Origin of the sequence: Streptomyces sp. LMG1-1-1.1, from assembly GCF_040815545.1 — a bacterium.
Classification (GTDB): Bacteria; Actinomycetota; Actinomycetes; order Streptomycetales; family Streptomycetaceae; genus Streptomyces.
Map to the genome: position 1 here is coordinate 54,170 of NZ_JBFPNH010000027.1, position 54,249 is coordinate 108,418.

The following is a 54,249-nucleotide window of genomic DNA, read 5'->3' on the forward strand; positions in this document are numbered from 1 at the left end:
GGTGACCCGCTGCCTGGTCTGGAGGAAGAGCAGGGCGGCGACGAGTCGGTCGGCTCTCATGCCGCCATTGTCATCCGCGGCCTCCGCCCGGCGGCACGGGCCGGGCGCAGGACGGTGGCGGCGACGCCCAGGGCGACGAGGAGGAGGCCCGTACCGGCGGCGAAGGCGAGGTGGTAGCCGCCGGTCAGCGCCTCGGCGGCGGGTCGGCCCGCGGCGGTGAGGGAATCGGTGCGGGTCGCGGCCAGGGTGGAGAGGACAGCGACGCCGAGGGCCATGCCGATCTGCTGGGTGGTGTTGAACAGTCCGGACGCGAGGCCCGCGTCCGCCTCGTCGGCGCCCGACATGGCGAGCGAGGTGAGGGCGGGCAGGGCGAGTCCGAACCCGGCGGCGAGGAGCATCACCGGCAGCAGGTCGGTGGCGTACGAGGCGTGGACGGGGACGCGGGTCAGCAGGCCGAGGACGCCGACGAGCATGACGATGCCGGTGAGCAGGACGTTCCGCTCGCCGAAGCGGGCGATGAGGCGGGTCGAGACGCCGAGGGACACCGCTCCGATGACGGCGGCGGCGGGCAGCATCGCGAGACCCGTCTCGGCGGCGCCGTAGCCGAGGACCTTCTGCAGGTAGAGGGCGACGAGGATCTGGAAGGAGAAGAGCGCGGCGACCATCAGCATCTGGACGACGTTCGCGCCGGCGACGGCGCGGGAGCGGAGGATCCGCAGCGGCATGAGCGGGTTCGCGGTCCGCGCCTGGCGGACGAGGAAGCCGGCCAGGAGGGCGAGGGCGAGGCTCGCGAGGCCCAGGGTGTGCGCCGAACCGGCCCCGTACTCCTCGATCTTGACGACCGCGTAGATGCCGGTCATCAGCCCCGAGGTGACGAGGAGCGCGCCGATGACGTCGGCGCCCGCCCGGAATCCCGGACCCCGGTCGGCGGGGAGGGCGCGCAGGGCGACGAGGAGTGCGGCGGCGCCGATGGGCAGGTTGATGAAGAAGATCCAGTTCCAGGTGAGGGCGTCGGTGAGGACGCCGCCGAGGACCTGGCCGAGGGAGGCGCCCGCGGCGCCGGTGAAGCTGAACACCGCGATGGCCCTGGCGCGTTCGCGCGGCGCGGTGAACAGCGTGACGAGGATGCCGAGGCTGACCGCCGAGGACATCGCGCTGCCGACGCCCTGCAGGAAGCGGGCGGCGATCAGGACGCCGGGGGAGGCGGCGACCCCCGCGAGGAGCGACGCCGCAGTGAAGATCCCCGTCCCCGCGAGGAACATCCGCTTGCGTCCGATCAGGTCCCCGATGCGGCCGGCGAGGAGCAGCAGCGAGCCGAACGCGATCAGGTAGGCGTTCACGACCCAGCTCAGGCCGACGGGCGTGAATCCGAGGTCGCCCTGGATGGCGGGCATCGCGACGGTCACGATGCTGCCGTCGAGGACGGTCATCAGCATGCCGGTGGCGAGGACGCCGAGGGCGATCTTCCGGGAGGTGGTGGCAGGTGCGGGCATGGCGGGTCTCTCCTGTTCGAGGGAGGCAACAAGAGAGACGCTAGCAGATGGTTTTGTTGCAGACTATTTTTTACGGGACCACTTCGGCCCTCCTCATGCCGATGGGCCCGGTGATCGCGCCCCCTCCGCGCCACCGAGCCCACCACGTCACCCCGCACCCGCCGCGGCCCTCACCCCCGCTGCCGCGCCCTCCGCGCCGGCCTCGGGCCCTCCACCGGCGTCTCCAGATGCCCGGTCGCCAGCCGGTTCAACGCCCGGACCAGCACCTCGCGCTCCTCCTCGGGCAGCGACCCCAGCGCACTCTCGTGCACCCCGTCCACGATCCGCTGGCTCTCCCGCGCCACCTTCGCCCCCTCCTCCGTCACCGCGATGATCCGCGCCCTCCGGTCCGCACTCGACGGCCGCCGCTCCGCCAGCCCCGCCTTCTCCAACGCGTCGACCGTCACCACCATCGTCGTCTTGTCCATGTCCCCGATCTCCGCAAGCTGCGCCTGCGTCCGCTCCTCCTCCAACGCGTGCACCAGCACACAGTGCATCCGCGCCGTCAGCCCGATCCCCCCCAACTCCGCCGCCATCCGTGTCCGCAGGACATGGCTGGTGTGGTCGAGCAGATACGAGAGATCGGGTTCGGTCCGTCTGGGCGCCATCGCGGTCATGTCCACCAGCGTAACGAGACTCGATCCGTCACGGATTATCGAGAAGCGGACGAGTGGGGCCGGGGCAGGATGGAGGCATGACGCCGCACACCTACGAAGGGGAGCGGCCCGCCGCCGCCCACGACGGCCTCCGGCCCCTGCTCTTCCTCGACGTCGAGATCGGCGCGGCGGACCGCGCGTGGGTCGCCGCTCGACACGCCGGGTCGGCGCTGCTGCACCGGGTGGACCACCGGCGCGGGCTCACCGGTACGGGTTAGCGACGCTCGCCGCGTGGGCCGGGTGAGCGTCGCGTAGGGGTGGGGTGGGGTGGGTCAGGGCTTGCGGGGCTGGTTGAAGCGGACCATGTTGCCGGCGGGGTCGCGGAAGGCGCAGTCGCGGACGCCGTAGGGCTGGTCGACGGGCTCCTGGAGGACTTCGCCGCCGGCGGCACGGATGGCCTCGAAGGTCTTGTCGACGTCGTCGGTCGAGAAGATGACGCCGCGGAGCATGCCCTTGGCGAGGAGTTCGGCGACGGCCTGGCGGTCGGCGGGGGAGGCGTTGGGGTCGGCGAGCGGCGGTTCGAGGACGATCTCCACGTCCGGCTGGTCGGGGGAGCCGACCGTCACCCAGCGCATCCCCTCGAACCCGACGTCGTTGCGGACCTCGAGGCCGAGGGCGTCGCGGTAGAAGGCGAGGGCCTTGTCGTGGTCGTCGACGGCGATGAAGCACTGCGAGAGTTTGACGTTCATGGGGTCGACGCTAAAACGCGGCGGCCGATTCCGCTTCTCGGATCCTGACCGGTTCGCCGGTCTTGCGCGATGCGCCCTTGCCGGCCGGTGTGCCGTGGCGCACCGGCCGGGTGAGGATCTTGGCGACGCAGGCCGGTATCACCGCGCCGGTCTCGTGGCGGCGGGCGCGGTAGGCGCTGGGTGTCTCGCCGACGAGTTCCGTGAAGCGCGAGCTGAAGGACCCGAGGGAGGTGCAGCCGACCGCGAAGCAGACCTCGGTCACGCTGAGGTCGCCGCGGCGCAGCAGCGCCTTCGCCCGTTCCACCCGCCGCGTCATGAGGTAGCTGTACGGCGTCTCGCCGTACGCGGCCCGGAAGCTGCGGGTGAAGTGCCCGGTCGACATCAGCGCCACCTTGGCCAGCGCGGGCACGTCCAGGGGCGACGCGTAGTCCCGATCCATCGTGTCCCGCGCGCGCCGCAGCCGTACCAGGTCCTCAAGGGTCACCCCCTCAGCATCGCACGGGGCCGCGGGCCGACCGCGGGCCGCCGTCCGGTGACACTCTTGCAAGCGGCTGCTTGCAATAGTTAGCAGGAGCTGGCATGGTCGGAGCATGGCATCGCTCAACGTCGGCAATCTCGGTGAGTACCTCCGCGAGCAGCGGAGGACCGCGCAGCTGTCCCTGCGGCAGCTCGCCGAGGCGGCCGGGGTGTCGAACCCGTACCTGAGCCAGATCGAGCGGGGGCTGCGCAAGCCGAGCGCGGAGGTCCTGCAGCAGGTCGCGAAGGCGCTGCGGATCTCCGCCGAGACGCTCTACGTGCGGGCGGGGATCCTCGACGAGAAGGAGCGGGAGGAGCTGGAGACGCGGGCCGTCATCCTGGCCGATCCCTCGATCAACGAGCGGCAGAAGCAGGTGCTGCTCCAGATCTACGACTCGTTCCGCAAGGAGAACGCCGCCGAGGCCGCCGCGGCGGCAGCGGCCGCGACCGCCGCAACGGCAGCCGCGGCATCCGCCGCAGCCGCCGAGGGCGCCGCGACGCCCGCCGACCGGGCCCCCGCCGTGCCCGATGCCGAACCGACCCCGAGCTAGTACACGTCACACCGGGAGGACCACCAGCATGGCCATCATCGACGAACTGCGTACCCCTCTCTTCTTCGCCGCCGGCACCGCCGACCTGGTCGCGCAGCAGGCCAAGAAGGTTCCCGGCCTGATCGAGCAGCTCGCCGCCGAGGCGCCGGCCCGGATCGAGGCCGTACGGAACACCGACCCGAAGGCCGTGCAGGAGAAGGTGACCGCGCAGGCCAAGGAGGCCCAGGTCACCGTCCAGACGAAGTTCGCCGAGGTCGTCGGCGTCCTGGACACGGACCTGAAGAAGCTCGGCGAGACCGCCCAGGACCTCGCCCTGCGCGGGGTCGGCGTCGCCGCCGAGTACGCCGTGAAGGCGCGCGAGAAGTACGAGGAGGTCGCCGCGCACGGCGAGGAGGCCGTGAAGTCCTGGCGGGGCGAGGTCGCCGAGGAGATCGTCGAGATCGCCGTCGTCGTCGAGCCCGAGTCGGACGCGGAGCCGGAGGCCTCGGTGACGGAGCCGGAGACCTCGGAGGCGGCCGCCGCGAAGGCTCCCGCGAAGAAGACCACCACCCGCAAGGCTCCCGCCAAGAAGGCCGCGGCCGAGAAGGTCGCCGCCGAGAAGGAGTAGGCCGGGGCACCAATACGGGTACCTGGTGCGTTGTACCGGGTACCTTGGCCGCGAGGCGCTCACTCCCCTCTTCACTAGGCGGTGCTCAGCATGTTGCGCGCGGGATTCGACTCCCTTCTCTTCCTGGTGATCTTCCTGGTCTTCACCGGCTTCGCCGTCGCCGCGCTCGTCTTCGCCGCGATGGCGCGCGAGGACGCGTACCGCGCCGCCGAGAAGCAGACGAAGAAGTTCTGGCTGATCATCCTGGCCGTCAACCTCGCCCTGAACCTGCTCCTGCCGATGCTGTTCCTGCAGATCGCCGGGCTCATCGCCGCCATCGTGTTCATGGTGGACGTGCGCCCCGCGCTCGCGCAGGTGTCCGGCGGCGGCCGGGGCCGCCGGGGCGGCGGCTCCAGCAGCGACGGGCCGTACGGCCCCTACAACGGCGGCCGTTAGCGGCCCGCCGGCGCGGAACCGTTCCACGGACCCGCGCGACGACCGTACGAGCAGGGCCCGGGGCTGTCCCCGGGCCCTGTTCCTGTCCGGGGGCGGACGGCTGCCGGGGCCTGTCCCTGGGCGGGGCCGGGCCGGATGTCCCTGGATCCTGTCCCCTCGCGGGGGCAGGACGGCGGTCATCCCCGTGCCCTGTCCCTCTCCAGCGCCAGGACGGCGGTCATCCCCGTGCCCTGTCCCTCTCCAGGGCCAGGACCGCGACGTCGTCGGTGAGCTCGCCGCCGTTGAGCGACCTGACCTCCGTGACGGCCGCCTCCAGGAGCTCCTCGCCGCGCAGGCCCGAGGCCAGCTGCCGGTTGATCATCGTGACCATGCCGTCCTGGCCGAGCCGGGGCGAACCGGGACCGGCCGAGCGGCCCTCGATGAGGCCGTCCGTGTACATGAGGAGGCTCCACGCCCCGCCCAGCTCCACCTGGCGGCGGGGCCAGCGGGCGCGCGGCAGCAGTCCGAGGGCCGGGCCGCCGTCCTCGTACGGGAGGAGCCGGGCCGCCCGGTCCTGCCGGGCGATCAGGGGGGAGGGGTGGCCGGCCAGGCAGAGGCCCGCCCGGCGTCCGTCGGGCGCGATGTCCACGGTGCAGAGCGTCGCGAAGATCTCCTCGCTCTCCCGCTCGTGTTCGAGGACCTGCTGCATGGTCGAGAGCAGTTCGTCGCCGCACAGGCCCGCGAAGGTCAGGGCCCGCCAAGCGATCCGCAGCTCGACGCCGAGCGCGGCCTCGTCGGGGCCGTGCCCGCACACGTCGCCGATCATGGCGTGGACGGTGCCGTCGGGCGTGCGCACGACGTCGTAGAAGTCGCCGCCGAGCAGCGCGCGGGAGCGGCCGGGGCGGTAGTGGGCCGCGAACCGCAGGTCGGAGCCCTCCAGGAGCGGGGTGGGGAGCAGCCCGCGTTCCAGCCGGGCGTTCTCCTGGGCGCGGAGTCGGGACTCGGCCAGCTTCACCTGGACGGCGTCGGCGCGCTTGCGTTCGACCGCGTACCGGATGGCCCGGCTGAGGAGTCGCCCGTCGAGCTCCTCGCGGAAGAGGTGGTCCTGGGCCCCGACCCGTACGGCCTCGGCCGCGAGCTCGGCGTCCGCCGAGGCGGCGAGGGCGAGGACGGCGTGGCGCGGGGCGAGGCGCAGGATGTGGCGCAGGGGGGCGAGCGGGTCGTCGCCGGCGGCGGCCCTGGGGCCGGGCAGGGAGAGGTCGACGAGGACGCAGTGGACGTCGTCGGTGAGGAGCCGCTCGGCCTCGGTGAGGTTGCGGGCGGTGCGGATGCGGACCCGGGTGCCGGCGGCGTCGGCCGCGTCGAGCAGTTCGGGTACGGCGAGGGCACCCGCCGGGTCGTCCTCGACGACCAGGAGGGTGAGATCGGTGCGATCCGTGCGATCGGTGCCTGCGGCGGTGACTGTGCCTGTCATAGCGGTGGCGTCCATAGGGGTGGCCTCACCGGGTCCCGCAGCTGCAGAGACGATTCTCTGACGCGGTAGCGATACGGGCATCGGTCCGGGTTTCCTTCCCTCCCCCCGAGGGTGCGCAGGGCGCCGGGTGGCGTCCCGCCCGTCCCGGACCCTAGCGGTAGGGCGGTGCGCAGCGGAATGGTGATCGACGAGCGGGCGCCCGTGGCGTCCTTGGCATATGCCGCGGAAGGGGAGGTACTTGCCCCCGCGAGCCGCACCGGCGGCCCCGACGGCAATGAGAAACGTCACGCCTCGCCCGCGCCGCCGACGACGACCTCCGCCGTGGGCCCGGTCACATCCCGCCCCGCGGGGCAGCCGGCGTCCGTCACACCGGGGCGGACGACGCCCAGGATCTCCTTCACACAAGGGCGGACGACGCCCAGGATCTCCCTCACACCGGGCGGACGACGCCCAGGATCTCCATCGAGCCCGCGCCCGCGAGGGTGATGTTCCTGCCGGGGCGCGGCGCGTGCACGATCGCGCCGTTTCCGACGTACATGCCGATGTGGCTGGCGTCCTTGAAGTAGACGATCAGGTCGCCCGGCCGCATGTCCTTGACGTCCACGCGGGGGAGGAGCCGCCACTGCTCCTGCGAGGTGCGGGGGATGCCGAGGCCGGCCGCGCCCCAGGCGCTCTGGGTCAGCCCGGAGCAGTCGAACGTGCCCGGTCCCTCGGCGCCCCACTCGTACGGCTTGCCGATCTGGGCCGTCGCGAACGCGATGGCCTTCTTGGCCTCGGGCGTCGTGTCGCCCTTCAGGCCGGCGAGGACGCCGGTGCCGAGCCAGGTCGTCTGGGCGCGGTACTGGGCCTGTTCCTCCAGGCGCCGCAGCCGCTCCCGCTCCTCGGCGGCGAGCTCGGACTCCAGCTTCTTCGCCGCGGCGATCTTGTCGGTGATCTCCTTCTTCGCCTTGGCCTGCCGGACGCGGTTGGCCTCCAGCTTGGTCCAGTTCGCGCCGGCGTCCTTGGCGTAGACGTCCAACTGGGCCTGGGCGCGGTTCATCTCGCCGAGGAGGTCCGTGGTGGCCTTCGCCCCGGCCTTGAGCCGGCCCGCCGTGTCGAGGAAGAGCTGCGGGTCGTCGGTGAGGACGAGCTGCGCGCCCTCGGGGAGCCCGCCGTTGCGGTACTGGGCGCGGGCGGCGGCGCCGGCCCTGGCCTTGAGGGCCTCGATGCGTGCGCGGCCGGCCAGGATCAGCCGGGCGACCTGGACGATCTCGGCGGACTGCTCCTTGGTCTTCTCCTCGGCGAGGTTGTACGCGTCGGTGGCGGCGGCGGCCTGCCGGTACAGGCCGTCTATCTCCTTGCGCACCTCCTCCAGGCTCTTCTTCGGCGGCGGAGGCGGGAGCGGCGAGGCGGACGCCTGAAGGGTGAGCGCGGGCGAGGCCAGCACGGTCAGGGCGCAGATCACGGTGATCGCGGCAGTGGCGTGGCGGCGTCGGTCCACGAGCTCCCCCTCGAGTGAACGAATCTGATTTACCGTCAGTAACTTGTCGGTGACCTTGGCGATAGTGCCATGCGAAACCGGAAAGCAACAGGGGAAACCGGGGCCTGTCGGGCCTGTTCCCCCCAGGGGTGACGGGCGATGCGCGCGGGGCGTTCCCTACGTACCGGAAATTCTGCGGGAGTTGGGGAAAACGACGGCAACCACCCGGTATCACCCCCTGCCACCGGCCCCGTTCTCACCTCACCCGCGTGGCGCCAGCGCCTCCCACCGCACCGTCACCTCGCCCTGCCGCCACCGCCGCGGCCCGTCCGCCAGCGGCCAGTCGGCGGCGAGGTCGCGGACGGAACGGATCCACCGCTGGCGTGCGCCCAGGGAGGCGTACGGGGCGGCCGCGGCCCACGCGCGGTCGAAGTCCCGCAGGAAGGCGTGCACCGGCTCGCCCGGCACATTGCGGTGGATCAGCGCCTTCGGCAGCCGCTCCGCCAGGTCCGAGGGGCGGTCGAGCGAGCCGAGTCGGGTCGCGAAGGTCACCGTGCGGGGCCCGTCGGCGTCGAGCGCCACCCACACGTGGCGGCGCCCGATCTCGTCGCAGGTGCCCTCCACCAGGAGTCCGCCGGGCGCGAGCCGCCCGCGCAGCCGCGTCCACACGGCCGCGACCTGCTCCTCGTCGTACTGGCGCAGCACGTTCGCCGCCCGGATCAGGGCGACCCGGCCGGGCACGGGCACCTCGAAGCCGCCGTGCACGAAGGAGAGGCCCTCGTGTTCGTACGGCTTCGCGGCCTCGACCCGGGCGGGCTCGATCTCGATCCCGTACAGCCGGGTGCGGGGCTCGGCGGTCCGCAGTCGGGCCAGGAGCTCGACGGCGGTCCAGGGGGCGGCCCCGTAACCGAGGTCCACGGCGAGCGGCGGTTCGGCGGAGCGGCGCAGCGCCGGGCCGTGGACGGCGGCGATCCAGCGGTCCATGCGGCGCAGCCGGTTGGGGTTGGTGGTCCCGCGGGTCGGTGTGCCGACGGGGCGGGTGGTGCGCGGGGCCATGCCATGAGCGTAAGGGGTGGGGAGGGGGGTGCCCGGAGGGGCTCGGCGCCGCCCGGCACGGCAACGAATTGGCAAAGCGCGCTCGCCATCGGAAATGAAAGGGGCCATTCCGGCGTTGTGGCGGCTGGAGGACGTAGCACGCCCTCCTGGAGTCGTGCCCGAGACGGGCTCGACGCCCCGTTCGACCCAGCTCCACCCCAGCTCAGCCCGCCAGCCAAGCCCCCGAGCGGAAGGACCGCCGACGTGAGCCAGTACGTGTCCCGGTTCGCCGGCACCCGGCACCGGCACCCGGCACCGCCCAGGCTCCGGCTCCCCGGCCGGAACCGCGTCCCGCGGCGAGTGGCCATGCTCAGCGTGCACACCTCACCGCTGCACCAGCCGGGCACCGGCGACGCGGGCGGCATGAACGTCTACATCGTCGAACTGGCCAAGCGCCTCGCCGCCATCGACATCGAGGTGGAGATCTTCACCCGGGCCACCACCGGCGGGCTGCCGCCGGTCGTCGAGCTGACCCCCGGCGTGCTCGTACGGCACGTGGACGCCGGCCCGTACGAGGGTCTGGCCAAGGAGGAGCTGCCGGCCCAGCTCTGCGCCTTCACGCACGGCGTGATGCAGGCGTGGGCGGGCCACCGCCCCGGCCACTACGACCTCGTCCACTCCCACTACTGGCTCTCCGGCCACGTCGGCTGGCTCGCCGCCGAACGCTGGGGCGTCCCGCTCGTCCACGCCATGCACACCATGGCGAAGGTCAAGAACGCGGCGCTCGCCGAGGGCGACACGCCCGAGCCCGCCGCCCGGGTCATCGGCGAGACCCAGATCGTCTCCGCCGCCGACCGGCTGATCGCCAACACGGCCGAGGAGGCCGACGAGCTCGCCCGTTTCTACGACGCCGATCCCGGAAAGATCGGGGTCGTCCACCCGGGCGTGAACCTCGACCGCTTCCGTCCCGCCGACGGCCGCGCCGCCGCCCGCGCCCGGCTCGGGCTGCCGCGCGACGCGTTCATCCCCGTCTTCGCCGGACGGATACAGCCCCTGAAGGCCCCGGACATCCTGCTGCGCGCCGCCGCGCTGCTCTTGGACCGGGACCCCTCGCTGCGCTCCCGCATGATCGTCCCGGTGGTCGGCGGCCCCAGCGGCAGCGGCCTCGCCAAGCCGGAGCAGCTGCAGAAGCTGGCCGCCCGGCTCGGCATCGCGGACGTCGTGCGCTTCCACCCGCCGGTGGGGCAGGACCGGCTCGCGGACTGGTTCCGCGCGGCCAGCGTCCTCGTCATGCCCTCGTACAGCGAGTCCTTCGGTCTCGTCGCGATCGAGGCGCAGGCGGCCGGCACCCCCGTCGTCGCGGCGGCGGTCGGCGGCCTGCCCGTCGCCGTGCGGGACGACGTGACCGGTTTCCTCGTCCAGGGCCACGACCCGGCGGACTACGCCCGGGCGCTCGGCCGGTTCGCGGCCGACCCGGACCTGTCGGCCCGGATGGGCGCGGCGGCGGCCCTGCACGCCGGGTCCTTCGGCTGGGACACGGCCGCGTCGGGCACGGCGGACGTCTACACGGCCGCCATGCACGACCATCGGCTCCGCGAGAACCGCCGTCGCGTACGCTCCCACCATGGCTGAGGACGAGGTCGGGGACCGGGTCGAGGACCGGGTCGGGGACGTGCGGCGGATCATCGAGTCCGCCTTCGACGACGCGGAGCTGGAGTGGGAGTCTCCCGAGCCCGGCTCGTACGTCGTCAAACTCCCGGGCACGCGCAAGCTGTTCACCACCCTGTCCTTGCGCGCCGGACGCCACTCCCTCTCCCTGAACGCGTTCGTCATCCGCCACCCCGACGAGAACGAGGCCGGCGTCCACCGCTGGCTCCTTGAGCGCAACCTCAAGCTGTACGGGGTGAGTTACGCGATCGACGGCCTCGGTGACGTGTACCTCGCCGGCAAGCTCCCGCTCGCCGCCGTCACGCCCGACGAGCTTGACCGGCTGCTCGGCTCCGTCCTCGAGGCCGCGGACGGCGACTTCAACACCCTCCTGGAACTGGGCTTCGCCTCGGCGATCCGGCGCGAGTACGCCTGGCGCGTCTCCCGCGGCGAGTCGACCCGCAACCTCGACGCGTTCAAGAACCTGGTCGCGAAGACCGGCAACTGACCGGCGGCGCGGTCCGCGAGTTCGACCAGACCGACGTCCCCGACGTCCCCGACGTCCCCGACGTCCCCGACGTCCCCGACTTCGCCGGCGACCTCCGCGCGCGCGTGGAGGCGTACGGCCCGCGGGGGACGCTCCGCCCCCGCGGCTTCCCCGAGGCGCAGCGGTCCCTCAGGCGCTGACGGAGGAGGACCGCCCGGCGTCCCGATCCGTGACGTCCCCGACGACCACCGTGGTCTCGCCGATCGCACCGATCGCGCCGATCTCGCCGGTCTTCCCTGCCTCAACGGTCTCGCCGACCTCAACGATCTCGCCGATCTCAACGATGTCGATGACCGCGACGCTTTCGGAGACGGGGGCCGGCTCCTCGGCGAGGGCCTTCCGCAGCCGGGTGAAGTAGCCGGCGGCGGCGACGACGCCGATCGCGGCGGTCGCGGCCCACAGCACGTCGGGGCCGGGGCCGTCGACGATGGCACCGGCGCCGATGGGGGCGACGAAACCGGCGACGGCCCAGGACATGCCCATCACGCCCTGGTAGCGGCCCCGGGCGTGCTCCGGGGCGAGGCGGGCGGTGGCGGCGGCGTTCGTAGGGACGTGGATCATCTCGCCGACCGTCCAGACGATCACCGTCGCGGCGAAGGCGACGGAGGAGCCGGCGAGCGCCGTGGCGCCCGTGCCCAGGGCGAAGAGGAGCGCCGACAGGGTCAGCAGCACGACCGGGGAGCGCTTGTCGGTCAGCTTGTTGACGAGCAGCTGGAAGCCGACGATCACGATGCCGTTGACGGCGATCACGACGCCGTACGCCGAGGGGGCCAGGCCCTCGCCGGCCATCGTCAGGGGCAGACCGATCCAGGGGGCGGTGAAGACGAGGCAGACGAGGAGGTTGAGGAGGACCAGCGTGCGGAAGGGCGCGTCGCGCAGCACGGTCAGCATGCCGACCTTCTCCTCCGCGACCGGTTCGCCCTTCGTGCCGACCGCGGCCTCGGGGCGGGTCTCGGGTAGCCGCAGGAAGACGATGAGGGCGCACAGCGTGGTGGCGACGGCGTCGACGACGAAGAGGGTGCGGTAGCCGAGGAACGCGGCGGCGCCGCCGCCGATGGCGGCGATGGCGAAGCCGAGGTTGAGGGCCCAGTAGTTGAGGGCGTACGCCCGGCGCACTTCGTGGGCGGGGACCATGTCCGCGATGGTGGCGTTGATGGACGGCCGGACGGCCTGCATCGCCACGCCCATGAGGAGGACGACGGTGGCGATGCCCCAGGCGCTGGTGACGAAGGCGAGCGCGGCGGCGCAGGAGGCGGCCGCCAGGTGCATCGTGACCATCGTGGGGCGCCGGCCCCAGCGGTCGGTGAGCACGCCGCCGAGCGGCGAACCGGCGACGCCGCCGAGACCGTGGAGGGCGACGACGAGACCGGCGAACCACGCGGAGTGCCCGAGCTCGACGGTCAGATAGAGGGAGAGGAACGTCAGGACGAAGGCCCCGGTCCGGTTGACCAGGGTCGACAGCCAGAGCCACCAGAAGCCCTGCGGGAGGCCGGAGACCTGGGTACGGGCTGATCGTCTGAGCGAATCGATGGTCATGTGTGGCGGTCCCCTGCTGTACGTAAGCCCTGCATCCGGCTCTCGTAACTTACGCATCTCATACGCCGGACGCCAACGGATTGACGACGCGCGTCAATCGTCAGCGGTCGATTAGGCTCGTACGCATGGCCGACGCACCGTACAAGCTGATCCTCCTCCGCCACGGCGAGAGCGAGTGGAACGAGAAGAATCTGTTCACCGGATGGGTGGACGTGAACCTCACCGCGAAGGGTGAGAAGGAGGCGACGCGCGGCGGCGAGCTGCTCAAGGACGCCGGCCTGCTCCCCGACGTGCTGCACACCTCCCTCCAGAAGCGCGCCATCCGCACCGCGCAGCTCGCCCTCGAGTCGGCCGACCGCCACTGGATCCCGGTCAACCGTTCCTGGCGTCTGAACGAGCGCCACTACGGCGCCCTCCAGGGCAAGGACAAGGCCCAGACCCTCGCCGAGTTCGGCGAGGAGCAGTTCATGCTGTGGCGCCGCTCCTACGACACCCCGCCGCCGGCGCTCTCCGACGACAGCGAGTACTCGCAGGCCCACGACGCCCGCTACGCGACGATCCCCCCGGAGCTGCGCCCGCGGACCGAGTGCCTCAAGGACGTCGTCGAGCGCATGCTCCCCTACTGGTACGACTCCATCGTCCCGGACCTCCTCGCCGGCCGCACGGTCCTCGTCGCCGCCCACGGCAACAGCCTCCGCGCCCTCGTCAAGCACCTCGACGGCATCTCCGACGCCGACATCGCCGGCCTCAACATCCCCACCGGCATCCCCCTCTCCTACGAGCTCGACGAGAACTTCAAGCCCCTCAACCCCGGCGGCACCTACCTCGACCCGGACGCCGCCGCGGCCGCCATCGAGGCCGTCAAGAACCAGGGCAAGAAGAAGTAGCCCCGGCGCGTCCCGTTTCCGTCAGCCCCCTGTTCGCCGCTTCGCGGTGGGTGGGGGGTTCGGCGTTGTGCCGTGGGTGTTCTGGGGGTGTACCAGGTCCGTGACATCGGGGGGCGCGGGGGTGTGGTGGGGGGTGGGGCGTTGCTACGTTCCGGGCAGGGGCGTGGCCGTGGGGCGGGCGCCGGGGTAGAGGGGGACTCAACCGTGAACGTCGACCGACTCAGACCGGCTTTCGTCGCGGTGGCGGCTGTCGCGCTGGCCGCTGTGCTCACGGGGTGTCAGGGGGACGGGGGCGCCGTGGGGGGCGGCGCGCCGGGGGCGAGTGCGACGGCCGTCGCGCCCGAGCCGGCGGGGACGAGTGGGGCGCCCGCGGAGACGGGGGCGGCGACACCGGCGGTGAAGACGCCCGTCAAGGTGCCCGCCACGAAGCCCGCGGCACCCAAGTCCAAGTCCAAGCCCAAGCCAAAGCCGAAGGGCACGACCGCGGCGCCCGGCGCCGACTGCGTCAGTGCGCCGCCGACACCGGAGGACTACGACCCCGACGAGTTCGCGCTGTACCGGATCGAGGAGCTCGGCGGGAGCACCGGGAAGGTCAACCTCGTTCTCCAGCACGGGGCGTGGGGGTGCGGTGGCGTGGACACCGACGGCGGGCCGTTCGTCGTGAGCGGCGAGGAGAGCCGCTGGGCCCTCGACCAGGCCGCGTACGTCACGGTCACCAACCCGATCGTCACCAGCACCGAGAACCAGCGGATCGGGGTCCAGGAGCTCATCGACTGGGTCGCCGCGCACCCCGACTCCGGGCTCGTGTTCCGCTACCAGACCGGCGACGACGGGGCGATCCACCGCCTTGAGCAGGTCTTCACGCCTTAGGGGTGTCCGGTCAGGGGTGTCCGGCCGGACGGGTGAGGGCGAAACCTTCCGGCTGCGGTGCGCCGCTTGTGGGGCGGGGGAAGGGGTTAGGGGTGGGGTGACCTTGGTCGTTCCCACCGAAACGAGAACCTTCGTGCGTCTCCGTCATTCCGTCGCCGCCGTGTGCGGCGCACTCGCCCTCACCGCCACCCTGGCCACGCCCGCGAACGCCGCTGTCGGCGACTTCGGTTACGGGTTCGTCGGCATCAGCGGCGACCCGCAGCGGGTCGCGCTGCACGACCCGGCCGACGACGTCTGCGTCACGATCCCCGAGGCCGCGGACCCGGGTTCCTCCGAGCCCGCGTTCGCACCGCACAACGACACCGACGCGTTCGCGATCGTCTTCACCGAGCCCGACTGCACGGGCGACTCGTGGACCCTTCGGCCCCACGGCCGCCCGGCCACCGACCGTCTGAAGCTCCGTTCGGTGGTGTTCGTCCGTCCTTAGGGCCCGTCAGGCGGGTAGGACTCCGACTCACTGACCTCAGGAGGTCGGACCGGGTCGGACCCCGCGGATCAGAAGTCCTCGCAGGCCTTCGCGCGGAAGTCGTCCAGGGAGACCGTTCTGGCCTCGTCACCCCGCTCGTACCGCACCTGACCCGGTACGAGCTTCGCCAGGTCGGCGGTCGTGAAGTGGACCGAGGCCGTCGACCAGGAGTTGTCCTCGGTCGAGCCGTAGAAGCCGTACGGCTGCCCGGGGACGAGGCGTCCGAGTGGCTCCTCCGCCGTCCAGCCGTCGGCGGGGGAGCCCAGCGACCAGCTGGTGAAGCCGGTGACCGGGGTGTCGTGCTTCCAGACGCCCGTGACGTCCGGGCTCTCGGGGTCGTCGGCGTCGTCGGGGTGGAGGAGCGCCCCGTCGATCCGGTCGTGGCACATCTGGATCACGCCGATCGGCTTCCCGTCCGCCGTCACCGCGACGCCGGAGACCCCCGCGACCGGCACGGTGCAGCCGGCGAGGACGCCCAGGGCGGGGAGTACGGCGGCGGTCAGGAGGGCGCGGCGCGGGCGGACGATCACGGGCCCATCCTGGCGCGGTCCGATAATCGAGGGCGGAGAGGGCGATGAGTCGTTACCGTCCGGCACATGAACACGAGTACGTCCCTGCGCCTGGAGCCGGTCACCCCCGCCCACATCGACGCCGCCCTCGCCCTGCGCGTCCACCCGCACCAGGAGCGCAACGTGGCTCCCGTCGTGCGCTCGCTCGCGGAGGCGTACGCCTTCGGGGAGACGGCGTGGCCGCGGCTGATTTTCGACGGGGAGGAGCTCGTCGGCTTCGTGATGGCCTTCCTCGACATCCAGTGGAACGAGGAGAAGGACCCCGCCGACCGCCGCAGCGGCCTCTGGCGCCTGAACATCGGCGCCGGGGGACAGGGCAAGGGGTACGGGCGGTTCGCCGTCGAAGCCGTACGCGACGAGTTGCTGAGGCGCGGGGAACGGCGGCTGTACGTGACCTGGGAGCCGGGCGAGGACGGGCCCGGCGCGTTCTACCACCGGCTGGGCTTCCGTACGACCGGTGAGCTCAGCGGCGGCCAGACGGTCGGCGTACTCGACATCGGGTGAGCGGAGGGGTGGGGCGTGGCCGCGGCCGCACCCCACCCCTCACGCGGTCAGCCCGATCAGCCACCGCACTGGCAGGGCGAGCCCGACTGGCAGCCGCAGCCGCAGCCCGAGCCGCACCCGCAGGCGCCGAGCACCGGCAGGAACACCGCCTCGCGCGGCGCCTCCGCGCCGGACTCGGTCGTCATCGGGGACTTCGGGGATTCGGCCATGAGGGTCCCTCCCTATTCGAGGCGTGCGTCGCCTCCCCCCATTGCATGCCCACTCCCACGGGCGCATCAACGGCGCACCGGAGTCCGCGCGCCGATGCGCCCCCACGCGCCGATGCGCTCTCACCCGCCCCACGCCCGCCCCCGGCCGTGTACGCGCCCCCCGGCGCGCCCACACCCCCCGGCCGTGTACGCGCCCCCCGGCCACGTACACACCCCCCCGGCCGTGCACGCGCCCTCAGTCACGTACACGCGCCCCCGGCCCCGCGGGTCCGACGTGCGGTTACGCGCCCTCGACCGGGGAGTCCGCGGCCTGGAGCTCGTCGGCGTGCTCGCCCGTCACGAGGTAGACGACGCGCTTCGCGACCGACACGGCGTGGTCGGCGAACCGCTCGTAGTACCGGCCGAGCAGCGTGACGTCCACGGCGGTCTCGATGCCGTGCTTCCAGCGGTCGTCCATGAGGTGCTGGAAGAGCGTGCGGTGCAGCAGGTCCATCTCGTCGTCGTCCTGCTCCAGCTGGAGCGCCAGGTCGACGTCCTTCGTGATGATGACCTCGGCCGCCTTCGCCATCAGGCGCTGCGCCAGCTGCCCCATCTCGAGGATCGTGGCGTGGAGGTCCCGCGGCACCGCCGTGTCCGGGAACCGCAGCCGGGCCAGCTTGGCCACGTGCTGGGCCAGGTCGCCGGAGCGCTCCAGGTCGGCGCTCATCCGCAGCGAGGTCACCACGATGCGCAGATCCGTCGCCACGGGCTGCTGGCGGGCGAGCAGCGCTATCGCCCGCGCCTCCAGGTCGTGCTGGAGGTCGTCGACCTTCTGGTCCGCGGCGATCACGCTCTCCGCGAGCTTCAGATCCGCGTCGAGCATCGCCGTCGTGGCGCGCCCGATCGCCGACCCGACGAGCCGGGCCATCTCGACCAGGCTCTCGCCGATCGAGTCGAGTTCCTCGTGGTACGCGTCCCGCATGGATGTCCCTCTCTACGCATTGCTCCGGGGTCCGGGTGGGGCTTGGACCCCCACGTTGCCACGTTCGGCCCCCTACGCGTCGGGTTCCGACACCTGACGTGAACCGGCACTTTCCCCCAGGTGAACTCTGGGCGACGCCCGCCGCCGCCCCGGCTGGGCAAATGAACCGGCACCGTCCCCTCGGTGAACTCTGGGCGACGACTGTTCGAGCAGCCACTCGGACGGCTGGGAGAGTGTCCGTCCGCCCGCATAACCTTGAGGGCATGGACGTGAACGCGGCGGTCGCCGCATTGGCAGCGATCGCCGGAGTGTGCACCGGCGTGATCGCCATGTTGGCGTTCCGCTGGAGCGAACGCGACCACGCGCGCCCCACCCGTACCTCCCTGCACACCGACGCCGTGCTCCCGCCCGGCGTCGACACCGTGCTGTCCGTGCTGCGCTCCTCCGCGGTCGTCCTCGACGAGAGCGACTCCGTGGTGAAGGCCAGCTCGGCGGCGTACGCACTCGGCCTGGTCCGGGGCGGGAAACTGGCCATCGAGCCCATGCTCAACATGGCCCGCGACACCCGCCGCGACGGAGAGATACGGCAGGTCGAACTGGACCTGGCCCGGCGTGGCACCGGACGCGGCGAGGCCCTCGCCGTCTCCGCCCGGGTCGCACCGCTGGGCTCGCGGCTCGTGCTGCTCCTGGTCGAGGACCTCACGGAGGCCCGCCGCATCGAAGCGGTACGGCGCGACTTCGTGGCCAACGTGAGCCATGAGCTCAAGACCCCGACGGGCGCGCTCTCGCTGCTCTCCGAGGCCGTCATGGACGCCTCGGACGACCCCGAGGCGGTCACCCGCTTCGCCGGCCGCATGCAGATCGAGGCGACCCGCCTCACCAACCTCGTACAGGAGCTCATCGACCTCTCCCGCGTGCAGAACGACGATCCGCTGGAGGACTCCGAGCCGGTGTCCGTGGACGAGCTCGTCGCGGAGGCGATCGACCGCTCCCGGCACACCGCCACCACCAAGCAGATCATGATGGCCTCCGGAGGCACCGCCGACCTGCGGGTCTGGGGCAGCCGCGGCCAGCTCGCCGCCGCCCTCGGCAACCTCGTCGAGAACGCCGTCAACTACTCACCGGCCCACACCCGCGTCGGCATCGCGGCCCGCAAGATCGCCGCGCCCGGCGGCGACCTGATCGAGATAGCCGTCACCGACCAGGGCATCGGCATCCCCGACAAGGACAAGGAGCGCGTCTTCGAGCGCTTCTACCGCGTCGACCCGGCCCGCTCCCGCGCCACCGGCGGTACGGGACTCGGCCTGGCCATCGTGAAGCACGTGGCCGCCTCGCACGGCGGGGAGGTCACCGTCTGGAGCACCGAGGGTCAGGGCTCCACCTTCACCCTGCGGCTGCCCGAGGCGGGCTCCGCACGGGACCGCCGGCCCGTCTCGTCCCCCACCCCTGATCTCATGACCGAACCGCTCCCCGCCCCGGAGGTCCTTCCGTGACCCGAGTGCTTGTCGTCGAGGATGAGGAATCCTTCAGCGACGCCCTGTCGTACATGCTCCGCAAGGAAGGCTTCGAGGTCGCCGTCGCGGCGACCGGGCCCGACGGCCTCGACGAGTTCGAGCGCAACGGAGCCGACCTCGTCCTCCTCGACCTGATGCTTCCGGGCCTTCCCGGTACCGAGGTGTGCCGCCAGCTCCGCGGCCGCTCGAACGTCCCGGTCATCATGGTGACCGCCAAGGACAGCGAGATCGACAAGGTCGTCGGGCTGGAGATAGGAGCCGACGACTACGTGACGAAGCCCTTCTCCTCGCGCGAGCTGGTCGCCCGCATCCGCGCGGTGCTCCGCCGCCGCGGCGAGCCGGAGGAGGTCACCCCGGCGGCCCTGGAGGCCGGCCCGGTCCGCATGGACGTCGACCGCCACGTGGTGACGGTCTCCGGCGGCAAGGTCGACCTGCCGCTGAAGGAGTTCGACCTCCTGGAGATGCTGCTGCGCAACGCGGGCCGCGTCCTGACCCGCATGCAGCTCATCGACCGGGTCTGGGGAGCCGACTACGTCGGCGACACCAAGACCCTCGACGTCCACGTCAAGCGCCTCCGCGCCAAGATCGAACCCGACCCCGGCGCCCCGCGCTACCTGGTGACGGTCCGCGGCCTCGGCTACAAGTTCGAGCCGTAGACCGCGCTCGGCGGCGTGCCTGGGCACGTGGACGTGCGGCACCGCGCGTGGACGTGAGGAACGGCGCCTGTACGTGAGGAACGGCGCCTGTACGTGAGGAGGGGCGCCCCCCGGCCGGGGGGCGCCCCTCCTCACGTCTGTGCGGCGGTCAGTGACCGGCCGAGTGGCTCGCCTCGCCCGTCGGCTCGGTGCCGTGCTCGCCCTCGGCGGACGCGGAGGCCGAGGCGGTCGGCGTGGCGGCCGGCGGGGCCGGGACGACGCTAGGGCCGAAGTCCTTGAAGTAGCTGGTCGCCGGGACGACGAAGGCGTTGAGGGTCACGTCGCCGGTCTTGCTCAGCTTGAAGACGACCTTCTGGGCGTTGCCGTTGCGGGCCTCGGCGAGGCCGTTCTCGACCACGGCGGAGGCGTTGCCGTCGCCGCCGATGACGACGGAGCCGAGCGCCGGGACGGTGATCGGGCCTGCGCCCTCGGCCGCCTTCAGCTTCACCGTGCCGAGCGTGCCCGGGAGGGTGATCGAGTCGATGGTCTGCGGCTGGCTGCCGTTGTTGAAGACGGTGGCCGAGACGACGGCCGGGCCCTTGACGCCGACCTCGGGCTGGGTGATCACCAGCGCGTTCTGGATCTTGACGTCGTCCACGGTGACGGCGGCGTTGTCCGGCCGCACTTCGAGCGTCTGTGCGTCGTTGCCCGCGCCACAGGCGGACAGCGCGGCGATGGAGAACACGATGGCGGTGGCGGCGAGGGCGCCGCGTCGAAGGCTGCGGCTCACGGCGGCGGCATCTCCTAGGACGTTCGGACGGGCTTGGGAACTAAGGAACAACTAAAGGTGTGTCAGCCCGCTTAGGTTACCGAGCCGCACTCTCCGTCCCGCACCCGACCCGCCCCTAACCGGCCGCGGGCGTCGCCCGGGCTCCCCTGGGTGCGCACCTCAGGGGTGGTCCGCCGGCCCGTCCGGTGCACGTCGGCCTTCGGCCGCCGTGGCCGGATCACGACCCATTGACCTGTTGTTCACATAACCGCCTTGATCAATTCGAGGGTCGCCGCGCATTACCCGGAGTCGTACCTCCGGAAAACCGCGGACCGGGGTCGGCTGATCAATTACGGAATCACCCCCGGATGCATCCGTACGGGTGGTCGATCCTCGAACGGAGTAGGGGAAGAAGGCCGCTTCGAACCCGACAAAACGGGACATCGAGCCTGCCTCGAGGGGTCTCGGGTATGTGTAACGTGCGCGTTTCTCTCTGTCCGCACAGCCGCTCCGACCTGCGAATACCGCCTTCCGGAAGCCCTTCGCAGCACGTCCGTGATGCCGTTGTCAAGCCCCGAGATATGCCCTGACCTGCGAAAACGCCATTCAGAAGAAGCTGAATCCGTGTTACCCTGGATAGCCACGGAAGGGGTACCTGTCACATGACGTTCAAGGTTGGCGACACCGTGGTCTATCCCCATCACGGGGCCGCGCTGATCGAGGCCATCGAAACTCGCCAGATCAAAGGCGTGGACAAGACCTACTTGGTGCTCAAGGTCGCGCAGGGCGACCTGACTGTTCGCGTGCCTGCGGACAATGCGGAGTTCGTCGGTGTGCGCGACGTGGTCGGGCAGGACGGGCTGGACCGGGTCTTCGAGGTGCTGCGTGCGCCGTACGCCGAAGAGCCGACGAACTGGTCTCGTCGCTACAAGGCAAATCTCGAGAAGCTCGCCTCCGGCGATGTCATCAAGGTCGCCGAAGTAGTCCGCGACCTGTGGCGGCGCGAGCGCGAGCGCGGGCTCTCCGCAGGTGAGAAGCGCATGCTTGCCAAGGCTCGACAGATCCTGGTGAGTGAGCTCGCTCTCGCGGAGAACACGAACGAGGACAAGGCCGAGGCTCTCCTCGACGAGGTCCTCGCGTCCTGAGCGTGCTCTGACGAAGTCGGAGCGCGTCACCAAGTGAAGCGATGCCGCGGCGCCCGCTGGCGTGCTGTGATCCACACAGTGCCGTCGTCGGGCGCTGCGGCATGTTCGCGTACGAATGCGGAGCGTACGCGCGGCCGTACGCACACGGACACGATCACGTGTGTGCACCGCCGAGAAAGACCCGCACCCCCTGTTACGTCCGAACCCCTGTGCTCGGGCGGCAACGCCTCGACCGTCGTCACGGAAAGGGCCCGGTCAAGGCGGAGCGTCCGGCACGGTGAGGCCATACCCATGTCGGCCGCGGAAACAAACCTGCCGGAGTGCAACCGATGTCAGACGAAGCGCGTCCTCCTCGTACCGCTGTGGTGATCCCGGCGGCCGGACGGGGCGTACGCCTCGGCCCGGGCGCCCCCAAGGCGCTGCGCGCGCTGAACGGCACCCCCATGCTCATCCACGCCGTCCGCGCGATGGCCGCCTCCCGCGCGGTCTCGCTCGTCGTCGTGGTCGCCCCCTCCGACGGCGCCGCCGAGGTCAAGAACCTCCTCGACGCCCACGCCCTCCCCGAGCGCACCGACTACCTCGTCGTGCCAGGCGGCGACACCCGCCAGGAGTCCGTGCACCTCGGCCTCAAGGCGCTCCCCGACGGCATCACCACCGTCCTCGTCCACGACGCCGCCCGCCCCCTCGTCCCCGTCGACACCGTGGACGCCGTCATCGAGGCCGTGCGGGACGGAGCCGTCGCCGTCGTCCCCGCGCTGCCCGTCGCGGACACCGTCAAGGAGGTCGAGCCGGCCGCGAAGCCCGGCGACCCCGAGCAGGTCGTCGCCACCCCGGTCCGCGCCCGCCTCCGCGCCGTCCAGACCCCGCAGGGCTTCGACCACGACACGCTGGTCAACGCCCACGCCACCATCGCCCTCGCGGGCGAGGGCGCCACCGACGACGCCGGTATGGTCGAGCGGCTCGGCGCGCCCGTCGTCGTCGTGCCCGGCCACGAAGAGGCCTTCAAGGTGACCCGCCCACTCGACCTCGTCCTCGCCGAGGCCGTACTCGCCCGCAGGAGGGCCAACGATGGCTTCTGAACCGACGGAACCGATGAGCGGACCGATGAGCGAACCGATGATCCTTCCCCGTACCGGCATCGGCACCGACGTGCACGCCTTCGAGGAGGGCCGCGAACTCTGGTGCGCCGGCCTGCTGTGGGACGCCGCCGACAGCGACGGCTACGGACTCGCCGGGCACTCGGACGGCGACGTCGCCGCCCACGCCGCCTGTGACGCGCTGTTCTCCGCCGCCGGCATCGGCGACCTCGGCGCCCACTTCGGCACCTCCCGTCCGGAGTGGTCCGGCGCCTCCGGCGTCACCCTCCTCGCCGAGGCCGCCCGGATCGTCCGCGCCGAGGGATACGAGATCGGGAACATCGCCGTCCAGGTCGTCGGCGTCCGCCCCAAGGTCGGCAAGCGCCGCGACGAGGCGCAGAAGGCCCTGAGCGCGGCGGCCGGCGCGCCCGTCTCCGTCTCCGGCACCACCACCGACGGACTCGGCCTCACCGGGCGCGCCGAGGGCCTCGCCGCCCTCGCCACCGCCCTCGTCTACCCCGTAACCGCCCCCTAGGGGGCGTCTTGCCGATCACGCCGGGCTCGCGGGGCCTGGCACGCACGCTCGCCGCGTTGTCGTCGGTCCACAACGCTCCGCGTTGCCTCCCTCCTCCGCCTTGCGATCGCACGCACCAGACCCCGCTCCCTGATCCGGCCTGATCGACAAGACGCCCCCTAGTTCACCCCCGGCCCGCCCATGCGCCCCCGGTACCGGTGAAAAACGTCATCGGTGATGCGAACCGGGGGCGGGGCACTACCACACGCCCACTACCCTGGAGTGGTGACTATTCGCCTGTACGACACCAGCGCCCGGCAGATCCGTGACTTCTCCCCGCTCACGCCGGGCTGCGTCTCGATCTACCTCTGTGGCGCCACCGTGCAGGCGGCCCCGCACATCGGCCACATCCGGTCGGGGCTGAACTTCGACATCATGCGCCGCTGGTTCGCGTACCGCGGCTACGACGTCACGTTCATCCGCAACGTCACCGACATCGACGACAAGATCATCAGGAAGGGCGCCGAGCAGGGCCGCCCCTGGTGGTCCATCGGCTACGAGAACGAGCGCGCGTTCAACGCGGGTTACGAGGCCCTGGGCTGCCTCCCGCCGACCTACGAGCCCCGCGCCACCGGTCACGTCCCCGAGATGATCGAGATGATGCGGGGTCTGATCGAGCGCGGCCACGCCTACGAGGCGGACGGCAGCGTCTACTTCGACGTGCGCTCCTTCCCGGGCTACCTGGAGCTGTCCAACCAGGACATCGACGACCTCCGCCAGCCCGACGAGGGCGTCGCCGGCAAGCGCGACCCGCGCGACTTCGCGATGTGGAAGTCGACCAAGCCGGGCGAGCCCGACTGGGAGACCCCGTGGGGCCGCGGCCGTCCCGGCTGGCACCTGGAGTGCTCGGCGATGGCGCACAAGTACCTGGGCTCCGCCTTCGACATCCACGGCGGCGGCCTCGACCTGATCTTCCCGCACCACGAGAACGAGATCGCCCAGGCCAAGGCCTTCGGCGACGACTTCGCCTCGTACTGGGTGCACAACGCCTGGGTCACCATGAGCGGCGAGAAGATGTCGAAGTCGCTCGGCAACAGCGTGCTGGTGTCGGAGATGGTGAAGGCCTGGCGCCCGATCGTCCTCCGCTACTACCTGGGCACCCCGCACTACCGGTCGATGATCGAGTACAGCGAGGAGTCCCTGCGCGAGGCCGAGTCGGCGTTCGCCCGGATCGAGGGCTTCGTCCAGCGTGCCACCGAGAAGGCCGGGGCGCCCGTCGCCCCCGCCGCCGAGGTGCCGCCGGCCTTCGCCGAGGCCATGGACGACGACCTGGGCGTGCCGCACGCGCTCGCGATCATCCACACCACCGTCCGCCAGGGCAACAGCGCCCTCGCCGCGGACGACAAGGACGAGGCCATCGCCCGCCTCGCCGAGGTCCGCGCCATGCTCGGCGTCCTCGGCTTGGACCCGCTCGACCCGCACTGGGCCGAGGAGACCGGTGGCGGCGAAGAGCTCCACGGCGTCGTCGACACCCTCGTACGGCTCGTGCTCCAGCAGCGCGAGTCGGCCCGTGAGCGCAAGGACTGGGGGACCGCGGACGCGATCCGCGACCAGCTCAACCAGTCCGGCCTCGCCATCGAGGACAGCCCCGACGGCCCCCGCTGGACGCTGGGCAACCGTTAGAAGACGTGCCGCTCGGGCCCCCGGGCGGCACACTTCAGTTACAGACCTACGTACGCGAGTCTCACAGACCCTCGTACGCAACCCCGAGGATTAGGTAGTCATGGCCGGGAACAGCCAGCGCAGGAACCGTCGCACGTCCAACAAGAAGGGTGCGACGGTCGGCAGCGGTGGCCAGCGGCGCAAGGGCCTCGAAGGCAAGGGCCCGACCCCCAAGGCCGAGGACCGCAAGGGCCACAAGGCCTTCCGCGTCTCCAACGCGATGGCCCGCCAGGTGGCCAAGCGCAAGCCCGTCGCCCGCCGTGGCGGCAAGGGCCAGTCCGAGATGGTCGTCGGCCGCAACCCGGTCTTCGAGGCCCTGCGCGACGGCGTGCCCGCCACGACGCTGTACGTGCAGCAGTTCATCGACAACGACGAGCGCGTGCGCGAGGCCCTGAACCTCGCCACCGGCCGCGGCAACATCAACATCATGGAGGCGCCGCGCCCCGAGCTCGACCGGATGACGAACGGCCTCAACCACCAGGGCCTCGTCCTCCAGGTCCCGCCGTACGAGTACGCGCACCCCGAGGACCTCGCGGCGGCCGCGTACGACCACCACGAGGACCCGCTGATCGTCGCCCTCGACGGTGTCACCGACCCGCGTAACCTCGGTGCCGTCGTCCGCTCCGTCTCCGCCTTCGGCGGCCACGGCGTCGTCGTCCCCGAGCGCCGCGCCGCCGGCATGACCGCCGGTGCCTGGAAGACTTCGGCCGGCACCGCCGCCCGCACCCCGGTCGCCCGCGCCACCAACCTGACGCGCTGCCTGGAGGCGTACCAGAAGGCCGGTGTCACGGTCGTCGGCCTCGCCGCCAACGGTGACCGCGAGGTCCACGAGCTGGAGGAGCTCGGCGGCCCCGTCGTCATCGTCGTCGGCTCCGAGGGCAAGGGCCTGTCCCGCCTGGTCGGCGAGACCTGCGACTTCCTCGTCCGCATCCCGATGCCGGGTGGCGCCGAGTCGCTCAACGCCGGTGTCGCCGCCGGTGTCGTGCTCTACGAGGCGGCCCGCCGCCGTATGGGCTGACCTCGCACCAGTAGCACCCCGGCCCCGGCCGTGGCGTGATCTTGACGGGCCTCGGACATTATCGAGCTGTCAAGGCAGTGTCCTAAACCCAGATCACTCGGTTAGATGAGTGTGGACACCAGAACGCCCCGGCCGGGGTTCGACGATCAGCCCGCGCTGAGCATGGTCAAGGTGGATTCCGATCCCGCCCAGGTGATCGTGAACCACGCCAGCTTCCGTGTGCGGCTCGCGCCGGCCCCGCAGCCCCAGTTCGGCGCCGGTGCCCGCACCGCCGCCCTGTCCGGAGCCGCCGGAGCGGGCGGCCCGCGCCGCCGCCCCGTCGTGTGGACCGGGAAGTCCGCACCGGGCGCGACCGGCCTCCTCCAGGCCGTACGCGAGTCGTCCGTCTCCACGCTCGAACCGGCCGTCGGCCGCGGCGGACACGGCGGCCACGCGGGCCTCCCCGGTCACCCCGGGCACTCCGGTCACGGCACCGGCGACACCCAGGCCATCCCGCGCATCGACACCACGATGCCCACCCCCGTGCTGCCCGCCGACGCCGCGCCCCTGCTGCCGCCGATGCGCCGCGCCGAGGGCGCCTACGACGACGTGTACGAGCTCAGGCCCGAGGCCACCGAGGCGTACGACCAGGACGCGCCCCACACCCGCGCGGCCCAGCGCCAAGGCAACGACTCCGTCCGGCACGCCTACTACCCCGGCCGCCGGATGAACCTCGGCGTCGTCCTCCTCCCGCTCCGCGTCTTCCTCGGCTTCATCTCCATCTACGCGGGCATGGGCAAGCTCTGCGACCCCGTCTACTTCGACGGCGGCGAACGCGGCTCCATGGTGAAGTGGCTCAACTCCCTCCACCCCTGGGGCCTCGCCGAACCCCTCCGCGACTTCGCCCTCCAGCACCCCGTAGGCGCCGGACTCACCGTCGCCTTCCTCCAGGTCGTCGTCGGCGTCCTCACCGTCCTCGGACTCTGGCAGCGCGTCGCCGCCGTCGTCGGCGCCCTGCTCTCCGCCGCCCTCCTGCTGACCGTCAGCTGGAGGACCGTCCCGGTCTACGACTCCGCCGACATCATCTACCTCGCCGCCTGGTCCCCGCTGATCATCGCCGGCGCCCCCGTCTACTCCCTCGACGGCCGCATCGCCGGCGAAGCCTGGCGGACCCTCGGCCCCCGCGCCGACCTCTGGGACCTCCGCCGCCGCGTCATCCGCCGCAGCACCCTCCTCGCCTCCGTCGTCGTCGGCCTCACCCTCCTCGTCGGCTCCGTCCTCGGCGGCGCCGTCCGCTCCACCGAGATGGTCACCGTCCCCGGCCCCAACGACGACCCCATCAACCACCTCCCCGGCCAGCCGCTCCCCACCGAGCCGCAGCGCCGCTCGCCCTCCACGAGCGCCTCCACCGCGCCCAAGCCCGTCGAGACCAGCGAGCGCCCCGCGGAACGCGAGGAGACGCAGGAGGCCACCCGGCCCACCGAGACCCGCCGGTCCACCCGTACGCAGAGCCCCACCGCGACCCAGGGCAGCGGCACGAGCGGCAGCCGTACACCCACCCAGTCCAAGCCCGCGCCCCCGCCGTCCACCAGCGACTCCCCCTCCGGCAGCGGCGGCTCGTCGAGCGGCGGCACCGGGGACTCCACCGGCGGCAGCACCCCGACCGAGAGCGGCTCGACATCGGGCGGCGCGCGCAACCCGATCGGCGGCCTCCTGGGCTGACCCGACGGACGTACGGACACGGGAAGGGCGGCACCGCGCGGAAGCGGTGCCGCCCTTCCCGTGCCCCTGTTCGGGGGGTTCTCGTGTCTCCGCCCGCGCTCCCGTCCGGGTGGCCGGTCGTCAGGCCCGCTGCGCGGCCAGCTCCTTCGCGGCCTCGGTGAGGTCCTTGGCGGTGTCGATGGCCCTCCAGTACGCCCCCTGGGGCAGCGGGAAGCCCGCCAGACGGCGCTCGCGCGCGAGCCGGGGGAAGGTGGTCCGCTCGTGGTCGCCGAGGTCCGGCAGGAGCTCCGTGAAGGCCGCGGAGAACACGTACACGCCGGCGTTGATCAGGAACGGCGACGGCGGCGCCTCGATGAAGTCGGTGACGTGCCCGAAGGTGTCGGTCTCGACGGCGCCCCACGGGATCCGCGGCCGGGCCAGGGCCAGCGTCGCGACGGCGTCCCGCTCCGCGTGGAACTCGGCCATCTCGCGCAGCGAGAAACGGGTCCAGATGTCGCCGTTGGTTGCGTACCAGGGCTCGTCCGGCGCGGGCAGGTGCGCGGCGGCGTACTTCAGGCCGCCCCCGCGACCCAGCGGCTCGGTCTCGACGACCGTCGTCACCTTGAGGGGGAGTGCGGCGCCCTCCAGCCACTCCTGGAGCACTTCCGCGAGATGGCCGCAGGACACGACGACGTCCGTCACGCCCTCGGCGGCCAGCCAGGAAAGCTGATGGCCGATGATCGGGGTCCCGGTGCCCGGGATCTCGACCATCGGCTTGGGGCGGTCATCGGTGTACGGGCGGAGCCGCGAGCCCTGGCCGCCCGCCAGGACCACGGCCTGCGTCGGAGTGGTGTGCATACGGGGAACCATAGGCGCCCCGTACGGGCGAGGCCTTTCAGCACGCGGAACCCGGGCCGACGGGCGACCCGCCCGCACGCGTACGGCCGGTGGGAGTTCGGCGCGGGGCGTGCGGTGCGGGGCGTGCGGCGCGGGCGTGTTCCCGTGGGGGGTTGCTCAGCGCGGCGGTGTCCAGCGCGGGGGCGTCGCGTGCGGGGGCGTCCCGTGTGGGGGCGTCGCGTGCAGGGGCGTCCCGTGCGGGGGCGTTTCAGCCGGCGCGCATGACGCCGGTCGCGTACGAGGTGTCGCAGACCGGGCGGGAGAAGGACTGGGCGCGGGAGGGGCCGTAGTGCTCGACGGCGGCGCGGCCGAGGGCGCGGGCGATCGAGAAGCAGTGCTTCGCGAGCGACGGCCGGTTCTCCACCTCGCGCTGGAGGTGCGTGAGGGCGGTGCCGGGGTCCTTCTCCTGGAGTTCCGCGAGGAGCTGGTCGCGCAGAACGTCCTGCGGGGCACGGGACTTGGCCCGGACGGAGACGCCCGAGGAGGACGCCGTCAGCTGGGTTCCGGAGTCCTGGCCGGCCCACGGAACCGCGGACACCGCGAGCGTGCCCGAGAGCACCAGGACGACGGGCAGGACGAGGGCGAGGGAGCGGCCGATTCGGCGGGCAGTGTGCGTCACGGAGGCGAGCGTAGCGGCCGGTAGTGATATGGCGACATTTAGTCACTCTCGCGAGGGATGGTTCGAGGCGTCTTTTCGAATCCCGTGTTGACGCGGCCGCCCGCCGGGGGCCCCGAATGCCAGGGTTTTCCGGGGTAAGCCCGTTGCGGACCCGCCGTGCCCGCTTAAACGGACGGCCCCGCATCTGCATCAGATGCGGGGCCGTCCGGCAGAACCCGGGTGCGGGTGGGCGAAGGTGGCGTCTCAGTCGCTGAGGGCGCGCACCAGTGGGCTTCGGTAGTCGGTAGCCGAGGAGCCCACCCGGCGAGCCTCAGTCGCTGAGGCGCGCGCCCGTGGAGGTCGAGAAGACGTGCAGCTCGGCGGCGCGCGGCACGACGTGCAGCGTGGTGCCCTTGGCGGGGACGTCACGGCCGCCGACGCGGACGACCAGGTCCTTGTCCTCGCCGCCGACGCGGGTGGAGCCGTACACGAAGCCGTCCGAGCCGAGCTCCTCGACGACGTTGACGGTGACGGCCAGGCCGTCCTTGCCCGTCGGGCCCTGCACGTCGAAGTGCTCGGGGCGGACGCCGACCGTGACCGTGGTGTCGCCGTTGGCGGCCGCGGCGGCGATGGCCTCGCGGGAGACCGGGACGACGCTGTTGCCGAACTTCACGCCGCCGTCGGTGATCGGGACCTCGACCAGGTTCATGGCCGGGGAGCCGATGAAGCCGGCGACGAAGAGGTTCGCGGGGCGGTCGTACATGTTGCGCGGGGAGTCGACCTGCTGGAGCAGACCGTCCTTCAGCACGGCGACGCGGTCGCCCATGGTGAGGGCCTCGGTCTGGTCGTGGGTGACGTAGACCGTGGTGATCCCCAGACGGCGCTGGAGGCCCGCGATCTGCGTACGGGTCGACACACGGAGCTTCGCGTCGAGGTTCGACAGCGGCTCGTCCATGAGGAAGACCTGCGGCTCACGCACGATCGCACGGCCCATGGCCACACGCTGGCGCTGACCACCGGAGAGCGCCTTCGGCTTCCGGTCCAGGTACTCGGTCAGGTCGAGGATCTTCGCGGCCTCCTCGACCTTCGCGCGGATCTCCGACTTGTTCACGCCGGCGATCTTCAGCGCGAAGCCCATGTTGTCCGCGACGGACATGTGCGGGTACAGCGCGTAGTTCTGGAACACCATCGCGATGTCCCGGTCCTTCGGCGGCAGGTGCGTGACGTCGCGGTCACCGATGCGGATCGCACCCGCGTTGACGTCCTCGAGGCCGGCGAGCATGCGCAGCGACGTCGACTTGCCACAGCCCGACGGCCCCACCAGTACGAGGAACTCGCCATCGGCGATCTCGATGTCCAGCTGGTCGACGGACGGCTTGGTCGCGCCCGGGTACACCCGAGTCGCCTTGTCAAAAGTGACGGAAGCCATGGTGATGTGTCCCTTCACCGGCAGGAACGTGCCGGACGATCCGAGTAAAGGAAGGATTGAGGTCTAGTCCACCCAGGTGAACTCCCAGTGACGCTACCTCCCCCCGCCCGATCTGTCAGCCCTCCCCCACCCCCGTATTCCCCACCCCCCTCCCTCCCCCGTTCGTTACACTGCACTCGCTGCCTCCTTAGCTCAGCTGGCCAGAGCACCGCTCTTGTAAAGCGGGGGTCGTCGGTTCGAACCCGACAGGGGGCTCCAGGTGGGACGCGGGAAGACCCCCGACCGATCATGGTCGGGGGTCTTCGGCGTCTGCGGGGGACATCAACGGCTGCGGTCGGGGGACGTCGGCTGCGGTTGAGGGGGGCGGTCCAGGCGGCGGCTTTGTGGGTTGGGCGGGGGGTGGGGGAGTCAGTCCAACGCAGCAGTCTGGGGGGCGGGTGGGGGTGGGTGGGGTGAGGGTTGGGGGTATGGGCATACGACCTTGGGTGGTCGTCGAGCCACCTGATCGGCGTGGTCTGCGCCGGGTGAAGATTCATGAGAAGACGGTGGGGAGTGCGTGGTCCTGCCGTGAGTTGAGGAGGCTGCTGCGGAGGCTGGGGTATCCGGAGGATTTGGATCTTGAGGACCCGGCGCGGGTGCATTGGCGTGGGGGCGGGAGTGGGGTGTGGCCTGATGGGAGGGGGTGGAGGCGGCGGGCGGTCATTGCGCTGATGGTGGCGGGGCTGCTGGCGTCGCTGGGGCTGCACGTGGAGATCGGGTGGGCGGACGCGTTGGGGGCGCTGACGTTCGCGCAGCGGTTGGTGGGGGTGTTGTTCCTGTTGGCGGGGGTGGTGCAGGGGCTTGCGCTGCCCGCGGTGGTGGATCACTGGGGACGGCGGCAGGTGAGGTTCTCGGGGGCGTTGGTGCTGGTGGGCGTGCTGATGGCGCTGGCCACCTCGACGCTGCTGCTGTTCCTGTGGCTGCAGGAGCACGAGTCCATCGCGACGCGGTGGCTGTTCCTCGGGTTGTGGCTGTGGTCGTTGTGGGCCCTGCACGTGCTGATCCGGGAGAAGGTGTGGCGGGGGATCCCGCATCCCAAGAAGTTCGCAGCGGGGGTCACCGTCACGGCGGTGCTGACGGGTGTGAGTCTGGGGTATTCGATTCTGTACCAGCCCATTGCCGCCCCGCTGCATTTCGTGCTCAGGGCTGATTTCGGGGTGCCGCAGACCGATGCGGATTCCCCGTACCTGCATGTTCCGCTCACGCTCTCCGCGAAGAACACCGGAGGGATTCCGGTGTACCTCGTCGTCGACGACTACACCGTCTTCGGGTCCAAGGCGAAGTACGACGGCGCGGGTGACGCGATGAAGGAGTGGAAGAGCGACGACCAGGATGACGGTTGGTGGAGCGCGGAGGCGGAGGCCTTCGAGAGCGGGGTGGAGAGCGAGATCATCGCGTCGGGGCAGTTCCAGGGGCCCGGGTCGACGCTGGACGCCGGGGAGGAGTTCAGGATGCAGCGGGTGGTCACGCTTCCCAAGGGCACGGCGTACGAGACGTTGAATGCCGTGCTCCAGTTCACCTTCCTGCGGCAGGACCGGGGAAAGCTCGACGACGAGTTCTCTTACGAGAAGCGTTCGTGGATCAAGTCGGAGGGGCGGTACTACTGCCCGCCGGACACATGTGGCGAGCATGTGATCTATCACGGCGGGATCCGCTACAACACGAACCTGATCGATGTGACGCGTAAACCGCGGTACGTGGCGGCTTTCTGGTCGCCGGAAGAGGCTCCCGACGTCTTCATCTCCTCGTTCAACTTCAAGAAGTACAAGAGCGAGTCGCTCTATGACATCTACGGAAACCTGGACGAGGACGAAATGGACAGGGAAGCCGAAAGGTACGGCCTCGGCCAGGTGAGCGTCAATTCGGAGGTGTCCGTCAAGGGGCTGCTGAAGCAGGCGCGGTCCTGAGGCGCTGAGGGGAGCGGCACCAGGGGGCGAGGCTCCGGTTTTTCGGAGTGTCGGGTGGTCCCGTCCGGGAGAATCGGGGCCGACGGGGGCGTCAGGGTGTGGGGTGTCGTGGGGAGGGGTGCGGGGATGAGTCGGCGTTCCGGTGGGGTGCTCGGGGTGTGGGCCGAGCAGCAGCGGATGGCGCAGCGGCAGCTGGAGGGGCAGCAGCAGGCGGTGCTGCGGCAGCAGCGGGACGCGGAGCGGGTGCAGCGGGAGTACGCGCGTGACGTCGCGCGGATGCAGCGGGAGCAGCGGGCCGCGTACCGGCGGCAGCGGGACGCGGACGCGTTGCGGCGGACGCACGAGATAGACCAGCGCGTCGCCGTGCTGGGGTCGTTGCTGGTCACGGGATGCCGGGGCCCCGCCTTCGGCGTGGAGGCGCTGCGCCGGGCCGAGGAGGTCGAGCCGTTCGCTCCCGGGCCGCTGGGGGAGCCCGTCGCCATGCCCGATCAGCGGAACTACCAGGCGCAGGGCGCCTGGACAGCCTCCGGGCGGGCGCAGGCCGAGCGCGACGCACGGGCCCGGTTCGAGCGCGACTGGTACGCCGCGCAGGCCGCCGAGGCGCGGCGGGTCGAGCAACTCGCCTCCTACCGGCGGGAGTACGATCGCTGGGCGGCCGGCAGGCTCGCCGAGATACGGGCCCACAACAGTGGCGTCGCCGGGACGGTCGAGGCCCTGCGGGCCGGCGAGCCGGAGACCGTCGTCGAGTTCTTCTCCGCCGTCCTCTTCGCGTCGACCGCCTGGCCCGAGGGCTTCCCCCGGGAGGTGTCCGCCGCCTACGACCGGGGCGGGCGGGGGCTCGTCCTCGACTGGGACCTGCCCGGGTACGAGGTCGTCCCCGAGGCCAAGGGCGTGAAGTACCTCCCCAGTACCGACCAGGAGAAGGAGGTCCCGCGGCCCGTGACCCAGCGGCGCGCGCTCTACCGGGACGTGCTGGCCCAGAGCGTGCTGCTGGCCGTGCGGGAGCTGTTCGCGGCGGATCGGTTCGGCGTACTGGAGGGCGTCGCGCTCAACGGCTACGTGGGCGGCGTCGACCCCGCCACCGGGCTGGCCTCGCGGGTCTGCGTGGCCTCCGTGACCGTGGAGCGCAGCGCCTTCGAGCGGCTCAACCTGGAGCTCGTCGCGGCCGTGGAATGCGTGACCGGCGCGCTCGGCGGACGCCTCTCCGCCAAGCCGGACGAACGGGTCGCCGTCGCACCGCTGCTCGTCCCCGACCAGGTGAGCGCCGACGTCGTCGTACAGGGGGACGGCGAAGAGCCCGATCTGCTCGCCATGGACCCCGTCGCCTTCGAAGGGCTCGTCGCCCAGCTGTTCCGGGCCCGTGGCCTCCAGGCCGTGACCACGAGCCGTTCCAACGACGGGGGCGTCGACGTCGAGGCGCTCGATCCCGACCCGATCAGCGGCGGGTCGATCCTCGTACAGGTGAAGCGCTACCGGAACACGGTTCCCCCGGCCGCCGTGCGCGACCTGTTCGGCACCGTGCAGGGCGCCGGCGCCAACAAGGGCGTCCTCGTCACCACGTCCAAGTTCGGCCCCGGCTCGTACACCTTCGCCAACGGCAAGCCCCTCACCCTCATATCCGGCACCGAGCTCGTCGATCTGCTCCACCAGCACGGGCTTCGGGGGAGGTTGGGGGCGGGGGCGGGGGCGGGGATGCCGGGGGTGCAGGGGGCGCCAGGGACGCCGGGGGTGGCCGGGACCGCCGGGACGACCGGGATCGCTGGGGTCTCTGGGACGTCTGGGATGTCTGGGGCTTCCGTGGCGGCCGGGGCAGCGGGGGCCCGTACCGCCGTGCCCGGCGCCGTGCCCGCCGCGGTGCCGGCGTCGGCCTCCGTCGAGGCCGACGCCGACTTCAACCTGCTCGGGATGGTGTGGTCCGGGTCCGTCGCCCTCGATGTGTGCGCGCTGGTCTGCGCGGGCAACCGGGTCCTCGGCGACGAGTGGTTCGTCTTCTTCAACAACCCGGCCACGCCCGACCGTTCGGTGTCCATGGTGGCCGCCGCGCCGGGCGACCGTGCCGCCGTACGCGTCGGGTTCGACGCGCTGCCCGGGCGGGCCGACCGCCTCGTGCTCGTCGCCGCCGTCGACCCCGAGGTCAATCCGGACGCGGACCTCGGCGGGTTCACCGAGGCCGGCATCCGGCTGCGCGACGACTCCGGGACCGAGCTCGACCGGCTGGTCGTCTCCGACGGTCGCCCCGGCGAGACGGCGCTCGTCCTCGGCTCGTTCCGGCGGCGCGCCGGCGGCGACTGGGACTTCGTCGTCGGGGGCAAGGGGTACCGGGGCGGTCTTGAGGAGCTCGTAGGGGACTTCGGGATCGAGGTGGAGTGAGGCGGGTGGGGGCGGGGGGCGGGGGCCCTTGGGGCGTCCCGGCCGCGGTATCGGAGGGGGCGCCGCGAGCAGGGGCGCCCGAGCAGGGGGCTCCCGACCGGGCGCCCCTGCTCGGGAGCCCCTTGCTCGGGAGCCCCTTGCTCGGGAGCCCCTTGCTCGGGAGCCCCCTGGTCGGGAGCGCCCTCGCGAGCGGCACGCCCGACCAGGAGCGCCGCCTACAAGGTCCTCCTCGACTGCGGCACGCCCGATCTGGCGCCACTTCCAGTGGCGCCAGCTACAGCAGCGCCAGCTACAGCAGCGCCACCTACAGCAGTGCCACCCACAGCGGTACCCCCGACAGCGGCACCCCCCGACCCGGTCCCCCCCCGTCAGCGCCCGCTCAGGCGGTTCGCCAGGACCGCCACGCGGTCGGTGGTGGCGGTGTGGCCGGTGGATTCGCGGCGGTCGGCGCCGCGGAAGGCGGCGTACATGGTGTGGACGCCGAGCCAGCGGAGGGGCTCGGGCTCCCATTTGCGGACCTTGTGGTCGACCCAGGGGAGGGTGGTGAGGTCGGTGGGGCCGGTCTGGCCGGAGTCCTGGCGGATGAGGTCGCGGAGGGTGCGGGCGGCGAGGTTGGCGGTGGCGACGCCGGAGCCGACGTAGCCGCCGGCCCAGCCGAGGCCGGTGGAGCGGTCGAGGGTGACGGTGGCGCACCAGTCGCGGGGGACGCCGAGGACGCCTGACCAGGCGTGGTCGACGCCCACGCCCGCGAGCTGCGGGAAGAAGCGGACGAGGATCTCGCGGAGGGCCTCGATCGTCTGCGGCTGGGTGCGGCCGTCGTTGTCGGTCTTCGAGCCGTAGCGGTACGGGACGCCCCGGCCGCCGAGGGCGATGCGGTCGTCGGCGGTGCGCTGGGCGTACATGTAGGCGTGGGCCATGTCGCCGAGGGCCTCGCCGCCCGCCCAGCCGACGGAGTCCCACTGGGCGTCGGTGAGGGGCTCGGTGACGATCATCGAGGAGTTCATCGGGAGCCAGGTGCGGCGCTGGCCGGCGAGGGAGGCGGTGAAGCCCTCGGTGCAGCGCAGGACGTACGGGGCGCGGACCGTGCCGTACGGGGTGACCGCGTGCTTCGGCCTGATCTCGGTGACGGGGGTCGACTCATGGATCGTGACGCCGAGGGCCTCGACGGCGGCCGCGAGGCCCGTGACCAGCTTCACCGGGTGGAGGCGGGCGCCGTGCGGGGTCCAGGAGGAGCCGACGGCGCCGGTGACGCGGATGCGTTCGGCGGTCTCGCGGGCACCGTAGAGCTCGCGGTCGGTCTCGCCGAAGGCGGTCTCGGCGGCGTGGAAGGCCTTGAGCCGGATGAGCTGGGCGGGGGAGAGCGCGACTTCGAGGACGCCGCCGCGGTGCTGGTCGGCGTCGATCTTCTCGGTCTCGCAGACGTCGAGGACCTCGGTGACGGTGGCGTTCATGGCCTGCTGGAGGCGGACGGCGGCCTCGTGGCCGTGCAGCTTGGCGTAGCGGTCGCGGCCCGCGATGCCGTTGTACAGCCAGCCGCCGTTGCGGCCGGAGGCCCCGTAGCCGCAGAACTTGGCTTCGAGGACGGTGATGTCGAGGAAGGGGACGGCCTTCTTCAGGTAGTAGGCGGTCCACAGTCCCGTGTATCCGCCGCCGACGATGCAGACGTCCGCGGTGGTGTCTCCGGGGAGCGGTTCGCGGGGCGCGGGGGCGCCCTCCTGCGCGTACCAGAACGAAATTCCGCCGTTGACCGTGCTCATGTATATCCCTCTTCCGGGTGCGTGGGCGGGACGTTACCCGGGGCCTTGGTGCCCTGGATACGGGTCCTTCGGCGGCGTTTCCCCGGTGGTGCCCGGCCTGGGTTCGAGGGTGCGGATTCCGTGCGGATTTCGTTGTTCCGGGAAGACTCTCCCCTGCCCGTACGCATGACCCGGCGCACCGTCTCCGTGGCGGTCGCCGCCGGCTTCATCGCCCGTGCGGCGGCGGGGTGTTCGGGCGGTGGGCAGCCGTCCGCGTCCGCCGCGGCGGCGGTGGCCGCGGTCCCGGCCGAGCACGCCGACGTCCCTCGGGACGTTCCCGGCGGCCCTGGACGGTACGAAGATCGTCGTCGGTGAGAGGGAGGCCCATGTCAGGCCGGCCGCCCTGTTCGCCTCGCAGCCCGCCGGCGCGGACCGGTCGGGTGGGCTCGCTGAGATACGGGATGGAACCCGTGGCCCGGCGAACCCGGGCTCGACGCCGAGCAGGTGGCGCCGGCTCGGACCCTGCTGGCCAGGAGGGCCTGATCCGGGGCAGTCTGGCCCCATGATCCGTAAAGCCACGCCCGCCGACGTCCCCGTCATCTACGCCATGGTCCGCGACCTCGCCGAGTACGAGAAGGAACTCGACCGGGTCGACGCGACCGTGGAGCACATCCACGACGCCCTCTTCGGCGAGCACCCCGCGGCCTTCGCGCACATCGCGGAGACCGAGTCCGGCGAGGTCGCCGGCTTCGCGCTCTGGTTCCTCAACTTCTCGACGTGGCGCGGCGTCCACGGCATCTACCTGGAGGACCTGTACGTCCGCCCGGAGGTCCGCGGCGGCGGCCACGGCAAGGCCCTGCTGCGCGAACTGGCCCGCATCTGCGTCGACCGCGGCTACGGACGCCTCGAATGGTCCGTCCTCAACTGGAACAAGCCGTCGATCGACTTCTACGAGTCCCTGGGCGCCCGCCCGCAGGACGAGTGGACGGTCTACCGCCTGACGGACGGGGCGCTGGCCGAGCTCGGTGGGGCGGGGGTGTAGGAAGAGGGCATGGATACGGTTACGGACATCGAGCAGCGCTTCCAGCGGATCACGGCCTTCATCGAGGCGCGGCTGACTCCGCTCTTCGACCCCGCGAACGGCAGTGACCACGGCTTCGGCATGGACGACACCTCCCGGGCCCTGCGCGCCACGCGCTACACCGTGCAGGCCGCGTCGGCCGTCAACGGCCTCGTGGAGAAGCGGCAGACGGCTCCGGAGCTCCGCCAGGTCGTCGACCAGGCCCTGGAGCACAACTGGGACGTGCTGCGCTCCGTCGCTCGCATGTGGGAGGACCACCCCGACTTCCTGAAGGAGTACAAGGCGCACTCCTGGGACGTCGTGGGGGTCTGATTCCTGGTGGTGGTGGTCGTGGTGGGCGGGGTGGGCGGGGGGTGATCCCGGTCGGGGCCGGGGCTTGTCCGCGGTCGTCGGCGCGGGCCGATGCCGGTCGCGGGCTGTCGCTGGCTGTCGCGGGCTGCCGCGGGCGCGGACTGCCCCGTTCGTGGCCGGGACTGCCCACGGTCTTCGGGGCCGGTCGCCCGGCTCCCCCCCGTGCCTCGTCCTTCCTTCTTGCTTACGGGACCAGGACCACCTTGCCCGTCGTGCCCCGGTTCTCCAGGGCGCGGTGGGCGGCTGCCGCGTCCGCGAGGGCGAAGCGGTGGACGGCGGGGCGGAGGGTGCCGGTGGTCGCGGCTTCGAGGGCGGCGAGTTCGAGGGCGCGGAGGTCACCGCCCGCCTTCTGGACCATGACGGGGCCGAGGACGGACTCCGAGGTGATGGAGCGGGCGGCGAGTTCCTCCGCGGTGAAGGTGAGGGCGCCGGCGTCGAGGCCGGCGCCGGACCAGCCGAAGACGACGTGCTGTCCGCCCTTGCCGAGGAGGTCGACGGCGGCGCGGCCCGTGTCGCCGCCGACCGAGTCGAAGACGACGGTGGCCTGGCGGCCCAGGGGTGCGAGGTACGCGCGGACCTCGTCCGCCCACTCCGGCCTGGTGTAGTCGACGGCCAGGTCGGCGCCGTTCTCCCGGACGAGCGCGACCTTCGCCGGGCCGCCGGCGAGGCCGATGACGGTCGCGCCGGCGTTCTTCGCGTACTGGACGAGCAGGGTGCCGATGCCGCCGGCGGCCGCGGGCACGATCGCGACCGACTCCGGGCCGAGCTCCGTGAACTGCAGGATGCCCAGCGTCGTACGGCCGGTGCCGATCATCGCGACCGCCTCCGCCTCGCCGAGGTGGTCGGGCAGCGCGTGCAGGCGCGCGGCGTCGGTGACGGCCAGCTCGGCGTAACCGCCGGGGTTCATGCCGAGATGGGCGACGACCCGCTTCCCGAGCCACGACGCGTCGGTCCCCTCGCCGACGGCGTCCACGGTGCCGGCGACCTCGCGGCCCGGGACCGTGGGGAGCGCGGTCGGCGTAGGGAAAGGCCCCCGCGCGCCCTCGCGCAGCGCCGTGTCCAGGAGGTGCACACCCGCCGCCGCGACCCGGATACGGACCTGGCCCGCGGCCGGCACGGGGTCGGGCGTCTCCTCGTACGTGAGGTTCTCGGCCGGGCCGAAGGCATGGAGGCGGATGGCGTGCATGGCGGTCCCCTGTGTGGTCGTCGTACGGGCGCCGCGTGAGCGGCTTGACGCGTACAGCCTCTGACCTCAAGCGCGCTTGAGGTCAAGGGGGTCGAGTCGGGGGTCGAGTCGGGGGTCGAGCCGGGGGGCGTGGCCGAGGTGGTCGGTGGGGTTGGTGGGGTTGATGTGGCTCATGTGGCTGGTGTGGCCGAGGTAGTCGGCGCGGTCGTGGCGGTCGAGGGTGTCGAGGGTGTCGGGGCGGCCGTTCCGGTGCGCGCGGGCGGCGGGGTGGGGCGTGTGGCTTGTGTGGCCGAGGTGGTCGGCGCGTAGGGCGAGGGAGACGGCTTCGACCGCGCTCGTGAAGGAGACCTCCGCGAGGACGCCCGGTGCGGCGACCTGGTCGCCGACCAGGTACACGCCGTTCCCCCGGTCGACGGCGGGCCGGTCGCGCCAGGTGGTGCCCGGGCGGTCGACCGCTCCCGTACGGCCCTGGGACACGGAGGCGCGCTGCCAGACGGTCCGCTCGCGCCAGCCGGGGAAGCCGAGGTCGAGCAGCCGCTCCGCGTGGGCGATGCCGTCGGCCTTGGTGCCGTCGGGGCCGATGGGGAGCTGGGCCTGGACCAGCTGCTGCCCGGCCGGGGCGAGCGAGGCGTCCTGGGCGGTGAACCGCTCGATCCAGCCGGGCGCGTCCAGGTCGGAGATCACGAACGGGTCGCCCTTCCGGGTCCGCAGCGCCAGATCGAAGAGGACCGTACGGCCGCTCTCCCAGGTCAGCGACGGGTCACCGAGGAGGCGGGCGGCGGCCGGCAAGGCGGTGGCGACGATCACCGGCCCGCCGTCGGCCGGCAGGGTGTCGACGCGGGACGAGGTCTCGATGCGCACGCCCATCTCCCAGGCCCGCGCGGCCATCCGGTCGATCAGCTCGCCCCAGCCGCCCCGCGGATAGTGCGCCTCGGGCGGCACCGAGGCCGCCCGGTGCAGCCGCTCCTGCACGAACCGGGCGGAGAGGGACCCCGGGTCGTGATGGAAGAGCGCCACCGCGCTGTACGCGGCCGCGTGGCGGGCCGCCCGCTCGCCCGCGACCCCACTGGCCCACGTGTGGAAGTCGACGTCCACGGGGGCCTGTTCGGCCGTACGGCGGGCCAGCCGCAGCAGGCCGAGCGGCGGGACCCGCCGCATCGCCCCGTCCCGGTGGACGCGGAACCGCATTCCCTCGGTCGGCGGCAGCGCCGCGAGCTCGCCCAGCAGCCCGCGCTGCTTCAGCCAGGTCCAATGGGGGCCACCGGCGTACAGCGCGTGCGGGCCCTCGTTGGTGCGATACGGGCCCTCGGCCGTCCGCGCCCGGCCCCCGAGCGTCCGGTGCGACTCGTGCAGCGTCACCTTCGTGCCGGCCTCGGCCGCCGTGATGGCCGCGGTCAGTCCGCCGAAGCCGCCGCCGATGATCGTGAGCTTCCGCATGTCCGTCTCCCTCGTCCCGCTCTCGTACGCCGGTCCCGTACCCCGGTCCCTTGGTGCGGTCCCGTACGTCGGTTCCGTACGCCGGTTCCGTGCGCCGGTCTCGTACGGGGGACGGGAGGCGGGTCCGCGTTCGTGACATCCGAGGCGTTGTCAGTGGCGTACATCACCATGAGGTCATGGCGATGGCACGGAAGAAGAAAGTGGCGGGAGCGCGGCGGCCGGAAGTACGCCTGCCTCCCCTGGCGGCATACGACGGCGACCTCCGGCCCGACGGCGACTACGACGGCCTCGAACTGGCCGGACTCGACCTCACCGCCCAGTCCGGCGAAGGCGCCCGCTTCCTCGACTGCGCACTGCGCGACTGCGGACTCGACCGTGCGCGGCTGTCCGGCGCCCGCTTCCTCGACTCCCTCCTGACGGGCGTACGCGGGGTGGGCACCGACCTCTCCGGCGCCCAACTGCGCGACGTCGAAGTCGTGAACGCGCGGCTCGGCGGCGCGCAGTTTCACGGTGCCGTGTTCGAGCGCGTCGTCGTGCGGGGCGGCAAGAGCGACTACCTCAACCTGCGGTCCGCCAAACTCCGCGACGTCGTCTTCGAAGGCTGCGTGCTCAGCGAGCCCGACTTCGGCGGTGCGGTCCTCGAACGCGTCGAATTCGTCGACTGCGTGCTCACCGGTGTCGACTTCACCGGCGCCCGCCTCAAAGACGTCGACCTCCGCGGCGTCCCCCGTCTCGACATCGCCCGCGGCGTCGAATCCCTCTCCGGCGCGGTCATCTCGACGGGCCAACTCCTCGACTTGGCACCGGTGCTTGCGGCGCGGCTGGGGGTGCGGGTGGAGGACTGAACCCGCCGTCGCCGTCGCCGTCGCCGGCGGCGTTGGCGGGGGCCCGGCTGCCCGGGGCCTCACGGGTTGGCCCTTCGCGCTGCCGGGCGATGCCCATCCGCCCGTGCCGTCGTGGACCTTCGCGCCGCGGGTGCGGGCCCGCCTGCTCTGCTCTCGCTGCCCGTTGAGGGCCGTCGGTCCGCTGGTGCGGGCCTACCCGCCCTGCTTCTGCCGCCCGTTGTGGGCCTCTCACCCCGTTGTGGGCAATCGTCCGCCAGGGGCGGGACGGGTGGGCACAGCGGACGGCGCCCCGTGCCGGGCCCAGGCTTCCGGTCCTGAACCCCGCACCCTTCGTGCGGCGAGCTCGGGGTGCGGGCCGGGCACAAGGAGCGGAGGCGCCGCCGAGGGCGCCGTCCCGTGTGCCCACCCGTCCCGCCCTGCGGGACGATTGCCCACACGGGGGTGGGCGGCGACTGCGGCGGGGACGGGGGCCCTGGGCGCCGTCCACACGGCGGGGGCGAGGCGGCCAGCCGCGGGCCCACACGGGGGTGGGCGGCGGCTGCGGCGGAGGCGGGGGCCTTGGGCGCGGTTCACACGGCGAGGCCGGGGCCGCCTGGGCGCGGGTCCACACGGGGGTCGGTCTGCGGCGGCCGTGGCGGGGACGGGCTGCCTGGGGGCAGTCTGCATGGTGGGGCGGAGGCGCCTAGGCGCGGGCCCACACGGGGGTGGCTGGCGGCTGCGGCGGGGACGGGGGCCCTGGGCGTGGTTACCACGGCGAGGCTGGGGGCGCCGGGGCGCGGGCCCACCCGTGGCTGAGGGCGCCGGGGCGCGGGCCAACGCGTGGGTGAGGGCGCGGGGGCGCGGGCCAACGCGTGGGTGAGGGCGCGGGGGCGCGGGCCAACGCGTGGGTGAGGGCGCGGGGCGCGCGGACGGGGCAGGGCGCGGAGGCGTTCTGGCCGGGAGCACGGGGCCGCGTGGGCGGGCGAGGCCCGTACGAGGTGGGGGTGTGGGCGGGCGGTGGTGCCGGGGATGGGGCGGGGGCCGGGCGGCGCGGGGGCCGGGCGGCGCGGGGCGGCGGGTGCCGCCCTGGGGGCGGGGCTAGGTCAGGCGGGGGAAGCGGGCCTGGAGGGACCAGATGGCGGGGTTGTCGGCGAGGCCGTCGTGCATGTCGGTGAGGTCGGCGATGAGGTCGTGGAGGAAGTCGCGGGCCTCGCGGCGGAGCGCCGTGTGGTTGAAGGTGATCGGCGGTTCGTCGCCCGGCATCCAGTCGGCCTCGACGTCGACCCACCCGAAGCGGCGCTCGAAGAGCATGCGGTCGGAGGACTCGGTGAAGTCGAGTTCGGCGTACTGCGGCTGTGCGGCGCGGCTGCCTCGCGGGTCCCGGTCGAGCTGCTCGACGATGTCGCACAGCGCCCAGGCGAAGTCGAGCACCGGCACCCATCCCCAGGCTGTGGACACCTCGCGGTCCGCCTCCGTGTCGGCGAGGTACACGTCCCCGCAGAACAGGTCGTGGCGCAGCGAGTGGACGTCCGCGCGGCGGTAGTCGGTCTGCGGCGGGTCGGGGAAGCGACGCGAGAGGGAGTAGCCGATGTCGAGCACGTGACCGATGGTGTCACGGCACCGGCCCGGCCACGCACGCGAGGACCACCCCCGGCTCTCATCCCGACGCCCCGGCTTCCGTCACGAGCGGCGGGTGTGGAGGGCTCGGGCGAGGTGGGGGCCGAGCCAGCGCTTGAGGCGGCGGAGGGGTTGGAGGTGGTCGGCGGCGCGGTCGAGGCGGTAGTAGAGCTGAGGGGGGATGTGGGGGAGGAGGGGGGAGTGGCGTTGGCCGAGGAGGGCGAACATGTGGGCGGGTTCGAGGGCCATGTAGCGGGGGAGGTTTTCGTACCACTGGGCGCTGTAACGGGCGGCGCTTTGGGCGGAGAGGAGTTCGGCGCGGCGGCGCTTGCCGTAGGTGGTGAGAGCGGTGTCCAGGTCGGGGTGGCCGTGCAGGGCTTCGGCGAGGGCGAGGGCGTCTTCGAGGGCGAGGGTGGTGCCGGCGCCGATCGAGTAGTGGGTGGTGTGGGCGGCGTCGCCGAGGAGGACGAGGTTGCGGTGGTGCCAGGTGCGGGTGGTGAGGGTGCGGAAGGTGAGCCATTGGGCGGGGGCGTCGGCGCGGTCGCGGCCGATGAGCTCGTGGCCGTCGAGGAGGTCGTGGAAGAGCTTTTCGAGGAGGTTCAGGCTGTCGGCTTCACCGCGGGTGTCGAGGCCGAGGCCCTGCCACGTCTCCGGGGAGCATTCGACGACGCAGGTGGAGCGTTCGCCGCTGAAGCCGTAGGCGTAGCACCAGATCCAGCCGTGTTCGGTCTCCTTGAAGGCGAAGCTGAAGGAGTCGAAGACCTTGGTCGTACCGAGCCAGATGTACTTGTTGCGGCCGCTGGTCATGGTGGGGCCGAAGTGGCCGGCGTGGGCTTCGCGGAGTGCGCTGTTGACGCCGTCGGCGGCGACGACGAGGTCCGCGTCGGCGAGTTCGGGCGCGTCGGGGCCGGGGACGTCGTGCTCGAACTCCACCCGGACGCCGAGCTCCCGCGCGCGGTCGGCGAGGAGCCCGAGCATGCGTCGCCGGCCGATGCCGAAGCCGGCGTCGCCGCGGTGGACGGTCCGTTCGTCGCGGACGATCGCGACGCCGTCGGTCCACGTCACGGACGCTTCCGCGACCGCCGCCGCGGACTCGGGGTCGCCCGCGCGCAGCTTGTCGAGGAGTCCGGCCCAGAAGGTGACGCCCCAACCGTAGGTGGAGCCCTCGGGGTTCCGCTCGTACACGGCGATGTCGTGCGTCGGGTCCTGCCGCTTCAGCAGGATCGAGAGGTACAGGCCGGCGGGGCCGCCGCCGACGATCGCGAGCTTCACGTGCGCTCCCACGGAGAACGAACCGATGCATGACACCGTGCGGTCAGGCAGTAGCGCACAGTAGCAGTGGGGGGTGGTCCGGAGGGCCTGTCGGCGCGGTGAGCCACCCGTCTCGGGGAAGGGGCGGTGAGGGGCGGTGAGGGGGTGGTGAGGGGGTGGGCGCGGCGCACCGCCCCCTACGGCAGCAGGCGGCGTTCCTTCGCGACGGCTACGGCGCCGGCTCGGGTGTCGACGCCGAGTTTGGCGTAGATGCGGCCGAGGTGGGTTTTCACGGTGGCTTCGCTGATGAAGAGGGCGCGGGCGATCTCGCGGTTGCCGAGACCGCGGCCGAGTTGGCCGAGGATGTCGCGCTCGCGGTCGGTGAGGCTCGGGCCGGCGGCGCCTCGCATCACGTCCATGACGCGGCTGGCGACGGGCGGGGAGAGGGCGGTGCGGCCTTGGGCGGCGGAGTGGATGGCGGCGAAGAGCTCTTCGGGCCGTTCGGCCTTGAGGAGGTAGCCGGTGGCGCCGGCCTCGATGGCGCGGGTGATGTCGGCGTCCGTGTCGTAGGTGGTGAGGACGAGGACGTGGACGCCGGTCGGCGCGATCCTGCGGGTCGCTTCGACGCCGTCGATGCCCGCGCCGAGCTGGAGGTCCATGAGGACGACGTCCGGCTTGAGCTTGGCCGCCATGGCGACGGCCTCCTCGCCGCTGCCCGCCTCGCCGACGACCTCGATGTCGGGGGTGCTGCCGAGCAGGGCGAGCAGCCCGGCGCGGACGACGACGTGGTCGTCGCAGAGCAGGATGCGTACGGACATCAGGGCTCCAGGGTGAGGGGGATGGCGGCGGAGAGGACCGTGCCCTCGCCGGGGGCGGATTCGACGGTGAGGGTGCCGCCGAGCTGCCGGGCGCGGACGCGCATGGCGGGCAGGCCGTGGCCGCGGACGCCGCCGGGGGTGTCGGCGGGGTCGAAGCCGTGGCCGTCGTCGGCGATGTCGAGGACGACCTGGTCGTCGAGGTAGGTGAGGGTCAGGGCGGCGGATTCGGCGCCGGCGTGTTCGCGGATGTTGGCGAGGGCGCCCTGGGCGATCCGCAGCAGTGCGGACTGCACCCGCTCGGGCAGCGGTACCGCGATCCCGTCGACGCGGAAGGCCGCCGACTCGCGGGTGGCGAGGCCGCGCAGCGCCTCTTCGAGGCCGCCGCCCTGGGCGAGGTCGGCGGGGGCGAGGTCGTGGACGAACCGCCGGGCCTCGGCGAGGTTGCGTTCCGCGATGGACTCGGCGGTACGGACGTGACGGCGGGCCGTCGACGGGTCGCTGTCCCAGGTGCGGTCGGCGGCCTGGAGCAGCATCTGCTGGCTGGACAGGCCCTGCGCGAGGGTGTCGTGGATCTCCATCGACAGCCGTTGCCGTTCCGCGAGCGTGCCCTCGCGCCGCTCGATGGCGGCCAGTTCGCGCCGGGTGCGGATGAGGTCGGCGATGAGGGCCCGCTGTCGTGCCGCCTGCCGGTCGGAGTAGACGAAGGCGCCGGTCGCGAGGGCGGCGACGGCCGGCGGGGCGACGATCAGGTTGGGGTCCCAGCCGCCGTGCGCGAGCTGCACCTGGGCGAAGACCACGAACGCGGTGAGCAGGGTGACCAGGCCGAGCGCGGCCCGCGCGGGGAGGGTGCGCAGGCCCGTGTAGAAGAGCGGCACCGCGCACCAGGCGAAGCTGGGCGCGAGGACGACGAGGACGATCCAGACGGCGACGACCGTGCCGAGCCAGGCGATCCTGCGCGGGGCCGCTCGGGTGCCGACGACCGGGCCGAGGAGGTAGAGGGAGGCGAGCGCGCCGGACAGGGCGATGATCCACGGGCTGCGCTCCTCCCAGGGGTGGCGCAGCAGGAAGCGGGCCAGCGAGGCGCCGAGGAGGAGGAAGAAGGCGCTGTGCATGACCCGCGCCAGCCATCGGGTGTCCGGGTCCCGGTCCTGCTCCGCCGGCCGTGTCACCGCGCCACCTCCTTGCCACCTGACCTGGGGTTATCTGTCCATCCTGGCCCGCGGGGACCACAGGGGCATCAGCCGATCGGCTGACCCGGCCGTCCTCCAGTGTGCGTGAGGAGGGCAGCCGGTACGTGGACCGGCGGGCCCCGGTCCCGGCCACAGGATGGATTCCAGAGCGAACGAACACCTTCCCCGCAGTGCCTCATCCTCACGCCTCACGGAGTCCGTCATGAAGAAGATCCTCTTCGGTGCCACCGCCGCCGCCGTCATCGCCGCCGGTACGTTCGGTGTCGTCTCCGCGAACGCCTCCGCCCCGGCCGCCGCCGCTCCGACCGCGATCACGGCCGACGCCGAGAACGGCAACCTCCAGACGTCGACGCACCTGACGATCGAGGCCGCGACCAAGGCCGCGCAGGCCGCGCTCGACGCCGCCGAGAAGGAGAACCAGCGCGTCTCCGTCGCCGTCGTCGACCGCAACGGCAACACCCTCGTCACCCTTCGCGGCGACGGCGCCGGCCCGCAGTCCTACGAGTCGGCGGAGAAGAAGGCGTACACCGCCGTCTCCTGGAACGCCCCGACCTCCGTCCTCGCCGGCCGGCTCGCCAACGCCCCGACCCTGAAGGACATCCCCGGCACCCTCTTCCTCGCCGGCGGCGCCCCCGTCACCGCCAAGGGCGCCCCGATCGCGGGCATCGGAGTCGCCGGCGCCCCCTCCGGCGACCTCGACGAGAAGTTCGCCCAGGTCGGCGTCGCGGCGCTCGGCAACTGAGCCGGTGGCGGCGCCCGGACCCCCCGCCGGGCGCCGCCGCCGTTCACGGGTGACCACGGTTCCTTCCGTACGCGCCCGGTTCGGGAGGGTGGCTGTTCCGTACGCGCCCGGTTCGGGAGGGTTGCTTAGGATCGGTACGTGACCCAGCGCCACCGGACCGGAGCCGTAGCCGTCCTCATCGCCCTCGCTCTGTGCGCGGGCGGATGTGCGGGGGCCACCGGTGGTGTCCGCGGCACTCCCGGGTCCGCGGGGCTGCGCGATCCTTACTTTCCGAAGCTCGGCAACGGCGGCTACGACGCGGTGCACTACGCGCTGTCGCTGGCGTACGACCCCGGCACCGGGCGGCTCGACGGCACCGCCGAGATCACGGCCCGCGCCACCCAGGACCTCAGTGCCTTCAACCTCGACCTCGACGGGCTGACCGTGAGCGGGGCGACCGTCGACGGCACCCGCGCCGCGTACCACCGCGCCGGGCACGAGCTGACGCTCCGGCCGCACGAGGAGATCCCCGCGGGCACGGAGTTCCGGGCCACCGTCACGTACGCGGGCGTGCCCGAGGCGATCACCGACGCGGACGGTTCCACGGAGGGCTGGCTGCGGACGGCCGGCGGGGCGGTGGCGGTGGGCGAACCGGAGGGCTCCATGACGTGGTTCCCCGGCAACCACCACCCCTCCGACAAGGCCGCGTACGACATCGCGCTCACCGTCCCGGCCGGCCTCGACGCGTTCTCCAACGGGGTGAGGACGGAGCGTTGGACGGGCGAGGACGGTCGTGTCACCAGCGTGTGGCACTCGGCCGAGCCGATGGCGAGCTATCTGGCGACGGTCGCGATCGGCCGGTACGAGACGGGCACGGCGACCGCGGATGCCGGTGGCGGGGCCGGTACCGGAAGTGATGCCGGGACCCATACCGATGCCGGGACTCATGCCGGGACCCATGCCGATGCCGGGAACGATGCCGGGCCCCCTCCTGATGCCGGGACCGGTTCCGGTTCGGGCGACGGTGACGGCGACGGTGACGGCGACGGCGACGGCGACGGCGACGGTTCCGCTTCCGTGCCCGTCCTGACCGCCGTGGAGCCGTCGGTCGCGGCGGGGAGTGCCGCGCTGCGGGACGAGATCCCCGTGATCCTCGGCCGGCAGGCGGAGCGTTTCGGGCCGTACCCGTTCTCCGCCGCCGGGGCGATCGTCGTGCAGGACGGGACCCTCGGTTACGCCCTGGAGACGCAGACGCGGCCCGTGTTCCCCGCCGCGTCGTTCGACCGGACGACCCTCGTGCACGAGATGGCCCACCAGTGGTTCGGGAACTCGGTCACCCCCGCGACCTGGCGGGACCTGTGGCTGAACGAGGGCTTCGCCACGTACGCCGAGTGGCTGTACGCGGAGCAGTACGAGAACGTCCCCGCCCGGACGCACTTCGAGCGGGCCTTCGCCCAGGACGCCAACTGGGCGTTTCCGCCGGCCGCTCCGCCCGCCGCCGAGAACCTCTTCGACGCGCCCGTGTACCAACGCGGTGCGATGGTCCTGCACAAGCTGCGCGAGACCGTCGGCGACGACGTCTTCGACGAGATCCTTCGCGGCTGGCCCGCGAAGTACCGGCACGCCAACGCCACCACGGCCGACTTCACGGCCTACGCGGAGGGCGTGGCCGGCAAGGACCTCGACGCGCTGTGGGACGTCTGGCTGTACGGCGACGGGCGGCCGGCCGGGCCCTGAGGCGGGCCGGGCGTCATCGACAGGACACCCCCTACGTCAGGGACCTGCGCATCACCACGCACGGGCGGCCGTGGGCGAGGTCGGGGCGGCGGTCGGTCTCCTCGTAGCCGAGGGAGGTCCAGAAGGCGAGGGCCTTCGGGTTGTTCTCCAGGACGGCGAGCTTCAGGCCGGTGCGGCCGGCGGTGCGGAAGCGGTCCTCGACGTACGTGGCGAGGCGGCGGCCGTGGCCCGCGCGCCGTTCGTCCGCGTGGACCATGAGGAGCCCGAGCCACGGGTCGCGGTCGGCCGGGTCGGGGTGGCGGCCGAGGGTGACGGCGACGGCCACGAGCCGGCCCTCGGAACGGGCGAGCAGCACCTCGGCGGTGGGCTGGGCGAGGTCGTCGGCGAGCGCGGCCGCGACCTGTTCGGGTCGGATGTCGGACGGGTCCGGGAAGTCGCCGGTGAGCTGCTGGAACTCCGCGTTCGACGCGTACAGCGCGGTGAGTTCGGTGAGCAGCGTCCCGGGGAGGGCGGCGCCGTCCTCCAGGGCCTTGGGGGCGAGGGTGTCGACGATCACGCGGGAAAGGGTAGAGCCCCGGCCGGGAATCCCGGCCGGGGCTCAACCGTCACGCGACGGATCAGAGGTTGACGCCGAAGTCGCGGGCGATGCCCTCCAGGCCGGAGGCGTAGCCCTGGCCGACGGCGCGGAACTTCCACTCGGCGCCGTTGCGGTAGAGCTCGCCGAAGACCATGGCGGTCTCGACGGCCGCGTCCTCGGAGAGGTCGTAGCGGGCGAGCTCGGCGCCGCCGGCCTGGTTGACGATGCGGATGTACGCGTTGCGCACCTGGCCGAAGTTCTGCGAGCGGTTGACCGCGTCGTAGATGGAGACCGGGAAGACGATCTTGTCGACGGTCGGCGGGAGGGCCGCGAGGTTGACGTTGATCTGCTCGTCGTCGCCACCGCCCTCGCCGGTGCGGTTGTCACCGGTGTGGACGATGGTCTGGTCCGGCGTCGACTTGTTGTTGAAGAAGACGAAGTGCGCGTCGGACGCGACCTTGCCGGCGGTGTCCACGCCGATCGCCGAGGCGTCGAGGTCGAAGTCGGTGCCGGTGGTGGTGCGGACGTCCCAGCCGAGGCCCACGGTGACGGCGGCGAGGCCCGGGGCCTCCTTGGTCAGGGAGACGTTGCCGCCCTTGGACAGGCTCACAGCCATGGAAAGTCCCTTTCATCGTGATGTCTTCGCCTGGAGAAACGCGTGTGCGGCCCCGGCGGTTCCCGTGCGGATTCCCGCCCGGTCTCCCGTGCGGTCGCCCGCCCGGTCTCCCGCAGCATTTCCCGCGGGGTTTCCGGTGAAAACAGGATGACTCCGATGGTCCCCTCCGGGGAACATGGAGGGCATGTCCGGTCCCTATCCCATCCGCGGCTCCGTCTCGCTTCCCGAGGCCGAGCTCCAGTGGCGTTTCTCGCGGTCGTCGGGGCCGGGCGGGCAGCACGTCAACACCAGCGACTCGCAGGTGGAGCTCCGCTTCGACCTCGCGGCCACCGAGTCGCTCCCCGAGGTGTGGAAGGCGCGCGCCCTGGAGCGACTCGCCTCCCGCCTCGTCAACGGCGTCGTGTCGGTCCGCGCCTCGGAGCACCGCTCCCAGTGGCGCAACCGCGAGACGGCGGCGGTGCGCCTCGCCGCGCTGCTCGCCGAGGCGACGGCCCCGCCGCCGAAGCCCCGACGTGCGACGAAGATCCCGCGCGGGATCAACGAGCGGCGGCTGCGCGAGAAGAAGCAGCGGTCGGAGACGAAGAAGACCCGGCAGTCCCGCGACTGGAGCTGAGCCGCAGCACTCGGGACGCTCCCGGGGCTCGCCCGGCGGGCCCTGCCCGGTTCCCCGGGCCGGACGGCGACACCCCGGGCCGGACGGCGACACCCCGGGCCGGCGACACCCCCTAGGACAGGTGGCGGTACTTCCCCTGGAAGTACGTCAGCGGGCCGTTCTTCGAGGACGGTGGCAGGGCGGCGGTCAGGACGCGGCCCACGACAAGGGTGTGGTCGCCGGCGACGACGCGGCTCTCCGTGCGGCATTCCAGGGTGGCGAGCGCGCCGTCCATCAGGAGGGCGCCGCTCTCCTCGCCGCGGGTGTGGGGGAGGTCGGCGAAGAGGAGGCGGTCGCTGACGCGGTTCTTCATGGCGAAGCGGCCGGCGATGTGCCGCTGGTCCTCGGCGAGCATCGAGACGGCCCAGACGGGGACGTCGGTGAGCAGGTCGTCCATGCGGGAGCCGTTGCGGAGGCTGACCAGGACGAGGGGCGGGTCGAGGGAGACCGACATGAAGGCGGTGGCCGTCATGCCGACGTCCTCGCCGCGCGGACCGTCGTCGGGGTCGTGCGCGGTCACCAGGACCACGCCGGACGCGAGGCGGGACATGGCCGCCCGGAACTCGTCGTTGCTCACCCCCTCAGCATGGGGGATGGCCAGGTCGGAGACGGGGGGCGGGGCGGGGGTCTTCTGCAGCACACCCGCACGCTATGCCGCTGCCCGCGCCGTCCGCATCGGGCGTGGGGACCAGTCGGGCACCCCCGCCGGACCTAGGCCCACCCCCTCCGCGCCCTATGGCGCGGGGCCTCAGGAGGAAAGGTGCGACCCGCCATGACCTGCTGTGACTTGAGTCACAGAGGCCAGTATTTGCTGACCCTGTGTACCGGGTGCGCAGCTCGCTGTGATTCAGTGGCAGTGACAGTGCAACACGTAGCCGATGAGAACCCTGGAGTTGCTGTCGAGGTCTCGGGGAGAGCGAGCGATGGAGACCGAGTCGGAGCCGTACGTCCGTCTCTCGACCCTGCGGCAGCTGCATCAGGTCGTGGCGGACCTCAACACTGCGCGCAGCCTGGCGGACACCCTGCAGACCGTCGCCGACGGTGTCGTCGCGGGTCTCAACTACGAGTTGGCCTGCGTCAACCTCGTCCGTCCCGACGGTGACCTGGTCGTCGCCGCGTTCGCCGGAAGCTCCGCCGCCGAAGCCCTGATCACCGGCCGGGTGGGCCCCCGCGAGTCCTGGGAGCGACGCCTGGCCATGGGGGTCGCGTGGGGCGATCTGCGGTTCATCCCGCACACCGAGGGCTGGGTGCTGATGGAGGACGACGTCCCCCAGTGGCACACGGACGGCCCGGCGCCCCGCTTCGAGGACGAGTGGCACCCGCACGACCGGCTGTACGCCCCCATGTACGCCTCGGGCTCCGGCCGGGAACTCCTCGGCGTCATATCCGTCGACCGCCCGCGCAACGGCAGGCACCCGGGCCCCTGGGGCCAGGAGGCGCTCCAGATGTACGCCTCCCAGTCGGGCATAGCCATCAGCAACGCCCGCCTCCGCTCCAACATGCAGCGCGCCCTGGTCCGCCTGGAGCGCGAGCAGCAGGCCCTGCGGGCCAGCGAGGAGTCCTTCCGGCAGGCCTTCGAGTACGCCCCCTCCGGCATGGCCATCGCCGAGATGGGCGGCGACCAGCACGGCCGGCTGCTGCGGACCAACGACGCGCTGTGCCGGCTCCTCGGGCGGCCCGCGTCCGCGATGCGGCGCTACTCCTTCGCCGACCTCGTCCACCCCGAGGACATCGGCACCCTGCTGCGGACCTCCGCCGAGGGCGGCCGGGCGGAGCTGCGGCTCGGACGGCGCGACGGGACGTACGTCTGGGTCTCCCTGCGCAACTCGGTCGTCGCCGACACCGCCGACGGCCCCCGCTTCCTCCTCACACACGTCGAGGACATCGAGGAGCGCAAGCGGCACGAGCTCCAGCTCGCCCACCGCGCCTCGCACGACGCCCTCACCGGTCTCCCCAACAGCGCCGAGCTGCGCTCCCGCCTCTCCGCCCGCATCTGCGAGCGTCCGTCGGCGCCCGGGGACGAGGCGGTGTACGGCGCGTACGACTCCGCGCGGGACGGCGGCTACGCGGCCGGCCACGAGGCCTCCTACGACACCGCGTACGACACCTCCTACGACTCCGGGTACGAGCCGCAGCCGTACGAGCACGAGCACGAGCACGGCTTCGGTTTCGAGCCGGCGGGCGTCGCCGGGCCGTACGACCACCACGTCCACGCGGTCGCGCCCACGGGCGGCGAGGTCGACGACGGCACCAAGGGGCTCGCGGTCCTCTTCTGCGACCTCGACGGTTTCAAGTCGATCAACGACCGGTTCGGCCACCACACCGGCGACGCCGTCCTCATCGAGGTCGCCCGCCGGCTCACCACCGGCGTGCGGGACGGGGACACCGTCGCCCGGCTCGGCGGTGACGAGTTCGTGGTCCTCGCCGACGGCCTCGGCGCCGCGGACGCCGCCGACCTGGCCGTACGCCTCCGCAACGCGATCATTCCGCCGATCCGGGTGGACGGGCGGGCGGTCCGGGTCGGCGCCAGTTTCGGTATCGGATGGGCCGAGTGCGGGATGACCGTCGAAGAGGTCCTGAACTCCGCCGACCAGCGGATGTACGTGGAGAAACGCTCCCGTGCCAAGGTCCATCGGCGGGCGGGCTGAGTCGCGCGCTCGCCCGTTCGGGGTAGGCTCGGCCGGTCGGCGACGGCTGGCGAGCATGGAGAGGTGACCCGGATGGCTGCCGGTAACGACGGCGCGAACAAGCCCGAGAACGACGATCCGTTCGGCTATCTCTACGCGGACGGCCAGGCAGCGGGCGCTCAGCCCCCGCAGGGCGGTGGCTACGGCTACCCCGGCCCCGCCCCCGCCCAGCCCGGCGTGCCCCGGACCTCGTACAACCAGGTCAGAACGGTCGGCGAGCGCCAGTACGGCCAGCAGCAGCCGTACGTCCCGCCGCAGCAGCAGGCCTCCTACGGCCAGCCGCAGGCGCAGTACGCCGCGCCCGAGACCTACGGCGGCGCACACGGCGGCCAGCAGACCCGCCAGTCCCCGATCCCGCCCCAGCGCGGCGGCGGCTCCGGCGGCGGCCCCAACACCAGGGGCCTGCTGATCGGCGCGGTCGCGGTCGTCGCGGTCGTCGTCGTCGGCATCACCGCCGCCGTGATCACCAACTCGGGCGACAAGGACAAGGACGGGCAGGCCGGCGGCACGCCGTCGACCGCGCCCTCCCAGGTCTCCGAACAGCCCAGCACCGAGCCCAGCACGGAGAAGACCCCCGAGGAACTCCCCAAGCAGGACGCGGCGACGCTGAAGCTCGGCGGCACCGCGGCGACGGAGACCGTCGTCAAGGGCGCCGAGGGCGCGGGCGGCGTGTACGTCTCGGGCTTCAACCAGGTCGGCGCCTCGGTGACCTGGAAGGCGAACATGCCGACGGACGGCAAGTACCGCCTGACCGTGCGCTACGCCATCCCGGCGGTGGACGCCAACGCCACCCTGACGGTCAACGGCAAGGCGAACACCCAGCCGATCGGTCTGAAGAACTTCATCGCCTCCTCGGACCCGAACCTGGAGAAGAACTGGCAGACCACTTGGGCGCCGGTCACCCTCCAGAAGGGCGAGAACGAGATCAAGATCTCGTGCGAGGCCGGCAACCAGTGCAACGTGCTGCTCGACTGGCTGGAAGTCACCCCGGGTTAGCCCGGCGCGGGAGGCGGGCCCCTCAGGGGGTCTCTTCCGTCACCTTTACGCGGGGCAGTAGGTCCGCGTAGGCGGCCGTGTCGAACTCTCCGGCCACCGGGGAGAGGACGGTCGCGGCGGAGAGCGCGACGGCCCGGGCGAGGCGTTCGGGCCAGGGAGCGCCGTCGACGAGACCCGCGAGGAGGCCGGCGACGGCCGAGTCGCCGGCGCCCGTCGGATTGCCGCGGACCGGGGTCGGCGGGGCCGCGTGCCACAGTCCCTCGGGGGTGG

The 54,249-nt window shown here is 72.4% G+C and carries 56 protein-coding genes, 1 tRNA gene and 1 pseudogene (2 of these 58 only partly in view); 29 read left to right on the forward strand and 29 right to left on the reverse strand.

What is annotated here, in order from left to right:
• From MRBLMG1_RS16015 to MRBLMG1_RS16025, 3 genes are all read right to left on the reverse strand, one after another.
• On the reverse strand, positions 1–60 hold the 5' portion of the coding sequence (locus MRBLMG1_RS16015; RefSeq protein ID WP_367824680.1) for a helix-turn-helix transcriptional regulator. Its footprint begins 882 nt before the window's first position; 60 of the gene's 942 nt are visible here — the first part of the coding sequence; it begins with the start codon at positions 58–60; the stop codon falls past the left edge of the window.
• Positions 57–1,493 carry an MFS transporter gene (locus MRBLMG1_RS16020; RefSeq protein ID WP_367824681.1) on the reverse strand — a complete coding sequence of 479 codons (1,437 nt, stop codon included), beginning with the start codon at positions 1,491–1,493 and terminating at the stop codon, positions 57–59. The genes MRBLMG1_RS16015 and MRBLMG1_RS16020 overlap by 4 nt, the downstream gene beginning before the upstream one ends.
• Positions 1,494–1,663: 170 nt before the next feature.
• Positions 1,664–2,149, reverse strand: coding sequence for a MarR family winged helix-turn-helix transcriptional regulator (locus MRBLMG1_RS16025; protein WP_367824682.1), 486 nt, complete (start codon positions 2,147–2,149; stop codon positions 1,664–1,666).
• Between the two features lie 77 nt (positions 2,150–2,226).
• Between MRBLMG1_RS16025 and MRBLMG1_RS16030 the strand changes: the two genes are divergently transcribed.
• The gene (locus MRBLMG1_RS16030) at positions 2,227–2,406 is read left to right on the forward strand and encodes a hypothetical protein (protein WP_367824743.1); all 180 of its coding nucleotides are present in this window, start codon (positions 2,227–2,229) and stop codon (positions 2,404–2,406) included.
• A gap of 54 nt (positions 2,407–2,460) precedes the next feature.
• Here the strand turns inward: MRBLMG1_RS16030 and MRBLMG1_RS16035 are convergent, their stop codons facing one another.
• Both MRBLMG1_RS16035 and MRBLMG1_RS16040 read right to left on the reverse strand, forming a co-directional pair.
• The gene (locus MRBLMG1_RS16035) at positions 2,461–2,877 is read right to left on the reverse strand and encodes a VOC family protein (protein WP_367824683.1); all 417 of its coding nucleotides are present in this window, start codon (positions 2,875–2,877) and stop codon (positions 2,461–2,463) included.
• Positions 2,878–2,887: 10 nt separating this feature from the next.
• The gene (locus MRBLMG1_RS16040) at positions 2,888–3,361 is read right to left on the reverse strand and encodes a helix-turn-helix domain-containing protein (RefSeq protein WP_367824684.1); all 474 of its coding nucleotides are present in this window, start codon (positions 3,359–3,361) and stop codon (positions 2,888–2,890) included.
• Between the two features lie 106 nt (positions 3,362–3,467).
• Between MRBLMG1_RS16040 and MRBLMG1_RS16045 the strand changes: the two genes are divergently transcribed.
• From MRBLMG1_RS16045 to MRBLMG1_RS16055, 3 genes are all read left to right on the forward strand, one after another.
• Positions 3,468–3,944, forward strand: coding sequence for a helix-turn-helix domain-containing protein (locus MRBLMG1_RS16045; protein ID WP_367824685.1), 477 nt, complete (start codon positions 3,468–3,470; stop codon positions 3,942–3,944).
• Positions 3,945–3,972: 28 nt separating this feature from the next.
• Positions 3,973–4,551, forward strand: a complete 579-nt coding sequence (locus MRBLMG1_RS16050) for a hypothetical protein (protein ID WP_367824686.1) — start codon at positions 3,973–3,975, stop codon at positions 4,549–4,551.
• A 90-nt stretch (positions 4,552–4,641) separates the two neighbouring features.
• Positions 4,642–4,986, forward strand: coding sequence for a DUF2516 family protein (locus tag MRBLMG1_RS16055; protein ID WP_367824687.1), 345 nt, complete (start codon positions 4,642–4,644; stop codon positions 4,984–4,986).
• A 217-nt stretch (positions 4,987–5,203) separates the two neighbouring features.
• On the opposite strand, the gene MRBLMG1_RS16060 is transcribed toward MRBLMG1_RS16055, so the two are convergent.
• The 4 genes from MRBLMG1_RS16060 to MRBLMG1_RS16075 all read right to left on the reverse strand — a co-directional run bounded on the left by MRBLMG1_RS16060 (position 5,204) and on the right by MRBLMG1_RS16075 (position 8,954).
• Positions 5,204–6,439, reverse strand: coding sequence for a PP2C family protein-serine/threonine phosphatase (locus MRBLMG1_RS16060; RefSeq protein ID WP_367824688.1), 1,236 nt, complete (start codon positions 6,437–6,439; stop codon positions 5,204–5,206).
• A gap of 284 nt (positions 6,440–6,723) precedes the next feature.
• On the reverse strand, positions 6,724–6,873 hold the full coding sequence (locus MRBLMG1_RS16065; RefSeq protein ID WP_367824689.1) for a hypothetical protein: 150 nt from the start codon (positions 6,871–6,873) through the stop codon (positions 6,724–6,726).
• The gene (locus tag MRBLMG1_RS16070; protein WP_367824690.1) at positions 6,870–7,919 is read right to left on the reverse strand and encodes a C40 family peptidase; all 1,050 of its coding nucleotides are present in this window, start codon (positions 7,917–7,919) and stop codon (positions 6,870–6,872) included. The genes MRBLMG1_RS16065 and MRBLMG1_RS16070 overlap by 4 nt, the downstream gene beginning before the upstream one ends.
• Before the next feature lie 240 nt (positions 7,920–8,159).
• Entirely contained in the window at positions 8,160–8,954 is a 795-nt protein-coding gene (locus tag MRBLMG1_RS16075) for a class I SAM-dependent methyltransferase (RefSeq protein WP_367824691.1), read from the reverse strand.
• Between the two features lie 243 nt (positions 8,955–9,197).
• On the opposite strand from MRBLMG1_RS16075, the gene mshA reads away from it, so the two are divergent.
• Positions 9,198–10,565 carry a D-inositol-3-phosphate glycosyltransferase gene (gene mshA / locus MRBLMG1_RS16080; RefSeq protein ID WP_367824692.1) on the forward strand — a complete coding sequence of 456 codons (1,368 nt, stop codon included), beginning with the start codon at positions 9,198–9,200 and terminating at the stop codon, positions 10,563–10,565.
• Positions 10,558–11,088, forward strand: a complete 531-nt coding sequence (locus MRBLMG1_RS16085; protein ID WP_367824693.1) for a YbjN domain-containing protein — start codon at positions 10,558–10,560, stop codon at positions 11,086–11,088. Before mshA ends, MRBLMG1_RS16085 begins: the two co-directional genes overlap by 8 nt.
• Positions 11,089–11,256: 168 nt before the next feature.
• On the opposite strand, the gene MRBLMG1_RS16090 is transcribed toward MRBLMG1_RS16085, so the two are convergent.
• Positions 11,257–12,663, reverse strand: coding sequence for an MDR family MFS transporter (locus MRBLMG1_RS16090; RefSeq protein WP_367824694.1), 1,407 nt, complete (start codon positions 12,661–12,663; stop codon positions 11,257–11,259).
• Between the two features lie 125 nt (positions 12,664–12,788).
• Between MRBLMG1_RS16090 and MRBLMG1_RS16095 the strand changes: the two genes are divergently transcribed.
• Positions 12,789–13,550, forward strand: a complete 762-nt coding sequence (locus tag MRBLMG1_RS16095) for a phosphoglyceromutase (RefSeq protein WP_367824695.1) — start codon at positions 12,789–12,791, stop codon at positions 13,548–13,550.
• A 278-nt stretch (positions 13,551–13,828) separates the two neighbouring features.
• Here MRBLMG1_RS16095 and MRBLMG1_RS16100 read toward each other — a convergent pair whose 3' ends face one another.
• Complete coding sequence (locus MRBLMG1_RS16100) at positions 13,829–13,975, reverse strand: hypothetical protein (RefSeq protein ID WP_367824696.1); 147 nt, start codon at positions 13,973–13,975, stop codon at positions 13,829–13,831.
• Here MRBLMG1_RS16100 and MRBLMG1_RS16105 point away from each other — a divergent pair.
• Both MRBLMG1_RS16105 and MRBLMG1_RS16110 read left to right on the forward strand, forming a co-directional pair.
• Complete coding sequence (locus MRBLMG1_RS16105; protein ID WP_367824697.1) at positions 13,965–14,420, forward strand: hypothetical protein; 456 nt, start codon at positions 13,965–13,967, stop codon at positions 14,418–14,420. The two genes, MRBLMG1_RS16100 and MRBLMG1_RS16105, sit on opposite strands and share 11 nt — an antisense overlap.
• Before the next feature lie 133 nt (positions 14,421–14,553).
• The gene (locus MRBLMG1_RS16110; protein ID WP_367824698.1) at positions 14,554–14,907 is read left to right on the forward strand and encodes a hypothetical protein; all 354 of its coding nucleotides are present in this window, start codon (positions 14,554–14,556) and stop codon (positions 14,905–14,907) included.
• Between the two features lie 68 nt (positions 14,908–14,975).
• Here the strand turns inward: MRBLMG1_RS16110 and MRBLMG1_RS16115 are convergent, their stop codons facing one another.
• A complete protein-coding gene (locus MRBLMG1_RS16115) occupies positions 14,976–15,476 on the reverse strand; it encodes a hypothetical protein (RefSeq protein WP_367824699.1) in 501 nt (166 codons plus the stop codon).
• Between the two features lie 66 nt (positions 15,477–15,542).
• Between MRBLMG1_RS16115 and MRBLMG1_RS16120 the strand changes: the two genes are divergently transcribed.
• Positions 15,543–16,019: a GNAT family N-acetyltransferase gene (locus MRBLMG1_RS16120; protein WP_367824700.1), complete on the forward strand. Its 477-nt coding sequence runs from the start codon at positions 15,543–15,545 to the stop codon at positions 16,017–16,019.
• A 56-nt stretch (positions 16,020–16,075) separates the two neighbouring features.
• On the opposite strand, the gene MRBLMG1_RS16125 is transcribed toward MRBLMG1_RS16120, so the two are convergent.
• A complete protein-coding gene (locus MRBLMG1_RS16125) occupies positions 16,076–16,228 on the reverse strand; it encodes a hypothetical protein (protein WP_367824701.1) in 153 nt (50 codons plus the stop codon).
• A gap of 280 nt (positions 16,229–16,508) precedes the next feature.
• The gene (gene phoU / locus MRBLMG1_RS16130; protein ID WP_367824702.1) at positions 16,509–17,189 is read right to left on the reverse strand and encodes a phosphate signaling complex protein PhoU; all 681 of its coding nucleotides are present in this window, start codon (positions 17,187–17,189) and stop codon (positions 16,509–16,511) included.
• 263 nt (positions 17,190–17,452) lie between these two features.
• On the opposite strand from phoU, the gene MRBLMG1_RS16135 reads away from it, so the two are divergent.
• Both MRBLMG1_RS16135 and MRBLMG1_RS16140 read left to right on the forward strand, forming a co-directional pair.
• Positions 17,453–18,682 carry a sensor histidine kinase gene (locus tag MRBLMG1_RS16135; RefSeq protein WP_367824703.1) on the forward strand — a complete coding sequence of 410 codons (1,230 nt, stop codon included), beginning with the start codon at positions 17,453–17,455 and terminating at the stop codon, positions 18,680–18,682.
• Entirely contained in the window at positions 18,679–19,359 is a 681-nt protein-coding gene (locus MRBLMG1_RS16140; protein WP_017242433.1) for a response regulator transcription factor, read from the forward strand. Before MRBLMG1_RS16135 ends, MRBLMG1_RS16140 begins: the two co-directional genes overlap by 4 nt.
• A 148-nt stretch (positions 19,360–19,507) precedes the next feature.
• Here MRBLMG1_RS16140 and MRBLMG1_RS16145 read toward each other — a convergent pair whose 3' ends face one another.
• Positions 19,508–20,128, reverse strand: a complete 621-nt coding sequence (locus tag MRBLMG1_RS16145; protein WP_367824704.1) for a DUF461 domain-containing protein — start codon at positions 20,126–20,128, stop codon at positions 19,508–19,510.
• A gap of 641 nt (positions 20,129–20,769) precedes the next feature.
• On the opposite strand from MRBLMG1_RS16145, the gene MRBLMG1_RS16150 reads away from it, so the two are divergent.
• From MRBLMG1_RS16150 to MRBLMG1_RS16175, 6 genes are all read left to right on the forward strand, one after another.
• A complete protein-coding gene (locus MRBLMG1_RS16150; protein WP_003953493.1) occupies positions 20,770–21,252 on the forward strand; it encodes a CarD family transcriptional regulator in 483 nt (160 codons plus the stop codon).
• A gap of 329 nt (positions 21,253–21,581) precedes the next feature.
• Positions 21,582–22,331 carry a 2-C-methyl-D-erythritol 4-phosphate cytidylyltransferase gene (ispD, locus tag MRBLMG1_RS16155; RefSeq protein WP_367824705.1) on the forward strand — a complete coding sequence of 250 codons (750 nt, stop codon included), beginning with the start codon at positions 21,582–21,584 and terminating at the stop codon, positions 22,329–22,331.
• Between the two features lie 25 nt (positions 22,332–22,356).
• Positions 22,357–22,863, forward strand: coding sequence for a 2-C-methyl-D-erythritol 2,4-cyclodiphosphate synthase (gene ispF, locus MRBLMG1_RS16160; protein WP_367824706.1), 507 nt, complete (start codon positions 22,357–22,359; stop codon positions 22,861–22,863).
• 264 nt (positions 22,864–23,127) lie between these two features.
• Positions 23,128–24,525, forward strand: a complete 1,398-nt coding sequence (cysS, locus tag MRBLMG1_RS16165; protein WP_367824707.1) for a cysteine--tRNA ligase — start codon at positions 23,128–23,130, stop codon at positions 24,523–24,525.
• Between the two features lie 100 nt (positions 24,526–24,625).
• Positions 24,626–25,582, forward strand: a complete 957-nt coding sequence (gene rlmB / locus MRBLMG1_RS16170) for a 23S rRNA (guanosine(2251)-2'-O)-methyltransferase RlmB (protein ID WP_367824708.1) — start codon at positions 24,626–24,628, stop codon at positions 25,580–25,582.
• 105 nt (positions 25,583–25,687) lie between these two features.
• Entirely contained in the window at positions 25,688–27,283 is a 1,596-nt protein-coding gene (locus tag MRBLMG1_RS16175; protein WP_367824709.1) for a DoxX family membrane protein, read from the forward strand.
• A gap of 120 nt (positions 27,284–27,403) precedes the next feature.
• Here MRBLMG1_RS16175 and MRBLMG1_RS16180 read toward each other — a convergent pair whose 3' ends face one another.
• From MRBLMG1_RS16180 to MRBLMG1_RS16190, 3 genes are all read right to left on the reverse strand, one after another.
• Entirely contained in the window at positions 27,404–28,120 is a 717-nt protein-coding gene (locus tag MRBLMG1_RS16180) for a nucleotidyltransferase family protein (RefSeq protein ID WP_367824710.1), read from the reverse strand.
• 247 nt (positions 28,121–28,367) lie between these two features.
• Positions 28,368–28,778 carry a hypothetical protein gene (locus MRBLMG1_RS16185; RefSeq protein ID WP_367824711.1) on the reverse strand — a complete coding sequence of 137 codons (411 nt, stop codon included), beginning with the start codon at positions 28,776–28,778 and terminating at the stop codon, positions 28,368–28,370.
• A gap of 310 nt (positions 28,779–29,088) precedes the next feature.
• Positions 29,089–30,186: an ABC transporter ATP-binding protein gene (locus tag MRBLMG1_RS16190; RefSeq protein WP_367824741.1), complete on the reverse strand. Its 1,098-nt coding sequence runs from the start codon at positions 30,184–30,186 to the stop codon at positions 29,089–29,091.
• Between the two features lie 181 nt (positions 30,187–30,367).
• On the opposite strand from MRBLMG1_RS16190, the gene MRBLMG1_RS16195 reads away from it, so the two are divergent.
• The 3 genes from MRBLMG1_RS16195 to MRBLMG1_RS16205 all read left to right on the forward strand — a co-directional run bounded on the left by MRBLMG1_RS16195 (position 30,368) and on the right by MRBLMG1_RS16205 (position 34,502).
• Positions 30,368–30,444: transfer RNA gene (locus MRBLMG1_RS16195), tRNA-Thr, on the forward strand.
• Between the two features lie 452 nt (positions 30,445–30,896).
• On the forward strand, positions 30,897–32,132 hold the full coding sequence (locus tag MRBLMG1_RS16200) for a hypothetical protein (protein ID WP_367824712.1): 1,236 nt from the start codon (positions 30,897–30,899) through the stop codon (positions 32,130–32,132).
• A 126-nt stretch (positions 32,133–32,258) separates the two neighbouring features.
• Positions 32,259–34,502 (forward strand): restriction endonuclease, encoded by a 2,244-nt coding sequence (locus tag MRBLMG1_RS16205; RefSeq protein ID WP_367824713.1) that lies wholly within the window; start codon positions 32,259–32,261, stop codon positions 34,500–34,502.
• Positions 34,503–34,870: 368 nt separating this feature from the next.
• Here the strand turns inward: MRBLMG1_RS16205 and MRBLMG1_RS16210 are convergent, their stop codons facing one another.
• Entirely contained in the window at positions 34,871–36,259 is a 1,389-nt protein-coding gene (locus tag MRBLMG1_RS16210) for an NAD(P)/FAD-dependent oxidoreductase (protein ID WP_367824714.1), read from the reverse strand.
• Positions 36,260–36,800: 541 nt separating this feature from the next.
• On the opposite strand from MRBLMG1_RS16210, the gene MRBLMG1_RS16215 reads away from it, so the two are divergent.
• Together MRBLMG1_RS16215 and MRBLMG1_RS16220 are read left to right on the forward strand one after the other, a co-directional pair.
• A complete protein-coding gene (locus MRBLMG1_RS16215; protein ID WP_367824715.1) occupies positions 36,801–37,280 on the forward strand; it encodes a GNAT family N-acetyltransferase in 480 nt (159 codons plus the stop codon).
• 9 nt (positions 37,281–37,289) lie between these two features.
• Positions 37,290–37,631, forward strand: a complete 342-nt coding sequence (locus tag MRBLMG1_RS16220) for a hypothetical protein (protein ID WP_367824716.1) — start codon at positions 37,290–37,292, stop codon at positions 37,629–37,631.
• Positions 37,632–37,854: 223 nt separating this feature from the next.
• Here the strand turns inward: MRBLMG1_RS16220 and MRBLMG1_RS16225 are convergent, their stop codons facing one another.
• Both MRBLMG1_RS16225 and MRBLMG1_RS16230 read right to left on the reverse strand, forming a co-directional pair.
• Positions 37,855–38,856, reverse strand: coding sequence for a zinc-binding dehydrogenase (locus tag MRBLMG1_RS16225; RefSeq protein ID WP_367824717.1), 1,002 nt, complete (start codon positions 38,854–38,856; stop codon positions 37,855–37,857).
• Between the two features lie 306 nt (positions 38,857–39,162).
• Positions 39,163–40,293 (reverse strand): annotated as a pseudogene (locus tag MRBLMG1_RS16230) (phytoene desaturase family protein); the annotation flags it as partial.
• 176 nt (positions 40,294–40,469) lie between these two features.
• Between MRBLMG1_RS16230 and MRBLMG1_RS16235 the strand changes: the two are divergent.
• Positions 40,470–41,138 carry a pentapeptide repeat-containing protein gene (locus MRBLMG1_RS16235; RefSeq protein ID WP_367824718.1) on the forward strand — a complete coding sequence of 223 codons (669 nt, stop codon included), beginning with the start codon at positions 40,470–40,472 and terminating at the stop codon, positions 41,136–41,138.
• Positions 41,139–42,215: 1,077 nt separating this feature from the next.
• On the opposite strand, the gene MRBLMG1_RS16240 is transcribed toward MRBLMG1_RS16235, so the two are convergent.
• From MRBLMG1_RS16240 to MRBLMG1_RS16255, 4 genes are all read right to left on the reverse strand, one after another.
• The gene (locus MRBLMG1_RS16240; protein ID WP_367824719.1) at positions 42,216–42,716 is read right to left on the reverse strand and encodes a hypothetical protein; all 501 of its coding nucleotides are present in this window, start codon (positions 42,714–42,716) and stop codon (positions 42,216–42,218) included.
• A gap of 81 nt (positions 42,717–42,797) precedes the next feature.
• Complete coding sequence (locus MRBLMG1_RS16245; protein WP_367824720.1) at positions 42,798–44,006, reverse strand: FAD-dependent monooxygenase; 1,209 nt, start codon at positions 44,004–44,006, stop codon at positions 42,798–42,800.
• A gap of 176 nt (positions 44,007–44,182) precedes the next feature.
• On the reverse strand, positions 44,183–44,803 hold the full coding sequence (locus MRBLMG1_RS16250; RefSeq protein ID WP_017242455.1) for a response regulator: 621 nt from the start codon (positions 44,801–44,803) through the stop codon (positions 44,183–44,185).
• Positions 44,803–45,972 (reverse strand): sensor histidine kinase, encoded by a 1,170-nt coding sequence (locus tag MRBLMG1_RS16255; protein ID WP_367824721.1) that lies wholly within the window; start codon positions 45,970–45,972, stop codon positions 44,803–44,805. The genes MRBLMG1_RS16250 and MRBLMG1_RS16255 overlap by 1 nt, the downstream gene beginning before the upstream one ends.
• Before the next feature lie 223 nt (positions 45,973–46,195).
• Between MRBLMG1_RS16255 and MRBLMG1_RS16260 the strand changes: the two genes are divergently transcribed.
• Together MRBLMG1_RS16260 and MRBLMG1_RS16265 are read left to right on the forward strand one after the other, a co-directional pair.
• On the forward strand, positions 46,196–46,735 hold the full coding sequence (locus tag MRBLMG1_RS16260) for a GlcG/HbpS family heme-binding protein (RefSeq protein ID WP_367824722.1): 540 nt from the start codon (positions 46,196–46,198) through the stop codon (positions 46,733–46,735).
• Between the two features lie 138 nt (positions 46,736–46,873).
• Positions 46,874–48,451: a M1 family metallopeptidase gene (locus MRBLMG1_RS16265; protein WP_367824723.1), complete on the forward strand. Its 1,578-nt coding sequence runs from the start codon at positions 46,874–46,876 to the stop codon at positions 48,449–48,451.
• Between the two features lie 31 nt (positions 48,452–48,482).
• On the opposite strand, the gene MRBLMG1_RS16270 is transcribed toward MRBLMG1_RS16265, so the two are convergent.
• Positions 48,483–49,007 (reverse strand): GNAT family N-acetyltransferase, encoded by a 525-nt coding sequence (locus MRBLMG1_RS16270; RefSeq protein ID WP_367824724.1) that lies wholly within the window; start codon positions 49,005–49,007, stop codon positions 48,483–48,485.
• Positions 49,008–49,068: 61 nt separating this feature from the next.
• Entirely contained in the window at positions 49,069–49,644 is a 576-nt protein-coding gene (locus tag MRBLMG1_RS16275; RefSeq protein ID WP_367824725.1) for a TerD family protein, read from the reverse strand.
• Between the two features lie 175 nt (positions 49,645–49,819).
• Between MRBLMG1_RS16275 and arfB the strand changes: the two genes are divergently transcribed.
• Positions 49,820–50,257, forward strand: a complete 438-nt coding sequence (gene arfB, locus MRBLMG1_RS16280) for an alternative ribosome rescue aminoacyl-tRNA hydrolase ArfB (RefSeq protein WP_367824726.1) — start codon at positions 49,820–49,822, stop codon at positions 50,255–50,257.
• A 112-nt stretch (positions 50,258–50,369) separates the two neighbouring features.
• Here the strand turns inward: arfB and MRBLMG1_RS16285 are convergent, their stop codons facing one another.
• Complete coding sequence (locus MRBLMG1_RS16285; protein ID WP_367824727.1) at positions 50,370–50,936, reverse strand: flavin reductase family protein; 567 nt, start codon at positions 50,934–50,936, stop codon at positions 50,370–50,372.
• Between the two features lie 283 nt (positions 50,937–51,219).
• Between MRBLMG1_RS16285 and cdgB the strand changes: the two genes are divergently transcribed.
• Positions 51,220–52,944 carry a diguanylate cyclase CdgB gene (gene cdgB, locus MRBLMG1_RS16290; protein WP_367824728.1) on the forward strand — a complete coding sequence of 575 codons (1,725 nt, stop codon included), beginning with the start codon at positions 51,220–51,222 and terminating at the stop codon, positions 52,942–52,944.
• Positions 52,945–53,016: 72 nt separating this feature from the next.
• Positions 53,017–53,979: a CBM35 domain-containing protein gene (locus tag MRBLMG1_RS16295; protein ID WP_367824729.1), complete on the forward strand. Its 963-nt coding sequence runs from the start codon at positions 53,017–53,019 to the stop codon at positions 53,977–53,979.
• Positions 53,980–54,001: 22 nt separating this feature from the next.
• Here the strand turns inward: MRBLMG1_RS16295 and MRBLMG1_RS16300 are convergent, their stop codons facing one another.
• Positions 54,002–54,249: the 3' portion of a 1-phosphofructokinase family hexose kinase gene (locus MRBLMG1_RS16300; protein ID WP_367824742.1), read on the reverse strand. 673 nt of this gene lie beyond the right edge of the window; 248 of the gene's 921 nt are visible here — the last part of the coding sequence; the start codon falls outside the window, past its right edge — the gene reads right to left on this strand; it ends in the stop codon at positions 54,002–54,004.

What these genes read in the sequence shown, in the direction of transcription:
- MRBLMG1_RS16295 (WP_367824729.1), top strand. Translation starts at nt 53,017, where the DNA reads ATGGCTGCCGGTAACGACGGCGCGAACAAGCCCGAGAACGACGATCCG.
- MRBLMG1_RS16180 (WP_367824710.1), bottom strand. Translation starts at nt 28,120, where the DNA reads ATGCACACCACTCCGACGCAGGCCGTGGTCCTGGCGGGCGGCCAGGGC.
- MRBLMG1_RS16235 (WP_367824718.1), top strand. Translation starts at nt 40,470, where the DNA reads ATGGCGATGGCACGGAAGAAGAAAGTGGCGGGAGCGCGGCGGCCGGAA.
- MRBLMG1_RS16030 (WP_367824743.1), top strand. Translation starts at nt 2,227, where the DNA reads ATGACGCCGCACACCTACGAAGGGGAGCGGCCCGCCGCCGCCCACGAC.
- arfB (WP_367824726.1), top strand. Translation starts at nt 49,820, where the DNA reads ATGGAGGGCATGTCCGGTCCCTATCCCATCCGCGGCTCCGTCTCGCTT.
- ispF (WP_367824706.1), top strand. Translation starts at nt 22,357, where the DNA reads ATGAGCGAACCGATGATCCTTCCCCGTACCGGCATCGGCACCGACGTG.
- MRBLMG1_RS16035 (WP_367824683.1), bottom strand. Translation starts at nt 2,877, where the DNA reads ATGAACGTCAAACTCTCGCAGTGCTTCATCGCCGTCGACGACCACGAC.
- ispD (WP_367824705.1), top strand. Translation starts at nt 21,582, where the DNA reads ATGTCAGACGAAGCGCGTCCTCCTCGTACCGCTGTGGTGATCCCGGCG.
- MRBLMG1_RS16090 (WP_367824694.1), bottom strand. Translation starts at nt 12,663, where the DNA reads ATGACCATCGATTCGCTCAGACGATCAGCCCGTACCCAGGTCTCCGGC.
- MRBLMG1_RS16200 (WP_367824712.1), top strand. Translation starts at nt 30,897, where the DNA reads ATGGTGGCGGGGCTGCTGGCGTCGCTGGGGCTGCACGTGGAGATCGGG.
- MRBLMG1_RS16210 (WP_367824714.1), bottom strand. Translation starts at nt 36,259, where the DNA reads ATGAGCACGGTCAACGGCGGAATTTCGTTCTGGTACGCGCAGGAGGGC.
- MRBLMG1_RS16220 (WP_367824716.1), top strand. Translation starts at nt 37,290, where the DNA reads ATGGATACGGTTACGGACATCGAGCAGCGCTTCCAGCGGATCACGGCC.
- MRBLMG1_RS16250 (WP_017242455.1), bottom strand. Translation starts at nt 44,803, where the DNA reads ATGTCCGTACGCATCCTGCTCTGCGACGACCACGTCGTCGTCCGCGCC.
- MRBLMG1_RS16125 (WP_367824701.1), bottom strand. Translation starts at nt 16,228, where the DNA reads ATGGCCGAATCCCCGAAGTCCCCGATGACGACCGAGTCCGGCGCGGAG.
- MRBLMG1_RS16275 (WP_367824725.1), bottom strand. Translation starts at nt 49,644, where the DNA reads ATGGCTGTGAGCCTGTCCAAGGGCGGCAACGTCTCCCTGACCAAGGAG.
- MRBLMG1_RS16085 (WP_367824693.1), top strand. Translation starts at nt 10,558, where the DNA reads ATGGCTGAGGACGAGGTCGGGGACCGGGTCGAGGACCGGGTCGGGGAC.
- MRBLMG1_RS16150 (WP_003953493.1), top strand. Translation starts at nt 20,770, where the DNA reads ATGACGTTCAAGGTTGGCGACACCGTGGTCTATCCCCATCACGGGGCC.
- MRBLMG1_RS16020 (WP_367824681.1), bottom strand. Translation starts at nt 1,493, where the DNA reads ATGCCCGCACCTGCCACCACCTCCCGGAAGATCGCCCTCGGCGTCCTC.
- MRBLMG1_RS16025 (WP_367824682.1), bottom strand. Translation starts at nt 2,149, where the DNA reads ATGACCGCGATGGCGCCCAGACGGACCGAACCCGATCTCTCGTATCTG.
- MRBLMG1_RS16215 (WP_367824715.1), top strand. Translation starts at nt 36,801, where the DNA reads ATGATCCGTAAAGCCACGCCCGCCGACGTCCCCGTCATCTACGCCATG.
- MRBLMG1_RS16120 (WP_367824700.1), top strand. Translation starts at nt 15,543, where the DNA reads ATGAACACGAGTACGTCCCTGCGCCTGGAGCCGGTCACCCCCGCCCAC.
- phoU (WP_367824702.1), bottom strand. Translation starts at nt 17,189, where the DNA reads ATGCGGGACGCGTACCACGAGGAACTCGACTCGATCGGCGAGAGCCTG.
- MRBLMG1_RS16260 (WP_367824722.1), top strand. Translation starts at nt 46,196, where the DNA reads ATGAAGAAGATCCTCTTCGGTGCCACCGCCGCCGCCGTCATCGCCGCC.
- MRBLMG1_RS16190 (WP_367824741.1), bottom strand. Translation starts at nt 30,186, where the DNA reads ATGGCTTCCGTCACTTTTGACAAGGCGACTCGGGTGTACCCGGGCGCG.
- rlmB (WP_367824708.1), top strand. Translation starts at nt 24,626, where the DNA reads ATGGCCGGGAACAGCCAGCGCAGGAACCGTCGCACGTCCAACAAGAAG.
- cdgB (WP_367824728.1), top strand. Translation starts at nt 51,220, where the DNA reads ATGGAGACCGAGTCGGAGCCGTACGTCCGTCTCTCGACCCTGCGGCAG.
- MRBLMG1_RS16075 (WP_367824691.1), bottom strand. Translation starts at nt 8,954, where the DNA reads ATGGCCCCGCGCACCACCCGCCCCGTCGGCACACCGACCCGCGGGACC.
- MRBLMG1_RS16095 (WP_367824695.1), top strand. Translation starts at nt 12,789, where the DNA reads ATGGCCGACGCACCGTACAAGCTGATCCTCCTCCGCCACGGCGAGAGC.
- MRBLMG1_RS16225 (WP_367824717.1), bottom strand. Translation starts at nt 38,856, where the DNA reads ATGCACGCCATCCGCCTCCATGCCTTCGGCCCGGCCGAGAACCTCACG.
- MRBLMG1_RS16205 (WP_367824713.1), top strand. Translation starts at nt 32,259, where the DNA reads ATGAGTCGGCGTTCCGGTGGGGTGCTCGGGGTGTGGGCCGAGCAGCAG.
- MRBLMG1_RS16060 (WP_367824688.1), bottom strand. Translation starts at nt 6,439, where the DNA reads ATGACAGGCACAGTCACCGCCGCAGGCACCGATCGCACGGATCGCACC.
- MRBLMG1_RS16045 (WP_367824685.1), top strand. Translation starts at nt 3,468, where the DNA reads ATGGCATCGCTCAACGTCGGCAATCTCGGTGAGTACCTCCGCGAGCAG.
- MRBLMG1_RS16050 (WP_367824686.1), top strand. Translation starts at nt 3,973, where the DNA reads ATGGCCATCATCGACGAACTGCGTACCCCTCTCTTCTTCGCCGCCGGC.
- MRBLMG1_RS16055 (WP_367824687.1), top strand. Translation starts at nt 4,642, where the DNA reads ATGTTGCGCGCGGGATTCGACTCCCTTCTCTTCCTGGTGATCTTCCTG.
- MRBLMG1_RS16135 (WP_367824703.1), top strand. Translation starts at nt 17,453, where the DNA reads ATGGACGTGAACGCGGCGGTCGCCGCATTGGCAGCGATCGCCGGAGTG.
- MRBLMG1_RS16175 (WP_367824709.1), top strand. Translation starts at nt 25,688, where the DNA reads ATGAGTGTGGACACCAGAACGCCCCGGCCGGGGTTCGACGATCAGCCC.